This is a genomic window from Streptomyces sp. NPDC030840, from assembly GCF_055572015.1.
The window spans coordinates 57,176-114,846 of the sequence record NZ_JBVIEE010000027.1 but is presented as its reverse complement, the minus strand read 5'-3'; the positions used below and the strand labels follow the sequence as shown (position 1 = coordinate 114,846).

Genomic DNA, 57,671 nt, shown 5'->3' with positions numbered 1-57,671 from the left:
TCCTGTTCCATTCCTCCTGCGGGTCGGCATGCGGGCAGGTCAGGAGGGGCCGGCGGAGGGCTAACGCGACGAGGACGAGTACGGCAGCAGGGCCATCTCGCGGGCGTTCTTGATCGCGCGGGCCAGTTGCCGTTGCTGCTGGGCCGTCACCCGGGTGACACGGCGGCTGCGGATCTTGCCACGGTCGGAGATGAACTTCCGCAGCAGGTCCGTGTCCTTGTAGTCGATGTACGTGATCCCGGCCTGGTCCAGAGGGTTCGGGCGGGACTTGGCGGGCTTGCGGTCGAGACGGCGGGCCATGGTAGGTCAGACCTCCAGGAAGGTGTCGAAGGGGCGGGGCAGCCGGGACCAGGCCTCACGCCCCGCGGCGTACTCGGCGTCGGTCAGCAGGCAGGACTCCAGCAGCCGCTCCAGCCCGTCGCGGTCCAGCCCGGGCGAGGTGAACACCAGGTGCTGGCAGCGGTCGCCGTGCTCCGGGTGCCAGTCGAGCGCTGCGGCGGCCCGGCGCACCGGCGGGACCATCTCCCAGGCCGCGTCCGGCAGTGAGGCGAGCCAGGGGCCGGCGGTCTCCACGCACAGCGCGCCGCCGGCCGCGTCCCAGTGCAGCAGCGTGTCCGGGCGGTCGGCGAGCCAGAACCGGCCGCGGCTGCGCGCGGCCGCGCAGGTCAGGTCCTCCAGGGCCGCGTACAGGCGCTCGGGGTGGAACGGTCGCCTCCGGTGCCATACGAGGGTGGCCACGCCGTGGTCGTCGGCGTCCGCGGGGAGGAGGGCGCAGGCAGGGTGCTGGGCCGCTGCGGCGGCTTCCGCGTCGAAGCCGGCGAGGGCGGCGAGGGCTAGGGGGGTGGGGGCGCCCAGGGGGGTGGGCTCCTGGGGTTGGTGGGCGGCTGCGGGTTCGTTGTGGCTGGTCGCGCCCGCGCGGCGGAGCCGCATATTGTCACGCCCCGCGCCCCTTTCGGGAGCAATCGGGACCCGGTGGGCCGTGGGATGGAGCTGGGTCAGCAGGGCATGGTCCTCCTCGTCCGCCTCCGGGGAGGGGGCGATGGCGAGGACAGGGGCGTACTCCAGCTGGCGGGCGAAGGTGTCGGCGACGGTGCGCTGGTCGGAGGAGGCGGCGGCCAGGCCGCACTCGGAGAGGTCGTCGCCGTTGGCGAGGCAGGGCAGCACCAGGGCCGGGTCGACGGCGGTGATCACGGAGGTGACGGTCAGCCCGCTCGCGGCCACCACCTCCGCCATCGCCTTGGGTTCGACCGAGTCCCACAGTTCGACGACGGCGAGCCGGGTCGCCCCCGCGTCCGCCAGCCGCCGCAGCGCGGGGACCAGGTCCTCGCGCAGCGCGCAGCACGCGCAGTCGTTGACCAGGGGCGTGCGGCCCCGGTCCAGGACGCCGGTGCGGTCGCGGACCGTTCGCAGGACCGTGCCGTCGGCCGCCGTCGACAGGTCGTGGTGCAGCACCACGCTGTCCGGCACCTCGGCCAGCAGATGCGCCACGGCGGCCTTGCGGGCATCGGCGTGCAACCCGCCCACGATCGCGACAGAGAGCTCGCCCACCACTCAGCTCCGCTTCCCGTAGCGCTTCTCGAACCGCTCCACGCGCCCCGCCGTGTCCAGCACGCGCGCGGTGCCGGTGTAGAAGGGGTGGCTGATGTTCGAGATCTCGACGTCGACCACGGGGTAGGTGTGGCCGTCCTCCCACTCGATCGTCTTCTCGCTCGTCATGGTCGAGCGGGTGAGGAAGGCGTGGTTCGCGGCGCGGTCACGGAAGACGACCGGGCCGTAGGAGGGGTGAATTCCCTTGCGCACGGGGCTCAGCGCTCCTCTCGGAAGTCGACGTGACGGCCGGCGACCGGGTCGTACTTGCGCAGCGTCATACGGTCCGGGTCGTTCCGGCGGTTCTTGCGGGTGACGTACGTGTAGCCGGTGCCGGCTGTGGACCGGAGCTTGATGACCGGGCGGAGTTCGTTGCGTGCCATGCTGCTATCTTACTGAAAATGAATTCCATTAGCGCAACCGGATCGAGAGAGGTGCGTCACCCTTGTCCGCCCACTGCATGCTGACCGGGGCCCGGCCAGGCTTCGGCAACCGCGTCTCCCACTCCCACCGGCGTACGTCCCGCCGCTTCGACCCCAACATCCAGTCCAAGCGCTACTGGCTGCCGAGCGAGGGCCGGTACGTGCGCCTGCGGCTGAGCGCGAAGGGGATCAAGACGGTCGACGTGATCGGCGTGGAGGCCGCCGTGGCCCGTATCCGCGCGAGGGGAGTGAGCGTCTGATGGCCAAGAAGAGCAAGATCGCGAAGAACGAGAAGCGGCAGGAGACCGTCGCGCGGTACGCGGCCCGCCGGGCCGAGCTGAAGGAGATCATCCGCCGGCCGTCGTCGACGGACGCCGAGCGGCTCGCCGCCCAGCGGGAGCTGCGCCGCCAGCCGCGGGACGCCAGCGCCACCCGGGTCCGCAACCGCGACCAGGTGGACGGCCGGCCGCGCGGGTACTTCCGGGCCTTCGGGCTGTCCCGGGTGAGCCTGCGGGAACAGGCGCACGCCGGTTACCTCCCCGGGGTGCGCAAGGCGTCCTGGTGAGGCCGGTGGTGCCGGTGTCCCGGCGGTGTGTTCCGGCGGTGTGTCCTGACGGTGTGTCCTGACGGTGTTCGCCGTGTGAGAACCGGTAGGACACCTGGGAGCGCCTGGTAGCTTGCGGCTGTCGCTGCGGCGACACCACAGGCCACATCCGTTGGGAGACTCCAGTGACTACGGCGACTTCGGCGGCCACGGCGGCCCTTCCGCGGCGGCGGGTGCGTATCGCGGCCGCCGCGTCCGGGCTGGCGGCCGCGCTCGTGCTGACCGCGTGCGGCGGCGACGGCGGCGACTCCGCGGACAAGGAGTCGTCACCGTCGCCGGGCGCGACCGAGACGGCGGACACGGGCGGCGGCTCGGGCTCGGGTTCCGGCACTCAGGGCTCGCTGGCGGGCAGTTGGCTGGCCACGACGAAGGGCAAGGCCGTCGCGCTGATCGTGACGGGCGAGCAGGCCGCGGTCTTCGAGACCGGCGGGTCCGTCTGCAGCGGCTCCGCCAAGGAGGAGTCCGGCATGCGGATGCTCCGCCTCAAGTGCACCGACGGCAGCGACGACCGCACCGAGGGCATGGTCGACTCCGTGGACTCGAAGTCCCTCACGGTCACGTGGGAGGGCGGTATCGGCAAGGAGACGTTCCAGAAGGCCGAGGGCGGACAGCTGCCGTCGGGGCTGCCGACCGCTCGATGATCCACGAAGCACCGCCGCACCACCCAGACCACCGGGGGAACCCCATGCGCACCACGCCCGTCGCCGTCACCGCTGCCCTCCTCACGGCCCTCACGCTGACCGCGTGCGGCAGTGACAGCGGGGACGACACCACGAAGAGCTCCACGAGCGACAAGTCCGCCTGCACCACGGACGAGTTCGGCATCGAGTTCGGGCCCAGCAGCGCCGCTCCGGCCGCCGGCGACACGGGCACCGTCCCGGTCACGCTGACCAACCGCGGCGCCACCTGCACCCTGCAGGGCGCCCCCGGCACCGACGCGTACGCCGGCGGCCACTCCTGGACGGTCAGCCCGGCCAAGGGCTCGCAGAAGGCGGCGAAGCTGACGCTGGCCAAGGACGAGTCGGCGACCTTCATGATCACGTACGTCCGCGGAGTCGCGGGCGACGCGAAGAAGGCCGCCGACGTCGACACGGTGAAGTTCACGCTGCCCGGCGACAAGGCCGTCCAGAGCTACAAGTGGCCCGACGCCGAGGTGGCCGTGAAGTCCGCGCACGAGCTGGACATGACGGTGGGGCCGTTCCTGCAGGCCGGCGACTGAGGCGCCGGCCTCTCGTTCAGGTGGTCGGCGGGGGCCGCTTCACGGGTTCAGTGGCGGTCGCGCCCTGACCTGCGCGCGGTCCGCCGCCGCGGCCCCCTCCCGCCACCCCGCCGCGTCGCTCACCCCGCGCACGCGGGTGGTGACCGTCTCCGGGAACAGGCGGGTGACCTGTTCGCGCACGGCGACGTCCCGGGCGGCGAGGACGGGCAGCAGTTCCTTCGCGGCCGGCTGCCCCCGCTCCTCCGCGCCGGCCGCCCGGTCCCGCTCCTCCTCCGCGACCGCGGCCAGCCGTTCGCCGGTCCGGTGCGCGTACGCGGCGAGGAACGACTGCCGGAACGTCTTCGTACGTCTGCGTCCGCCCGCGCGCTGGGCGGCCTCCGCCTTCGTCATCGCCGTCGTGGCCTGGACGAGGAGTGAGGTGTAGAGCAGCTCCACCGCCTCCAGGTCGGGCTCGAAGCCCACGACCGTGGAGAAGCCCAGGGACTCGTTCCACACGGCCTGGCAGCCGTTCGCCTCCGCGACCGCGTCGAGCAGCACCGCCTTGGCCGTCTCGTACGGCGGGTCGACGCCGATCCGGCAGGCGGCGGGGGCGTTGGCGTCGTGGGCGCGGGCCGCGAGCAGCGCCTCGTCGATGCTGTGGCGCGCCATCAGCTCCTGCGCCTTCGCGCTGAGGGCCTCCGCCTCCTCCGGGAACCCGGTGGCCTCGGCCTTCGCCAGGAGGCCGCGGATGCGGGAGAGCAGGCGGTCGTTGCCGCGCGGCCGGTCCCGGGACTTCCCGGGCACGTCGAACTGTTCGAGCGGTTCGAGGGCGGGGAGGCGTAGCAGCAGACGGTACAGCTCCAGTACGGCGGTCGCGTACGAGAAGCGGTCGGTGCGCGGGAGTGGGTCCTCTCCCGCCCTGAGTTCTGCCCCGATGTCGTCGAGCTGCGCCGCCCAGCGGGGGGTCGGGGGACGCCGGTCCTCGTCGGCGATCAGGCGCGAGACGAGTCGTACGTGCACGTTGTCCAGCTCGCGCCGCACGATCCGTACGACATCGGCGGGCTGCCACCCGCGCCGCCAGGCCGTGGCGACGAACTCGCGTCCGCGGCGGGCGAGTTCGGCGTCGGCCGACGGCTCGGCGGCGAGCAGGGAGGCGCCCGTGTCGAGCGCCGTGTCGGTCTCGGCGTAGAGGGCGGCCTCGAAGGCGCGGTCCACCGTGCCGCTGGTCGTACTCACCGGTCGATCGTGTCACGGTGGGCCGTGCCACCCGTCGCGGGTATGCCTGGCCCTACCCTCGCGACGCCCTTCAGTGGGCGTGTGCGCGCGGCGCGGGGACGGTTCGCTGGGGGCATGACCACGACAGACGTGACCTCAGTCCCCCCGGCGGCCGTGCGCATCCGGTCCCTTCGCCGTTCGTACGGCGACGTCACCGCGCTCGACGGCGTCGATCTCGACTTCGCGGCCGGTACCTTCACGGCGGTGATGGGGCCCTCGGGATCGGGGAAGTCGACGCTGCTCCAGTGCGCGGCCGGGCTGGACCGGCCGACCTCCGGGACGGTGACCGTGGACGGGACCGACCTGGCCGGGCTGAGCGAGCGGCGGCTGACGTTGCTGCGGCGGGAGCGCATCGGGTTCGTCTTCCAGGCCTTCAACCTGCTGCCCTCCCTGACCGCCGCCCAGAACGTGGCCCTGCCCCTGCGCCTGGCCGGACGCCGCCCGTCGCGCGCGGCGGTGCGCCAGGCGCTCGCCCGGGTCGGGCTGGCCGAGCGGGCCGGGCACCGGCCGGCGCAGCTGTCCGGCGGGCAGCAGCAACGGGTGGCGCTGGCGCGGGCGTTGATCACCCGGCCCGCCGTGCTGTTCGGGGACGAGCCGACGGGTGCGCTGGACACGACGACGAGCCGTGACGTGCTGGCTCTGCTGCGGGAGTTCGTGGACCGGGAGGGCCGGACGACGGTCATGGTGACGCACGATCCGGTGGCGGCCGCGTGCGCGGACCGGGTGGTGTTCCTGGTCGACGGGCGCCCGCACGGGGAGCTGGCCGGGGCCGGGCTCTCGGCGGAGCGGGTGGCCGCGTACATGGCGGGGCTGGAGTGCACCGCGGGAGCGGCCGGCCCGGGCGTCGGTGGGGAGCGTGTGGCGTGCTGAGCGTGGTGTTCTCGTCCCTGCGGACGCGGTGGGCCTCGTTGCTCGGTTCGTTCGTCGCCGTGACGCTCGGGGTCGGGGTGATGGCGGCGATGGGGCTCGGTCTCGCCGAGACGTTCGGCGCGCCCGGGCGGGAGCCGCAGCGGTTCGCGTCCTCGCCGGTGGTGGTGACGGGCCGGGACACGTTGACGGTTCAGGTGCGGCGGGGGCCGGGCACGGCGCACGTGGCGAGGAAGCTGGCGCATCCACATCCTGTGGACGAAGGCCTGCTCGCCGAACTGCGGGAGTTGGGACGGGTCCGGACGGACGGGACCGCCCGGTACGCGGTGGGGGTGGACGCGCCGGTGGCGGCGGTGCGCGAGGTCGTCGGTGACCGTGCGCGCGTCCTCACGGGCGACGACCGCCGACGGGCCGACCCCTCGTTCGAGCGGGACGCGGAGGCGCTGGTGGCGGTCAACTCACTGCTCGGTACGGCGGCCGGGGTCACGGCCTTCGTCTCCGTCTTCGTGACGGCGTCCACCTTCGCCTTCGTGGTGGCGCTGCGCAGACGGGAGTTCGGGCTGCTGAGGATGGCGGGCGCGACGCCGGGGCAGGTGCGCGGGGTGCTGCTCGGCGAGGCGCTGGCGGTCGGGGTCGTGGCCTCGGCGGCGGGCTGCGCGCTCGGGGCGTGGGCAGCGCCGCTTCTGGTGCGGGAGCTGGTGGACGGCGGGGTGGCGCCGTCGTGGTTCGCGCTGCGGGGTGAGGTGGCGTGGCCGTACCACGTCGCCTTCTGGACGGGGGTGTCGGTCGCCCTCTGCGGCGCCTGGGCGGCGGCACGGCGCGCCGGGCGGACGGGCCCGGTCGAGGTGCTGCGTGAGGCGTCCGTGGACGCGGGGGCACTGCCGTGGTCGCGGCGGGCGGCCGGTATCGCCCTGCTGGGCGGCGGGCTCGGCCTGCTGGCCTGGAAGGCGGGGACGGATCCGGCCGGCCTGCTCAAGCGCAAGACGTACACGACCCAGCCGATGCTCCTGATCACGGCGGTGGCGGCGCTGGCTCCGCTGCTCGTCCGTCCGGCCGTACGCCTGCTCACGCTGCCGCTGCGTGCGGTCCGCGGGTCCGGCGCGACCGGGCTCCTGGTGCGCGAGAACGCGGCCACGTCGGTACGGCGGACCGCTGCCGTGGCGGCGCCGGTGCTGGTGACGGTCGCGCTGGCGGGGTCGCTTCTGGGATCGGCGCAGACGGTGGCGGCGGCGAAGGGCGCGGAGGCGCGCGAGCGGACACGGGCGGACGTCGTCGTCACGGGCGACGACCTGGAGGCGGTGCGGGGCTTGCGGGACGCCTTGCGTGCGCGGCCGTCGGCGGGCGCGGTCGTCTCCCCCTCGGCCTCGACGGCCGTGTACGTCCGGGAGGAGGGCACCGCGCTCGTCCGGTCCGACGCGCGGGCGGTGTCCGACGTGGCGGCGTTCGCGGAGGTGTCGCGGCTGCCGGTGGTCGCCGGAGATGTGCGTGACCTCGACGACCGCTCGATCGTCGTGAACGAGGAGTGGGAGCGGCACGAGGTGGGGACGTGGGTGCGGGTGTGGCTCGGTGACGGGCGGCCGGCGCGGTTGCGGATCGTCGCCGTACTCGCGCGCGGTACCGGGGACAACGGCGCCTATGTGACGGCGGCGAACGCGCCCGGGGCCCGGGTGGACCGGCTGGAGGTGAGCGCGGGACGCGGTGCGGACGGGGCGGAGGTCCTGGCGGCTTGGCGGTCGGCGAGGCCGGACGGCGTGGCGGGGAGCACGGTCGAGGTGCGGTCGGCCACGGAGTGGCTGGCCGCCACCCGGCCGGGCACCGGCGCGCAGACACGGCTCGGGTTCTTCGTGGTCCTGGGCATCGCCCTCGTGTACGCGGGGATCGCGCTCGCCGGAACGCTGTTGATGGCGACGTCCGCGCGGGACGCCGAACTGCGGGCGCTGCGGCTGGCGGGCGCCACCCGGGGGCAGGTGCTCGGGGCGGTCGTGGGCGAGACGCTCCTGGCGGTCGCCGTGGGGGTGGGGCTGGGACTGGCCGTCACCGCGGTGAACGTGGCCGGGCTCGCTGCGGCTCTCGGGCGGCTGTCGGCGCCGGTGACGGTGGATGTGCCGTGGGGGGTGATCGGTGGGTGCGCGGGGGCGTGTGCGGTGATCGCGGCGGTGACGGCGGGGGCCGCGACGGTCGTACGGACGCGGGTGAAGGTGTGACGCCGCCACCGGATCCGTCGCGGGGACCGACTCCCGGCGTCGAGCGGGGACCGGTTCCCGGCGTCAATACGGGAAAACCGCCGGAGGAGTGCGCACACTCTCAGGGTCGGGTCTGGTCCTGACCGGCGCGGCATGGATACAGCCCATCCGGGCCGGGCTGTCCCCTGAAGGGATGGACCCCACTTGGACCCCGGCCCGATTAGGGCGGGCCGGGGCCAGGTGCTGCACGGGCGGGCTTGCCGCTGCCTCAGGTCCGCGTCGAGGTCAGTGGCGGTTGTGGTTGTGGTTGTCGTGGTCGTCGATCACTCGGAAGCTGCCGACGATCGCGGCGATCCCGCCGCCGGTGACCACCGTTCCGGGAATTGCGTTGCTGGAACTCCGGGGCCCGATAATCGCAATGGGGGCGCCGTTGTCGCAGGTAATTCCGCTGAAGAATTCGACGGTACTGTTGCTCTCGTTCCGGACGTTGAAGTTGGCGGACTGGCTGCTGATCACAGCGGTGCACACGCCGTGCTCCGCCGCGAACGTTCGCTCGTTGACGAGGATCCGTCCCTCGTCGTTCCTGCCGTGGAAGTTCGGCCGGCCGTCACCGCCCTGAGGGCTCGTCCGGCCGTCACCGCCCTGGGGGCTCGTCCGGCCGTCACCGCCCTGGGGTGCGGAACCGGCGTCCTCCACGACGCTCGGGGCGGACCCGGGGGCCGACTGAGCAGCGAGCTGGCCAGCGGACTGGGGGGCGTACCGGGCGGCGTCCTGCGGAGCGGACCGGGGGGCCGAACTGGAAGCCGATGCGTAGTTCACGCCGGTTGCGACCGCGGCCACGACGCCTGCTGACGCCACGATCGCGACAACAGCACGCTTACGCCTGCCGTTGCTTTTCCTTTCGGGCATTCCGTTCTCCTTTTTCTCGGGGTGTCGGATGAGCGGCCAGCCATGAATGAACATAGTCGGGCCATTTCCTGCCGCCACCGCAGAGATATCCGAGGGGTGACGGAAAGGGGGCCGACTGGGTGTGCGGAAGTCATGCGCCGCACTGATAACGGCCCGTCAAACGACCAGCAAGCGGGGCTACTTGACGAACGGTTGCGCCGCCCGGGGGACCGGGCCGGCGCTCCTTCACCCTGTCGGCAGCGTGTCGTGGATCAATGCCACCTGCTCACCCCTGTTAGGAAGTTTCGTTCGGGTCACCCCGCGGGCCGGGCCCCACTGTCAGACCCCCCTGTCACACTCACCCCATGACCGACCGGTGGGCTCTCGGAGTCGCCGAGGACGGTGGCGTGGACGTCGCCCCCCTCGGGGGGAACGGGCTGCCCGCGGGGCCCGTCGTGCGCGAGCCCGACCTCGTCACGGCCGTACGAAGCCGGCCGCAGGTCACCCGGTGGGTGTGGCGGGCGACCGCCGAGCTGTACCCGCGGCTGCTCGCCACGGGGGTGCGCGTGGAGCGGTGCTACGACATCGAGGTCGCCGAGAACCTGCTGCTCGGCCACGAGGGCCACCACGGCGAACCCCGCTCGGCGGCCGCCGCCCTCGCCCGCCTGCGGGGCGCCCCGGTCCCGCCGGATCCGCCGCAGCGCGCCGCCGAGCCCGGCTCGCAGGCACCGCTGTTCGAGCCCAGCCCCGTCCACGTACCCCTCACCGACCTCATCGAGGTGTACGCGGAGCAGCAGCGGCGCCACGACAGCACCGCCCACCCCGACCGCATGCGCCTGCTCACCGCCGCCGAGTCGGCCGGGACCCTCGTCGCCGCGGAGATGAACCACGCGGGCCTGCCCTGGAGCACCGACGTCCACCGGGAGGTCCTGCACGAGCTGCTCGGCGAGCGGTACGCGGGCGGTGGCGAGCCCAGACGGCTGGCCGAGCTCGCCGAGGAGGTGTCGGAGGCCTTCGGGCGCCGGGTGCGGCCCGATCTGCCCGCCGACGTCGTCAAGGCCTTCGCCCAGGCCGGGGTGAAGGTCAGGTCCACGCGGCGGTGGGAGATCGAGTCCGTCGACCACCCGGCCGTGAAACCCCTGCTGGAGTACAAGCGGCTGTACCGGATCTGGGTCGCCCACGGCTGGTCCTGGCTCCAGGACTGGGTGCGGGACGGCCGGTTCCGCCCCGAGTTCCTCTCGGGCGGGACCGTCACCGGACGGTGGGTCACCAACGGCGGGGGCGCGCTCCAGATACCCAAGGTCGTCCGGCGCGCCTGCGTCGCCGACCCCGGCTGGCGGCTCGTGGTGGCCGACGCCGACCAGATGGAGCCGCGGGTGCTGGCCGCGATCTCCCGTGATCCCGGCCTGATGGAGGTCGCCGGCCGCGAGACCGACCTGTACCAGGCCGTCTCCGAGCGGGCGTTCTCCGGCGACCGCGCACAGGCCAAGCTCGCCGTGCTCGGTGCCGTGTACGGGCAGACCTCCGGGGACGGGCTGAAGAACCTGGCCGCGCTCCGCCGCCGCTTCCCCAGGGCCGTCGCGTACGTCGACGACGCGGCCCGCGCCGGTGAGGAGGGCCGGCTCGTACGGACCTGGCTGGGCCGCACGTGTCCCCCGGCGGCCGGAGCCTCGGAGGCCGCGGCGGAGGAGGCCGGCATGCCGCAGGAGGAGCCGGTGGGGGCCGCCACCGGCGGCGAGCAGGGGTGGACGCCTGGTTACGCCTCGACCGACGCCCGTGCCCGAGGCCGCTTCGCGCGCAACTTCGTCGTCCAGGGCAGCGCCGCCGACTGGGCCCTGCTGCTGCTCGCCGCACTCCGCCGCACCCTGGGCGGCATGGCCGCCGAGCTGGTCTTCTTCCAGCACGACGAGGTGATCGTGCACTGCCCGGAGGAAGAGGCCGAGACCGTCGTCGCGGCGATCCGGGAGGCGTCCGAGCTGGCCGGAGGACTGACGTTCGGCCGGACGCCGGTGCGGTTCCCGTTCACGACGGCGGTGGTGCGGTGCTACGCCGACGCGAAGTGAACGCCCGCGCCCGGCCGCCGCTCGGGTCAGCCCTCCCCCGCCAGCAGCTTCCGCAGCTCCCCCACCACCGGCGAGTCCGTCCCGCCCAGTACCTCCAGCGCCGACTCCCACTCCGCGCGCGCGGCTTCGGTCCGGCCCTCGTCCGCCAGCAGCAGGCCCCTCTGGTGCCGGGCCAGACCGGCCATGTAGTGGTCGGCCCGCACCTCGGCGAGATCGAGCAGCCCGTCGCACTCGCGTCCCGCGCGCTCGGTGCGGTCCAGCGCGCGCAGGGCGCGGACGAGGCCGAGCCGGGTCTGGGACTCCCCGCCCCAGTCCTCGTCGTCGCCGAGGATCTCCAGGCTCTGCTCGAAGCTGTGCACGGCGCGGCCCGGTTCGCCGAGTCTGAGCTGGGCGTAGCCGATGTTGCAGTGCGCGGTGCTGCGCAGCAGGACGCTGTCGGCCACGTCGCCGAGCGCCAGGCTGCGCTGGTGGTGGACGATCGCGGCCCGTGCGTCGGTGTGCCAGTACAGGTTGCCGAGGTGGCTGAACGTCACGGCCTGGCCGTACGGGTCGCACAGCTGACGGGACAGCTCCAGGCTCTGCCGCAACGCCTCCTCGCTCTCCTCGTACCGGCCGAGGCTCTCCAGCAGCAGGCCCCGGTTGTTGAGGCAGCGCCGGACGCACGAGGTGGCGTCGAGCCCGCGCCACAGATCGAGGCCCTGGTCGTTGAGCGCGAGCGCCTCGGTGAGCCGGCCCGACATGTAGTGCAGCCCCGCCCGGTCGGTGAGCGCGAACGCCTCCGCCGCGTCGTCGCCGACCGACCGCGCCACGTCCAGCGCGATCCGTCCCAGCGTGTCCAGTTCGGCGAGGTGGCCGCTGCGGTGCAGGTACGGGAAGAGGTGGCGCACGAGGGCGGGGACGAGGGGCGAGGGCGGCGTTCCGGCCGGGTCGGGGCGGCCGCAGCGCTCCATGAGGGCGACGATGTTGGGCAGCTCACGGTCGCCCCAGGCGAACGCCGCCTCGGCGGACGGGAAGGGGCGGGTGTCCAGCGGGGCCGTCTCGCCGGCCGTGGGCCGCAGCCGCTCGTCCCGTTCGTAGCCGGGCGGCAGCAGCGCGACGACGCTCTGCCGGGCCCGGTCGGCGTACCAGCGCAGGGCGTCCCCGACGACCCGGGGGCCGGACGCCCGGCCGCCGTTCTCGGCGAGTTCGCGTGCGAAGTCCCGTACCAGGTCGTGCGGGGCGTACCGCCCGTACGACTTCTCTTCCAGCAGGGCGACGTCGACGAGGCGGTCCAGGGCGGCTTCGGCGCGGTGTTCGTCGGTGCCGGTGAGGCGGGCGAGGAGGGGCGCCCCGTAGGCGGGGAGGTCGAGCGCGCCGATGCGGTGCAGGGCGAGCGCGGCGTCGCGGTCGACCTCGCGGTCGGAGGCGCTGAGGGCGTCGTGGGCGACGGCCAGGGAGCGGCGGACGCTCAGGTCGTCGTACTCCAGGTGGTGCAACCGCCCTTCCGTCGCGGCAAGTTGACCGGCGAGCGCGTCCGGGGTGAGCGCGCGGCGCGCGGCGAGGCGGGCGGCGACGACGCGCAGGGCGAGCGGGAGGCGGCCGGTGAGCTCGACGAGCGGGTGGGTGCCGTCGAGCCCGTCCCGGCCGGACACGGCGCGCAGCAGCGCCGCGCTGTCCTCGCCCGACAGCGGCGCGAGCGGGAAGCGGTGGGCGCCGTCGAGCGCGGTGAGCGGCGAGCGGCTCGTCACGATCACCGCGCAGCCGGCGCCGGCGGGCAGCAGCGGCCGTACCTGCGCGGCGTGCGCGGCGTTGTCGAGGACCATCAGGGTGCGGGTCGGGGCGAGGGTGGAGCGCAGGAGCGCGGCGGCCGCGTCGGGGTGGTCGGGGATGCGGCGCGACTCGGTGCCGAGGTCGCGCAGGAGCGAGGCGAGGGCCTGGCCCGGGCCGAGCGGCGTCATGCCGGGGGTGGCGCCGTGCAGGTTGACGTAGAGCTGGCCGTCGGGGAAGAGTTCGGCCAGTTCGTGGGCCACGTGCAGGGCGAGGGCGCTCTTTCCGACGCCGGCCATGCCGCTGATGACGGCGACCGTGGGGGCGCGTCCGTCCGGGGCCGAGCGGGTGTCCAGGGCGTGGCGCAGCGACATGAGCGTCTCCGCGCGGCCGGTGAAGTGGGCCGGGGAGGGCGGGAGCTGGGCGGGGCGCGGTGGCTGCGCCGGGGTGGGGCGCAGGGCGCCGGGAGTCCCGGTGGCCGTCGCCTCGGCGATCTCCTCCTGGAGGACCTCCAGGTGGGCGTCGCGCACCGCCGGGCCGGGTTCGACGCCGAGTTCCTCGATCAGCCGGACGCGCAGGTCGCGGTGGACGGCCAGGGCCTCGGCCTGGCGGCCGGTGCGGTGCAGCACGAGCATGAGCAGCCGGTGGAACGACTCCCGCAGCGGGTGTTCCGCGACGAGCGCGGCCAGTTCGGGGGCGAGTGCGGCGAGCCGGGCGTGCCCGGTGCCGCCCACGGCGCCCGCTCCCTCGGCGCGCACTCCCCCGACGGCGTCGCCCGCGAGGCCGAGTTCCGCCTCGTACCGCCACTCCAGGACCGCCAGCCGCGCCTCCTCCAGCCGCTGGACGAGGGCCTGACCGGCGAAGTCCTCCGGCAGCCCGCCGAGCGGGGTGCCCCGCCACAGGGCGAGCGCGGCCGCGGTCTCGCGCAGCGCGCGTCCCCAGTCCCGGTCGGCGTGCGCGGAGCGCGCGGCCGCCACGTGCTGCTCGAAGACACGGACGTCCAGCTCGCCCTCGCCGACCCTGAGCAGGTACCCCGGGGACACGGCCCGCAGCCGGTCCGGGTCGTCCAGCAGCCGCCGCAGCCGGGTCACGTGGTTCTGCAGGGAGGCCTGGGAGGAGGGGGGTGGCGCCCCGCCCCACAGCGCGTCCTTGAGGGCCTCGACCGAGACGACCCGGCCGGGCTCCAGCAGCAGGGCCACGAACAGGGCGCGCATCTTGCTGCTGCCGATGGGCCGTACGTTCCCGTCGGCGTCGTACAGGACCGGGGGTCCCAGCAGCCCGAAGCGTGGCGCGACCGGTGGCCCGATACGCGGTCCGAAGCGCGGCCCGTCCCGCATAGCACCGCCCGTTGCCTTCCCGCGCGGCCTCGTCGCGCCGTGTCCCACGACGACTTCGCGCCGCCCATTGGCCATATGTTAGCGATCCGTTGGCGCCGCCTGATGTGATCACTACATCGGTTCTGGCCCCGTCGCGGCGCGCGTGTGACGCGCAGCTCGGGGGAGTGTCGCCGCCGCGGCCGGATCCGGAATCATGCGGGGCCCGGTCGCTGGGGGTGGGCGACCGGGCCTCCGTGTGTGCGGGGCGGGTCGTACGGCGGTGGTCCGCGAAAGCGGAACACGGTCGGTCGGAGAGCCGGGCGGGCGGCGGTTCGCCGTGGCCGGATAACGCCGCCGCCGTGCAGCCCGTCACCCTAGATGACCGGTGGCCGTCCCAGCCGGGTGAGTCGCCACACCGTGCGCCACCGCATGGGCCGTCGTTGGCCGCCGGACTCGCGCCAGCCCTCGGCGAAGCCGCCGAACCATGCCCGCAGGCCGCCGCGCGAGCGGACGCGCAGGAGCGTGAGCACCACCCACACACCCAGGTGGACGGGGACCAGGGGCAGCGGCAGCCGGCGGCGGGTGAGCCAGACGCGGTTGCGGGCGTTCACGCGGTAGTAGATGGCGTGCCGGGCCGGCGAGGTCCTCGGGTGCTGGAGCAGCAGTTCGGGGGCGTACAGCACGGTCCATCCGGCGTCGACGGCCCGCCAGGCCAGGTCGGTCTCCTCGTGCGCGAAGAAGAACTCGGCGGGCCAGTCCCCGACTTCGGCGAGCATGGCCATGGAGAGGGCGTGCCCACCGCCGAGGAACCCGGTGACGGGGCCGCCCCGCATCGGGTCCTTGGCGCCGATCCTCGGGACGTGCCGGCGCTGGGTCTCCCCTGTCTCGTCGGCGATCCGGAAACCCACGATGCCGAGCCGTGGATCGCGGGCGTACAGGTCCCGGACGCGGCGCAGCACGTCCGCGTCGACGAGCAGGCCGTCGTCGTCCAGCTCGACGACGACATCGGTGTCCCCGAACTCGCGCAGACGCCCGAGGGCGACGTTGCGGCCGCCGGGGCAGCCGAGGTTCTCGTCCGTCTCGATGAGGGTGACCTCGCCCGGCAGACCGAGGCGCTCGGCGAACTCCGGCAGCGGGCAGCCGTTGCCGACGATCACGATGCGATCGGGGGCGAGATCCTGTTTGGCCACGGACAGGAGAAGTGCGTCGACCTCGGCGGGCCGGTTCCCCATGGTCACGACGGCGACGGCGATCCGGGGGTCCACCAGCTCCACCTCGTCTCGTTCGACATCCATGCCCCGGCTGCCACTCACCGCCGGGCGCCACCGTCCAGTACGGCGGGGAGGACGGCGCCGTTCGTTCCGTCGCTGTTCGTTCCGTCACCGTCGGGGCGTCATCCGTACGACGCACCACGATGCCAGCAGCGAGCGTTGCCGGGCGTTAACGAAGAGGGCGATTCGCGTTCGCCGGTTCTCATTGTTCCGTGAAGGGTTGCGCGCGGGTGTGCTGCTGCGCGTCGGCCCACTCCCGCAGCTCGGCCTTCGCGAGCTTGCCGCCGGCGTTGCGGGGCAGGGCGTCGGTGAACAGGACCCGGGTGGGGAGCTTGTAGTGCGCCAGGTACCGGCCCGCGAACTCCCTCACCTCCCCCACCGTGGGCTCCGTACCCGCCGTGCAGGACAGGACGGCGAGGACGGTCTCGCCCCACCTGGGGTCGGGTACGCCGATGACGGCGGCCTCCAGGACGCCGGGGTACTCGGCGAGGACGCGTTCCACCTCGGCCGGGTAGACGTTCTCCCCGCCGCTGATGATCATCTCCTTGAGCCGGTCGACGATGTAGTAGAAGCCGTCCTCGTCCCGGTGGGCGATGTCGCCCGTGTGGAACCAGCCCATGTCGTCGAAGGCCGCGCGGGTGGCGTCCGGGTTGTCCCAGTAGCCGGGGGTCACGTTGGGGCCGCGGACGCAGATCTCGCCGCGCATGTCGGCGCCGTCGATGACGGTGCCGGTGCCGGGGTGCGTCAGCCGGATCTCGGTGTACGGCATGGGCACACCTGCCGACCCCGTCTTCTCCAGGGTCAGCCGGGCCGGCAGGTGCGTGGCGAAGGGCGCCGTCTCGGTCAGTCCCCAGGCCTGCTGGAGCAGGACGCCCCGCTCGGCGTAGTCCCGGATCAGCTGCGGTGGTACGGGGGCGCCGGCGACGATCGCGGACCTGAGGGCGCCCAGGTCGGCGTCCGCGAAGCCGGGCACGCGCGCGAGGGCCGCGAACATGGCGGGCACGGCGAAGAGGCTGTTCACCCGGTGGCGGACCAGGTCGTCCAGGCACTGGGCGGGGTCGAAGCCGCGGCGCAGGACCACGGTGCCGCCCCGTACGAGGGTGCGCAGGGTGAGGGCGTTGAGGCCGCCGATGTGGAAGAGCGGGGCGACGCCCAGGTTCACGTCGTCATGGCGGGTGTCCACGACGCTGTCGACGTTGACCGCGTTCCACCAGAGGTTGCCGTGGGTGAGCATGACGCCCTTGGGCCGGCCGGTGGTGCCGGAGGTGTACATCAGGGCCGCGAGGTCGTTGTCGTACAGCGCGACGGGCTCCCGTACGGGCCGGTCCGGGCCGCGCAGCCCGGACAGCGGCGTCCACACCGCGGCGGGCGCCGGTGTGGCGGGGCACTCGGGGTCGGTGTCGACCAGGACGTGGCTGCGGGCGGGGACGCCGGCCAGGACCGACTCCACCAGTTCGCGGTGCCCCTCCTCGACGACGAGGGTGTGCGCGCCGCAGTCGTGCAGGATGTGGCGCACCTCGTCGGCGGCGAGCCGGAAGTTGACCGGGACGAACACCGCGCCGAGGTGGACCGCGGCGAACAGCGTCTCCAGGAAGGTGACGCTGTTGAAGCCGAGGTAGGCGATCCGGTCCCCACGACGCAGCCCGCGCTCGGACAGCCCGTCGGCGAACTCGCCGACGGTGCGGCTGAGGCCGGCCGCGGAGACCTCCCTGCCCTCGTAGACGACGGCGCTCGGGGAGGGGTACAGCGCTCTTCGGCGCAGCGCGGCGGCGGGGCTGATGTCGACGGCGGCCATGGCGTCGGCTCCCGTGGGTGTGGAGCGAGGCGTTGGACAGGGTATTCAGTCCCAGATTCCGGCATTCCAGACTGGGATGTCCAGCTTTCCGGCTGTTCGGGGTGGTCACCGCGGCGCGGTGCAGGCGTGGTAGTAGGTGCAGTGCAGGCGTGGTGCAGGTCGTATAGGCCTGCCTCAACCGCCCGTCGCCGTACGCGGGATCGTGGTCCTGGGCGTACAGGAGGGCGTCCCCGAGCGCCGCGGCCCTGGCCCGTCCGTCCGGGGTGGGTGCCACGAGGACGGTGAGGGCGTTGTCGTAGGTGAGAGCGCTCTCAGCGATGGGCGCTCATTCTGCTGCCGCGCACGGGGCGGGTCAACGCCCCTGGCCCTGCGAGGGGTTGAAGTCCGTGCGCGGTCGACGGAGTGCGGGCACCCAGAGCTGCGCGGGCATCGGCGTTCGGTGGGCGCTCCTCGGGCGCTCACCGCGTACTGCACACCGTCTGCGGTATCGCGTGTCTGTCGGGCTGCGCCTCCTGCACCTTCTGCACGTCTTCCAGCAGGCCCCGTATGCCGAGGTCCTCCCCGGCGGCGGCCCTGGCGATGGTCAGCAGGACGGCCTCGTAGAAGGCGTCGCGCACGGCGGGTGCCATGACATCCGAGGCATCCAGACAGAGGGGGTCGTCACCGGTGAGCCGTTCGGCGATCTCGCGCTCGATCGGGCCGTCCTTCGGCCGCACCTCGCGATTCGCCGAGAAGACGTCCGCGCGGTCGGCCCACTCCTGCTGGCCCTCCCGGGAGGCGAGCCGTTCGATCAGGGCACGGGCCTGCGGGCGCTCGCTGAACAACGCGGCGAAGTCGCCGCTCACCTCGTGGGCCCGGACCCGGTAGGGGCCTGCGGGCAGCAGCGGAGCGGAGTCCGTCAGGCCCGCGTTCCCGCGCTGCTCCCCGTAGAAGGAGCGCGCGAAGGAGCCCTGGTGCTCCAGGGTGCACCCGCCCCAGCCTTCGAACAGCAGCCCGTGGCTCCGGAAAGCACCGCGGTGGTCGGTGAGGAGGGCCTGCCTGGCCGCCCCCTTGTTCTGCCGCAGCAGACCGGCCCACGCCTCCCAGGCACCGCGCACCGCGTCCCCGTCCCAGTCCACCGTGCCGTCGCCCAGCGCCCACTTCCCGTAGTCGCCCGGTCCCTCCCGTTGCAGCACGAGGTCCTCGATCCAGTCGCTGCCGGGCCAGCCGGAGGCACCGTCGTCCCCCATGCCGACACACCAGCTCTCCAGCGGCGCCGGTGCGGCGGCCGGCTTGTTGCCCTTGCGGTACCAGACGATGGACTTCAGGTCCGCCTTGACCGGGACCCAGAACACGTCGTCGGAGGTCCTGCTCACCGGTTTCCACGGGGCGCCGTACTCGTCCTCGTCGTAGAGGCCGTTGAGCGGTTTGAGCCGCTGCTGGTCCGCGTACTCGGCGAGTTCGCCTACGCCCGGCATGATCGCGATGTCCGGTGGCTCCCCCGACAGCACCTTGGACAGCAGCACCTCGCGCTGGGCCGCGGTGCCCTGGTACTCGAAGGGGATGCCGAAGCCCCGCAGCACCGTCTCGAACCGCTCTCCCTGGTCGTCGGTCCACGGTCCGAGGATGGTCACCGGCTCCTCGTCGTCCCGCTGCGCCCAGACCGCCACCATGCTGCCGCCGCAGACCAGCAGCAGCACCACGAAGAGCACCAGCACCTTGAACCGCCGGGTCACCGTCGCCTCCCGTAGTCGCTTTCGAGCCGGAGACCGAGCCCCACCGCGGGCAGGACGACGACCAGCAGGCCGCCGATCAAGGTGCCCTGGTACACCCTGTCGGTCCAGATGCCGTCGGCCAGTACCCGCCGGACGTCCTCGGACTTCTCCGAGACGGTCTGCTGTGCTCCGGCCAGCCTCTCGTCGCAGCAGGGCTGCCGGGAGACCTCGGTGATCTGCCGGAGGTCACCGGCCACGCGGTCGAGGTCGTCCTGGGCGGAGGCCATCGTCAGCAGCGGGACGACCGCGAGCAGCACGGTGAGGGCGAAGGCCGCGAGCAGGTACGGGTTCCAGTCGCGGCCGCAGCGGTCGCGCAGCACGAACAGCGCGGAGAGCAGGGTCAGCGCCAGCGCCGCCAGGGCGAGTTCGGCGAGCCACCAGCCGCCGCGCTGCAGCCACCCCATGGTGGCGGCGGCTTCGGCGTGCTTCATCTGGACGCTCTGCAGTTCGTGCAGGCGGGGGACGAGTCCCACGTTCGGGCGGATGAGCAGCGAGCGTGCCTCGGCGAACTTCTGCTGCCGCATGAGTGGCTGGTCACCGTACATGGCCGTGCCCGGGTTGATCGCGTTGCTGTAGGTGTCGAGCAGACCGTTGACGGTGCCGAGGTCCTGGTCCGTCCGGTCCGCGATCCGCGACAGACCCTGGTCGGCGGCGGACAGCTGGGTCCGGTACGTCTCGCCCGAGCCCGCGATGCCGACGAGGTTCGGGTCCCGCAGCTTGTCCGCCTCCTCGTAGGCCCGCAGCACCGCGAGCCGGGTCGCGGCGAGCCCCTGAACGGCCGGCGCCTCCCGGGACGCGAGGGCCTCGGCGCCGCGCTGGATCTTCCAGCAGGACAGGAACAGGGCGCCCACCGCCACCAGCGCGCACGTCACCAGGACCAGCAGGTGCACGCCCAGCAGTCGGCGGGTCCGCCAGGTGCTCAGGCACCCGCGCCAGAAGGCGGCCAGGGAGTACCCGCGCCGGCGGACGGCACGTCCGGTCGTCACAGCAGTCTCCCCCCGCAGACGATGCAGTAACGGGCCTCGCTCCCGGCCGGTGTGCCGCAGTGACCGCAGCGCGGGCCGGGCTGCGGACCGGGGGTGTCGGCCGGGGACGGCCCCGGGCGGGAGCCGGCGCGCAGGATCATCGAGCCGAGCGTGCCGGCGTCGACGGCGGTGCGCAGCCGGATCTGGCCGGCAGTCGGGTCCTCGATGTCGGCGACCGCGCCGATCTCGTCCAGCACCCAGTCCGTGCCGAACTGCGCCGCCAGGCGTGCGGCCCGTCCCAAGTGGGCCTCGGCGGCCTCCCGTCGGTGTTCCCGGAGAGCGAGGAGCCCCCGGCGCAGGGCATCCCGCATCACGGTGGTGGCGTTCATGCTGCGCACGAGGTCACCGCCCACCGGGGCGTGGGGCGGCGGCCGGTCGGGGCGGTGCCAGCGGGCGATGACGGGGGCGTGGACCTCGCCGATGGAGACCATGGCGAACTGCAGCTCCGTCTCCAGCGGGTCGGTGTCGGCGTCCGCGACGAGGGTGAGCAGGTAGTCGCGGCTGCCCGTCTCCCACTGGTAGGTCGCGAAGCTCCAGCGGTGCGGTCGGCCGGGCCGGCGCAGCCCGCCGAGGCGGTGCGGCCGGGGCGCCCTCTCGTTCAGTGCGACCTGGCGTACGGAGGGCCGTAAGGTCACCTCGATCGGCAGCTGGGGAGCGTGCACCCTTCGCAGCCGCTGGATCGCGGCGGTGATCGCCCGGCCGAGGCCGTCGTCCACGGACTCGGCGGTGCCGTGCAGCCGTTCGGCGAGGGTCAGCAGGGGTTCGGGAGCCCAGTCGGTGCCCACGGCGAACACATCGCAGGTGAAGTGTCCGGCGCAGGCGTCCAGTTCCTCCTCCAGACGGTTCTCGCCGGGGGCGCTGCTGCCGTCGGTGATCAGCAGCAGATGGCGCACGGACAGCGGGCGGCCGGCCAGCAGGGCGCGTGCCGTGGCCGCCCAGACGGCGTACCCGGCGGGGCGCGGGCCGTCCCTGTGCAGCGGGAGCGCTCCCGCGCTGAAGGCGGCCCGGCGCTTCACGGCCTGGTCGGCGACGGCCCACTCCGCGCCGTCCCGCGGATACCACAGGACGGGCTCCGGGCCGCCGCCTCCGAGCACGGTGAAGGAGATGCCGTCGGGCAGCGCGCGCAGGGCGGTCGGCAGGGCGTGCCGTACGGCCTCCCGGTGGTGCTCGGCGACGTCCACGGCGATGATCACGGCGAGTTCGACCGCGGGCAGGGCGGCGGGAGCGCCGGTCGCGGCCACGTCGACCCGCAGATGTGCCTCGATCTTCGCGCTGCGATGCGGGCGCAGGTCGTGTCCGAGCTCGACGCGCAACCGGATGTCCGGCTGCGATGGCCGGGTGGGCCGGTTGGGCCGGTTGTGGCTGCTCATGTCGTACGCACCGCTCCTTCCCCTTCGTCGCCGTCCGGGCCGTGTGGGGGCCGTCCGGTCTTTGCTGCCGTGTGGTCTGTGGTGCCTGTGGTCTGTGGTGCCGTGCGGTTTGTGGTGCCGTCCGGTCTGATCAAGGGCTTGCGGTCGGGCCGGGGTCTTGCGGTCGGGCCGGAGGCTTGCGGTCGGACCGGAGGCTTGCGGTCGGGCTGGGTCTTACGGTCGGATCAAGGGCTTGCGGTCGGGCTGGGTCTTACGGTCGGATCAAGGGCTTGCGGCCGGATCAAGGGCTTGCGGCCGGAGCAAGGTCATGCCGTCAGATCAAGGTCTGGGGGCGTACCGCGTGTATGAGGTCCACGAGGTGTTCGTGGGCGGCGGCCGACTCGCGGTGACGGGCAGCCAGTTGCCGGTAGTGCGACTCGATCTCCTCGCGCAGCTCGCGTTCCTGCGGGCTCAGGCGCCTCAGGGCGCGGGCGTCGAGCCGTCCGGCGTCCTCTCCCGGAGGGCCGGCCCGGTCGCTGCGGCCGGCCAGGGCGTCCAGTTTCCATTCGAGCAACTCGGTCCTCAGGCGCAGCGCCTCGTCCTCGGACAGGCTCGGCTCGCCGGCGCCCGGTTCCTGGCTCACGAGGTCGCGCAGTTCGGCCAGCGCCGCGTCGACCTCGGGGGGCGCGGGCAGCGCTGCGGCGTTTCCGGGCAGCCGGGCCGCGCGGATGCGCAGGGAGGCGATGCGGGCCACGGTGTGGTCCAGGGTGCCGGGGCGGACCCGGCCGAGCACGTCGAGGGCGGCCCGGCGGTCGCCCTCGCGGAGCGCGAGCCGGGCGAGGCCCAGCGCGGCGCCGCCGTGCGCGGGGTTGCGGGCGAACACGGCCTCGTACAGTTCCTTGGCGGTGGGCCCGGCCAAGTCGTCGCCGAGCCGCTCCCCGCAGTAGGCGAGGGCCAGTTTGGGGGCGTACTCACCGGGCAGTTCGAGGCGGACCTTCGTGAAGTGGACCTTGGCCTCGGCGACTCGCCACCGGGCGCCGTCCAGGCCGGCGCGGCACAGCGCGACCAGTGCGCGGTGCCACTCCAGCCGCCAGCGGCGCACGGCGGGCGGCCCGGGAATGGAGTCGGCCGCGTCGAGCTCCTCCTGGGCGAGCTCCACGTCCTCCGGGGTGTTGCGGCCCAGCAGCACGCGCACGTTGTGCAGGCGGATCTCCGCCGAGGGCGGCTTCCCGTCCTCCTGGCCGAGGAGCACCCCCGGGTCGTAGCCACTGCTCACCTCGAACCGCGCGGTCTGCGGGTCGCCCGGGTAACGCCTCGGCACCGGCAGACAGCGGCCGATCTCGGTCGGGGTGGGGGCGCCGAGGTCGAGGGCGGGGGCCACGGGTGGCGCGTACCGGTCACGGCGGGGGCGGTCCAGCCAGTGCTCGATGCCCGGTACGGTGCCGAGCCGGGCGCCGAGCAGTTGCGGGGACGGCCGGAAGTAGTCCGAGGGCTCGGGCGGGTCGCTCTTGCCGCGCAGGGCGCGGATCTCCCGCAGAGCGCCCCGCAGCTGGCCCGCCATCTCCCGGGCGTCGGCGAAGCGCCGGCCAGGGTCTCTCCGGGTGGCGCGTTCGACGACGCCCCATAAGGAGGCGGTGCCGAGGCCGGGCACCTCGTCAACGGCCCAGCCGGCGAGTTCCCGCAGGGTGACGCCGACGGTGTGCAGGTCGTGGGCGACGGTGGGCACGGCCGACGACCCGGTCTCGGGCGCCATGTAGTCGGGGGTGACATGGGCGGGCAGCCGGCTCTCGCCCTGTTCGCGCATGCCGCCGAGGTCGATGACCTTGACCCCGTCCCCGTGGTGCACGACGTTCGACGGCTTCATGTCCCCGTAGACGAAGACCCGTTCGCCGCCGTCGTGCAGATGGCCGAGCGCTTCGAGGATCTGACAGCCGTAGGCGGCGACGTGCTCGATGTCGAGGACCGACTCACCGCGCCGGGTCTCCTCGACGACTTTCGCGAGGGTGCCGTCGCCGACGTCGTCCATGACGATGTAGCCGCCGGTGACCTGGCCGGTGTCGTCGCGCCGGGCGACGAAGTCGCGGATCTGGACGATGCGGGGGTGGCGGATGGCGACGAGGTTGCGGCGTTCGACGTCGGCGAGCCGGGCGCCGTCCTGCTCGTAGCGGTTGAGCAGTCCCTTGACGGCGACGATGTCACCGAGATGGGAGTCCTCGGCGAGATAGACCCAGCCCTGGCCGCCGTGCGCGATGGGCCCCATGATCCGGTACTGGTCGCGCAGCACGTCGCCCGCGGCGAGTTCGGGCCGGTACGAGTAGGGCTCGCCGCAGGCCGGGCAGTACCCCTCGAGCGGCGCCGGGCCCACGGTGTAGGGCGGCGCGAAAGTGATGCCGCACTCGGCGGACGAGCAGCCCATGGTGATGTGCAGCGGGGCCTCGGGATGGATGAGGCGTTCCTGCGCGGGGCGCGGCGCGCGCTCGGGCAGCGCGAGAAGCTCGTCCGGGCCGAAGTCCCGCGCGGCGCCGGGCAGCGCGGGCAGCCCGGGCCCCTTCTCCGGGCGGCCGCACTCGGCGCAGTGGCCGGTGGGCAGCACGGTGCCGCCGCAGGGGGCTCCGGTGAAGCGCCGGTGCGGGCAGGTCGGCGTCTTCTCGCCGTCCTCCTCCCCTGCCCCGGCCCCTGCCCCTGCCCCTGCCCCTGCCGGGCGGAGCACCTCATGCCCTGGCCCCGCGCCCGGCCCCGTCACTGGTCCCATGCCCGGCCCCGTCACTGGTCCCATGCCCGGCCCCGTCACTGGTCTCCTGCCCGGCCCCGTCACCGGTCTCCTGCCCGGCTTCATGCCCGGCTTCCTTGGCGCCGCAGGTCGGCGCGCAGGGTTCTGATCAAGTCGCGTGCACGGGTGAGTTGCTGTTGCGGATCCGTCAGCTCGCCGATCAGACGGAGCTCGACGCGGCGCCGGTCGGCCGTCTCGGTGATGAAGCCGAGGGAGGCGCTGTCCACGACACCGTGACGGACCGCGCGGCTGAACTCCGCGCGCTCCAGCCGGTCGAGCAGCTCGTCCGCGTGATCGAGGAGCGCGGGCCGCAGCAGCCCGTCACGGGCCGCGGTCCAGCCGGTGCCGCCCTCGTGGCGGAAGACGAGCAGCAGCCGGAAGCCGAACTCCCTGAGCCGGGACAGGAGTTCGATCAAGGGGCCTGGTTCAGGCTCCTCATCCATACCGTCGACGAACACCGTGACCCGGCGGCCGGGCGAGAGGGCGGATGCCTGCCCGGGCAGGGGACCGGGCCGGGTCCTGTGCGCGGACGGGGTCCGGGGCTCGGGCCTGGACGTGGGGCCAGGCCAGGGCCCGGACGTGGGCGTGGGCCCGGGGGTGCGCGTGGGCCCAGGCGTGCGCGTGGGGCCGGGCGTGCGCGTGGGCCCGGGCTTGGGCTTGGCCCCGAGTAACCAGTCCCAGTACGCCAGGTACTGCCCCGGCGGGAAGCCGATGTGGCCCAGGGCGTGGTCGGCGAGGTCAGGCCTGCTGGAGACACCGCCGCGGTGGACGAGGTCGGCGCGGTGCAGCAGATGGCGCAGCGAACGGTCCTTGCCGCTGCCCGGCCCCACCACGGTGATCTTCACGGGATCCTCGTCCGGATCCTCCAGCCACCGGGTCAGCCGCTCCTCGAAGTCGTGGTCCCATGCGCCAGGACTGCTCAATTCCCTGATGACCGGCGACAGTTCGGCGATACGGTCGACGGGGATCAGATACGAGTAGGCGAGCCGGTTGTTCTCGGGCAGCACCGCGCCCAGGTCGCCGCGCCAGCTGACGACGAGGCCGACCACGTGGGCCGGACGTCCTTCGCGGGGCCGGGTGCACACGGCGGCGCCGCTGAAGCCCTCGCGCACCACCTCGGCCTTGGTGACGGCGTCGAGTTGCACCAGTTCGCCGCTGGCCCCGCCGATGCGGCCCCACAGGGTCAGACCGTCGTCGAAGCCCTTCGCGTAGCCGGTCGCGTACACCTCCATGCCGGCCCACATCCCGGTTTCCAGCCGAGCCGGGCGCGCCTGCGGGCGCGGGCTGTCCAGACGCAGTACGGCGACATCCTCACCGCCCTCGCTCCCGGGCAGCCAGCCGCCGGGCGGGACGCGTGCGGCCACCGGTTCGATGCCGCTGTTCTCGGCGAACTCCACCCACAGCACGGCGTCCGGTCGGCGCACGACGTGTGCGCAGGTCAGCGCGGTGTTCTGGTCGACGAGGACGCCGGCGCCGCAGATGGGGCCGTGCGCGTCCTCGCGCCGCAACCTGAGTCTCCAGTCCGCACGCAGTTCCCCACGCAGTTCCCCCATACTGCCTCAGACTACGCGCGGAGCATCGTGCGTCCCTAGGGGTGTGAACCAACTTCGGTGGCTCAACCAAGGAAAAGTGGCGGCGTGCCGGCATCAGACCTGCGGCACCCGCCGGTTCCGGGTGCGAGGGCCGGCTCAACGGTCGTCGAGCAACCCGGCGTCGTGTGCGAGCACGGCGGCCTGTACGCGGTTGGCGCAGCCGGTGCGGGTGAGGATCCGGCTGATGTGCGCCTTGACCGTGCCGGCACTCAGATACAGCTGATCGGCGATCTCCGCGTTCGACAGGCCCGTACCGAGCAGCCGCAGGACGTCCCGCTCGGCCGGGGTCAGCTCTTCGAGCCTCAGCTGAGCGGCCTCGGTGTCGCGGCCTGATCGTACGTGTCTCTCCAGCAGTTGCCGGGTGATCCGGGGCGCCAGTACCGGTTCGCCCTTCGCGGCGAGCTGCACGGCGCGGATCAGGTCGGCGGGAGCGGTGTCCTTGAGGAGGAACCCGCTCGCTCCGGCCCGCAGGGCCCTCGTCACGCTCGCTTCCTCGCCGAACGCCGTCAGCATCACGACACAGGTGCGCGGCGAGAGACGGGCGATGTCCTCGGCGGCCGCGATTCCGTCCCGGGTGGGCATCTGGATGTCGAGGAGTGCTACATCGATGTCCTGGGCGCGGCAGGCCGCGGCGGCTTCCCGGCCGTCGCCCGCCTCGGCGACCACCTCGATGTCGTCGGCGTTCTCCAGGATCAGCCGGATTCCCGCGCGCATCAGCGCCTCGTCGTCGGCGACCAGGACTCGGATCATCGGCTCATCTTATGAGTTGAGCTCAGGAGTTCACCCCAGGAGCTCAAGGAGCCCACCGCAGGAACTCGTTTCAGTGGCTCGTCTCAGGAGGTCATCTCCGGAGCCCGTCCCAGGAGGTCATCTCCGGAGCCCGTCCCAGGAGCTCATCTCAGGGCTGCCAGTGTCAGCATCACGACGAGGAAGCCCGCCGTGGGCAGGACCACGAGCAGCGCCACGCAGCCGGCCCCCAGAACGCGCGGCCACGTCAGGATCTCGGCGGACAGCGGGGCACGGGCGCCCTGCTGTCCGATGCCGCCGGGCGCGAGGCGGGCGCCGGTGGGAGGGGTTTCGGCGGAAGCCCCCGGGAGCGTGGCGGGTTCCAGGGGGCTGTCCCCGCGAGTGGGCAGCCAAGCCGCCATGCGGAAACCGCCGTTCGTCAGGACACCCGCCTCGAACGTGCCGCCGAGCAGAGAGATCCGCTCCTGGCAGCCGGCCAGCCCGCTGCGGTTCCCGCCGTGGGACCGGCCGGTCGTGCGCGGCGCCTCATTGGTGACGGACACCTCGATCCCCCGGCCCGTGCGCCCGACCTCCACCCGGGTGGGCGCACCGGACGCGTGTTTCAGCACGTTCGTCAGGCCCTCGCGGACCACCCGGTGGATCGCCTGACGCGTGCGGACATCCACGGCGGCCGAGTCGGGAAGGGACCAGTCCAGTTCGACGGTGCTCCCGGTCCGCCGGGACTCCGCCACCAGCGCGGCGATGTCCTCGCGCGTTCCCCTCTCAGCCCCGCCACCGCCACCGGCCCCGTCCGCGGGGTCCGCCAGGTCGTCGCGCCTGAGGACACCGAGGATCTCCCGCAGTTCCCCCATGGCCGTACCGGCGGTCGTGCGCAGCAGCTCGGCCTGGTCGACGAGGGCGGGCGCCTGCCGCGCGGCGGCGAGTTCGAGCGCCCCGGCGTGCACCGATATCAGGCTCAGCCGGTGGCCCAGGAGATCGTGCATCTCCCCCGCTATCCGGTTCCGCTCCTCCATCCGGGCCGCCGCCGCGGTCAGCGTGCGGGCCTGTTCCAGATAGGCGTTGCGCTCCCGCAGCAAGCTGACCAGGGGCCGCCGCCGCCCCAGCAGGGTCCCGGCGAGGGCGGGCAGCAGCAGAAGCAGTACGGCGGAGACCGCGCTGTTGGCCAGCTCCCACGCCAGGCCGTCGGGCCCGAGCAGCGCACGGGGGACGGCCAGGACACCGGCGGCGGCGCAGGACACCCCGACGACCCGCCATGCCCGTCGCGTCGGTGCGATACGGCGGGTGGCGGACAGTACGACCAGCGCCGCCACCGGCAGTGTCCAGACGTTGTCCCCCACGACCAGCACGGACGCGCACAGGACCGCGGCGACCGGCCAGACGCGCCGAGCGGGGACGAGCAGGACCGCCCACACCGCCTCCAGCACCGCCGAGGTCAGCCGCTCCGGGGTGACCAGCAGCAGCGGTACGAGGCAGAAGGCCGCGGTCAGGGCGGAGGCCTGGGCCTCGACGACGACCGTACGGCGGTCAGCGGAACGCACCGCGGCCCAGCTCACGGCCGCCTCGCTCCGCACCCGCCGAGTTGCACCGGTCAGCGCGCGCCTCAGCCGGACGGACGGGCGCGACGGCCGTATGTCCTCGGGTACCTGACTCACCATCACTCCTGCCCCGCCACCGTGGATCTCCCGGCAGGAACGGTAGCCACGGCGCCGGTGCTCCCCGCACCTCGGCCCCCGGGTGTCATGCGCCCAGCCGGAGGCTCAGCTCCGCCCGCAACGCGGCCAGGTCCACCTGACCGGCGGCCAGCAGCCGTGCGACCAGGCCACCGGCACCGGCACCCGCCTCCGCCTCCGCCTCCGCCTCCGCCTCCGCCTCCGCCTCCGTCTCCGTCTCCGTCTCCGTCTCCGTCTCGTCGAGCAGCGCGGACAGCAGGTGGACCGTACCGACCGTGGGCGACCCGTGCTCGGCGGCGGACAGCCGCGCGACCGCCATGACCCGATCGGCGGCGGCGGACGGCCACACCACACCGTCGCTGTCGCTGTCGCCGTCACCTGCCCTGTCGCTGTCGCCGTCACCTGCCCTGCCGCTGTCGCCGTCGCTGTCAGGAACAGCAGCGGACGGGGGCACCGAAACAGAGGCCGAAGCCGAAGCCGAAAGGCCCGCCGCGGAAACCGCCGCGGAGACCAGGGAGACCTGCCGCACGCCGTGTCGGCGCATCAGAGCCGGAGCGGCGTTGACGTCCGCCAGACGCGCGGGAAGCGAACGCCCGGCGACGGACAGCGCCCGGTCCAGGGCGACTATCCCCAGCAGGAGATCCACCGGCTCCATCCGGTCCCGCCCGCACCGTATCGCCTGCCGTGCGCCCTCGGTGGTGACCGCGAACACGACCGGTGAGCCGTTCGCGGCGGACCCGGAGGTCCACGAAGCGAACGCGCGGGTAAGGCGGTTACCACTCTTGCCCAGCGTTCCGGCCCGGCGAAGAAGGGCGACCCCACTGGATTCCGGTCCCTCGGTCTCCGCGGATGCGCTCGCATCCAGTCCGTCGAGCGCGGTCGCCGCGGCGGCGAGGTCCAGTCTCTCCAGCAGCAGGGCTTCCCGGGCCCTGGTGTCCGGCAGGTCCAGCAGGGCCCGGGCCACGTGCCGGCAGCGCACCGAGATCGTCCCCTCGGCGCGGGCCGACCTGAGCGCGAGCAGCAGGCACGCGCGCATCCCCCCGGTCATCCCGGGCCGCACCCGCCCGCTGCCCGCGGCCGATCCGCGGGAGGTGAGGCCGAAGCGCCACCAGGCCTCACGCCAGGCGGCCTCGACCTCGACCTCGTCGGCTTCCTGACGGGCCTCCTCATCGGCGCCGCCCCCGGCAGACGCACCACTCACCTCGTCATCGCTCACCCAACCGCCGCCGCCCGACAGGGCGCGGATCAGGCCGCCGAGCGAACCCGCCTTCCGCATCCCCGGGGCGATCGCCTCACCGGCGTCCGTGTCCCCCGCCACGAGCTCCCCCAGCAGGGTGTCCGTCCCCACGGCCGGCAACTCGCTCCGCACGGCACGGCGCAGTGTCGCCACGAGCAGGTTGATGACGTCCGGCTCGAACTCCGTGGTCGCCCCGACCACGGAGTTCGAGCCGTCGGCGTGTGCTCCGGTCGTCGCTCGCTGCCCCATCAACGTTCCCCTCACAGCCCGGTGTCCTGGTCACCGACGACGCTAGGCGCATCCCCCACGCCGCCGCGTCGGCCGACCGGCCACATCTCCGGTCCGATCGGCCGCAGTGCCGGGCCACCGGGCCACCGGGCCGCGTTGGCCACCGGGCCGCCGGGCCACCGGGCCACCGGGTCACCGGGTCACCGGGTCACCGGGCCACCTGTGGGCCGCGGTCAGCGGGTGCCGGTAGTCGCGGCTCCTCGTCAGTGCGGGGCGAGGACGCAGAACTCGTGACCCTCCGGGTCGGCCAGGGACGTCCACGGGACGTCGCCCTGACCCACGTCGAGGTCGGTGGCGCCGAGGGCCCGCAGCCGGGCCACCTCGGCCGCCTTGTCGTCACCGGGGTACGGCAGCAGGTCAAGATGGACGCGGTCCGGCACGGTCTTCACGTCCGGCGTGCGGAGGAATTCGAGATACGGCCCGACACCTCTCGCGGAACGCAACACCGCATGGTCGTCGGACACCTCACGCAGGGTCCAGTCCACCGCCTCGTCCCAGAACCTGGCCATGGCCCGCGGATCCGCGCAGTCGACCACCACCGCGGCGATCGGCCCGGTGTCCCGGTAGACCTCCCGAGGCTCCAGCACGCAGAACTCGTTGCCCTCGGGGTCGGCGAGGACCGTCCACGGCACATCGCCCTGGCCCACGTCGGCGGGCGTCGCGCCGAGAGCCCGCAGTCGCGCGACCAACTCCGCCTGATGGGCCGCGGAAGTGGTGGCGAGGTCGAGGTGCACACGGTTCTTCCTGGCCGTCTTGGGTTCCGGGACGGGAACGACGTTGATGCCGACGGCCACCGGGTCCGGCCAGACGAGGCCGCCGACAGGTCCGACGTAGGTGGTCACGCCGGGGCTGTAAGCACTCCAGCCGAGCGCCTCCGCCCAGAACCGGCCGACCGCCGAGGCATCGAGAGCCTTGACGATCACGTGAACGGGCCGCAGTGCCATGCCGACGATCCTATGCACCCGCCTGCGGCTGCGGCTGCGGCAGCGGCAGCGGCAGCGGCAGCGGCAGCGGCAGCGGCAGCGGCAGCGGCAGCGGCCCATCGTGCGCCGGGGCAGCCGGGTGCCGGTGAGCGCCCACGGGCGCAGGCGGAGAGAGGACGCGTGGTCCTGGTGCCGCATGGAGCCTCACCACCGGGCGTGCCGGATCTTCAATCGTCCGAATCCCATGGTCCCGGAGATACGAATTCTCGGTCCGCCGGGACGGGAACGCCGCGGGGCCCTGTAGCGCACGTCCTTCCACTCGGTGCGCACACCCTCGACGTCAACGACCGCGGCGCGAGGCACCGTTATTCTGGCCCCCGCCGGTTCCGAGCTGCAGCTCTATGTCGACGACCGGATGCTCGATGATCGCTCGGGACAGATCCAGGCGCGCCCTTCCGAAGGCGCACTCGACCTTGAGGATCCGAGGCACCCGCCAGACGCCTCGCCGCTGGATCCGTCCGCTGGCAGCGCCGATCGTTGACGTGGTGTCCGGCTGCTCCGCCGGCAGCGAGGCCAGAGCCGACACGAGCTCGCCGTGCGCCTCGGCGGTGAGCGCCTGATGGAGGCGTGCGTCCAACTCCTCGTGCGAGATGAGCCCTTCGGTGTACGCCTCCTGCAGGCGCCGCACGGCTGCATCGCGGTCGTCTTCGCCGATCAGTGGCGGCGTGTCTTCCGGTAAGGGGGCCACCGTTTCACCCTACTGTCGTACCGCTGATGCGAACGCGCCAAAGTCCGCAGTGGCCAGGGCACCCGCTTCCGCCCCACCGCTGGCACGATCCCGACGCTCTGGAGCCGCCTTCGGCCTCCGAACCCGATCCCGGCTACGCTTGATCTTCGGCAACGACGTGAGGCCGGCGTGCTCCACGCGGCCCCCACTCTCCGTCGTCTGCGGGCTCACGACCATGTCGGCGCCCGACTGTCCGGTCCCGCAACGCTGCGGTCTCTCAGTCCTGGACGTACCGGACGACAGAACCTGCTCCTTGGCGGATCCGGAGTCTTCGGCGGAGAAGTCGTCGACATCGGGCTGGCCGGTCGTCCGGCCGGTGCCGCGGGAGCGCGCCAGAGCCAGACAGCCGAGGACCGTGGCGATCAGCCCCAGTACCAGGGCGATGGCACCCCCGGCCACTCCGTTGCCGGTGCCGAGACCACCGTCGGCGACGGCCAGGTTCAGCGCGCCGATGACCATGCCGGTCAGGCCCGCCACCAGGGATGCGGTGGCCCCCCTTTTCCCGTTGCCGTTGCCGAGACGACCGGCGGATCGGGAGCGGGCCAGAGCCAGCCCGCCGGTGATCACGCCGGCCAGCGACACCAGTGCGGCCACGGTGCCCACGAGCCGCCCGGCGGTCAGGTCGTAGGCATCGGCGGCGACCAACTGGACCGACGGGTCCGCGGCAGGTGCGGCAAGCACACATCCGACTGACATGTCTCCTCCTGACGACTGGATGTGGCCCGAGCATGTCCGCCGTGCCCACCACCGGTCGTCCGGCGGGCGGACGCACTTCGCGCTGCCGCCGATGGCGCACCCGGCTACCGCCGACGCGGCAGAAGCTGGGGAAATACCACGTGTGCGGTAGCCGACCGCTCGTCCGTGAGCGGGACTCGCTCCCAGCACCGCCGGACTAACGTGCACTCAGCAACACGTGCCAGGTTGTTCGCCTTCGCCGACGTAGCCAGCGGAGAACACCCCCGCACCCGCGATCCGCAGCCCCTGCTCGCCACCACCGCACACCGGGAGGTGTGACCGTGACCGCACCGGACCAACGCGCCTGCGTCCGCTCCCTGGCCGACGACGTCCAAGCAGCCGTCGACTGAGCCTGACGCGTGCAGACCGCGGTCACACCCGCTCACGCATGACACTGCGCAAGCCCCCGACCACGCTCGGCGATCAGCCAACGGAACGCAAAAAAGCCCAGGTCACAAGCTATGAGACCTGGGCTTCTCGGAGCCGCCTTCGGGATTCGAACCCGAGACCTACGCATTACGAGTGCGTTGCTCTGGCCATCTGAGCTAAGGCGGCGCGCTGTCCGCACTATGGTGCGATCAGCAACGTCGGTAAGTCTACACAGTTTCCGGGGTGCTCCGTACCAGCCCTCCACGCACCCCGGAAGACACGCGTGATCAAGGTTATGAGCAGCGCTTTCCTCGGGTGGGCGGGGTGCCGTCGAGGAGGTAGGTGTTGATCGCGGAGTCGATGCAGGCGCTGCCGCGGCCGTATGCCGTGTGACCGTCGCCGTCGTAGGTGAGGAGTCGTCCCGAGGACAGCTGGGAGGCGAGGGCCTGGGACCAGCGGTAGGGGGTCGCCGGGTCGCGGGTGGTGCCGACGACGACGATCGGGGCCGCCCCCTTCGCCTCGATGCGGTGCGGGATGCCGGTGGCCTGCACCGGCCAGTACGCGCAGCCCAGCGCCGCCCAGGTCAGGAACCGGCCGAAGACCGGGGAGGCCTTCTCGAAGGCGGGGAGCGCCTGTCGCACCTGGGCGGGGGTGGAGAACGCCGACGGGGCGTCCAGGCAGTTCACGGCGGCGTTGGCGGAGATCAGGTTCGCGTACTTGCCGTCCGCGCCCCGGTCGTAGTAGCCGTCCGAGAGCGCGAGCAGGCCGGAGCCGTCCCTGTCGTCGATCGCCTGGGTGAGGGCCTGGCGCAGACGGGGCCATGTCCGCTCGTTGTACATCGCCGCGACCACCCCCGTCGTCGCCAGTGATTCGCCGAGCAGGCGGCCGCCCGAGTCGCCGGCCGGGATGGGTTTCGCGTCGAGCCGGGCGAAGAAGGCCTTCAGGTTCCTGCCCACTTGTGCCGGGCTCGTGCCGGCGTCGCCCAGCGGGCAGTCCACCTGCCGCACGCAGTCCTTCGCGAACGACCGGAACGCCGTCTCGAACCCCGCCGCCTGGCCCTCGTTGAGCTTCCGGGCGGGCAGGGACGGGTCCATCCCTCCGTCCAGGACCAGCCGGCCGACGCGTTCGGGGAACAGGCCCGCGTAAGTCGCCCCGAGGAACGTCCCGTACGACGCCCCGAGGTATGTCAGCCGCTTGTCACCCAGCACCGCCCGCAGGATGTCCATGTCCCGGGCGGCCTCGACCGTCGAGACGTGGCGCAGCAACCGCGGGGAGTGCGCGCCGCAGCCGTTCGCGAACCTCTTGAAGGCGTCAACCAGTTGGGCCGTCTCCCGGCGGCTGTCGGGAGTGAAGTCCGTCTGCGTGTACACGTCCATGCGGCGTCCGGTGAGGCAGTGGACCGGCTCACTGCCGGCGACGCCGCGCGGGTCGACGGCCACCAGGTCGTAGCGGGCGCGGACCGGCGCCGGGTAGGTGATGCCGGCGTACGACTGCAGGTAGCGGACGGCCGAGCCGCCCGGACCGCCCGGGTTGACCAGCAGCGAGCCGAGGCGCCCGCCGGGACGGGTGGCCTTCTTGCGGCTGACCGCCAGCCTGATGTCGCCCGCGTTCGGCCTGGCGTAGTCGAGCGGCGCCTTCATCGTCGCGCACTCGAAGTCCCCTTCACCGCAGCTGCGCCAGGTCAGCTTCTGCCGGTAGTACGGGGCCAGCGCGGACGGCGTCGCACCGGGCAACGCCTGGAGTGCGGGCGTCCCCGACGTCGCCGTGGCCCCTGTCGCCGCGGCCGCCGTCGTCGAGGCCGCCGATGTCGAACCGCCCAGCGAGCAGGCCGAGATGAGCAGCGCGGAGGCGAGGAGGAAGCCGGGGGTCGTGCGCAGGGGTCGGTTGCGGCGGACGGGACGAACCTGGGTGGTCGTGCCGCTGGAGGTCGGCCGGGGGCAGCTCCTGATGTACATGACCGCGATCGTAACTCTGCGCGACCATTTGGTCACCATTCGCAAGCGGAGTGACTCGTACGGGTGACGGCGTCGATGTGCCGGTCCGCCATATGGCCTCACTCCGCCGGGCCTCATCCCCGCCGGGCCCCGTCCCCGCCGGCCCTCACCCCGCCCGCAGCGCCATCGTCATCGCCTCCACTGCCAGCAGGGGAGCCACGTTCCGGTCGAGGGCGTCGCGGCACGCGGCGATCGCGTCGATGCGGCGCAGCGTGGACTCCGGTGTGGTGCCGCGGGCGAGACGCTCCAGGGTGTCGTGGACGTCGGTGTTCGCGAGGGCTACGCGGGAACCGAGCTGGAGGGCGAGGACGTCGCGGTAGAAGCCGGTGAGGTCGGTCAGGGCGAGGTCCAGGCTGTCGCGCTGGGCACGCGTCCGCCGGCGCTTCTGCTTGTCCTCCAGGTCCTTCATGACGCCGGCGGTACCTCGCGGCAGGCGCCCGCCCTGCGCCGCGCCCAGCGCCGCCTTCAGCTCCTCGGTCTCCTTGACGTCGAGTTCCTCGGCGAGTTGCTTGGACTCCTCCGTGGCGGCGTCGACCAGTTCCTGTGCCGCCTTGAGGCAGCCGCCGATGTCCTCGACGCGCAGGGGCACCTTGAGCACGGCGGCCCGCCGCTCACGCGCCCGCGGGTCGGTGGCCAGACGGCGGGCCCGGTCGACGTGGCCCTGGGTGGCGCGGGCCGCGGCGGCGGCCCTGTCCGGTTCGACGCCCTCACGCCGTACGAGCATGTCGGCCACCGCGTCCACAGAAGGCGTGAGCAGACTCACATGGCGGCAGCGGGAGCGGATGGTGGGCAGAACGTCCTCGAGCGAGGGGGCGCACAGCAGCCAGACCGTGCGCGGAGCCGGCTCCTCGACGGCCTTGAGGACGGCGTTGGCCGACTTCTCGTTCAGCCGCTCGGCGTCCTCGACGAGGATGATCTGCCAGCGGCCGTTCGCCGGCGCCGTGAACGACTTGCGGACCGTGTCCCGCATGTCCTCGACGAGGATCTGCGAGCCCACGGCGGCGACCGTGCTGACATCGGCGTGGGTGCCCACCAGGGCCGTGTGGCAGCCGTCGCAGAAGCCGCAGCCGGGGGTTCCGCCCAGCGCGCGGTCCGGACTGACGCACTGGAGGGCCGCCGCGAAGGCCCGGGCGGCCGCGGTGTGCCCGGCGCCGGGCGGGCCCGTGAACAACCAGGCGTGGGTCATCTTCGACGCCTCGGGCGGCGGAGCGTCCGCGGCGGCCGAGGTGACGATCGCGTCGGCGTCCCGGGCGGCGGCCTCCAGCTGCGCGCTCAGCCGCTCCTGGCCCACCAGGTCGTCCCACACGGGCATGCGGCACCGCCCCTTCCGTCACGCTCTGCCTTGCCGCCACCCATTGTGCGCGAGGCCACTGACAGCCGAGGCCGGACCGGTGGCCACCCGGGCTGGACCGCGGTCGCCGCCCGACCGGTGATCAGCGCCGCCGTCCGCCCCTGCCACGGCCCCGGCCGCCGCGGCCCCCGCCGCGCCCGCCGTCGTCCCGGCTGCCGTCGTCCCGGCTGCCGTCGTCGTCGTACGCCTCGCGCGGTCCCAGCAGCTCGTCCGCCAGGGTCGGCAGGTCGTCCAGCGGGGTCTCCTCCGCCCAGTCGGAGCGGGGACGGCGGCGCGGGGCACCCTCGGCGTCCACCTGGGGCAGCTCACGCGTACGGTCCTCCGGGCCGCCGGGAGCCGACCGCTCGTCCCGGAAGAAGCCGGGCGGCACCCGGTCCGCGGGGTCACCCGGGCCACGCCTGCTGCTCGCCGGAGCGGCGCCTTCCTCTCGTACGGGAGGAAGTACCGCCGTCTCGTCGGCCGCACCCGGCGGGACCGGAGGAAGCACCGCCGTCTCGTCGGCCGCACCGTCCGGCACCGGGGGCTTGCGCAGCACCGTCGTGTCGTCCGCGGCACCCGGGGGCACCGGCGGCTGCGGCAGCTCGGCGGTCGTCTCCGAGTCGGGGCCGACGGGGCCGTCGGACTTCTCGGGTCCGCCCGGCCGCACCGGCGGCAGCACGGCCGTCTCGTCCACGGGACCGCCGGACGCGTTCGTCGGTGTCACGACCGGTGTGGGGACCGTCACCTCGTTGTCCGGCCCCGGTGCGGACGAGGACGCGCTCCCGGTCGGCTGTTCACGCGACCCGGCCGGTTCCGCCGCCGCACCGGTGCCCTTGGTCGTGTCCGTCCTGGGCGCCGCCGCGGCCGACGCGGCGGCCGCGGCCTCGGCCGCCACCCTCCGCGCCTCCTCGGCCCGCAGCAGCGCCTCCTCGGCCTTGCGCTGCTTCTCCAGCCGGCGCGCCTCGGCCTCGGCCCGCAGCCGGGCCTCCTCCTCGGCCTGCCTGCGGCGACGGTCCTCCTCGGCCTTGCGGCGCGCTTCCTCCTCGGCGCGCGCCTTCTCCTCCGCGAGGAGCCGGGCGCGCTCCTCCTCGGCCCTGCGGCGCGCTTCCTCGGCCCGCTGCCGGGCCTCCTCCGCCTGCCGCTCGGCCTCGCGCCGCTGGGCCTCCTCCAGTTCGCGCCGCTTGCGCTCCTCCTCCTCGGCGCGCAGCCGCTCGAGCTCCGCCTGGCGCTCGCGCTCCAGGCGCTCCTCCTCGGCCTTGCGGGCGGCCTCTTCCTCGGCCTTGCGCCGCGCTTCCTCCTCGGCCTTGCGGCGGGCCTCCTCCTGGGCCTTCACCTCGGCCTCGGACAGCGGCAGCATCATGTCGAGCCGGTGCCGGATGACGGTGGTGACCGCCTCGGCCTCCTGGCCCGCGTCCACGACCAGGTAGCGCCCCGGGTCGGCGGAGGCCAGCGTCAGGAAACCGGACCGCACGCGCGCGTGGAACTCGGCCGGCTCCGACTCCAGCCGGTCCGGCGCCTCGGTGAACCGCTCGCGGGCGGTCTCGGGCGAGACGTCCAGCAGCACCGTCAGATGCGGCACGAGGCCGTTCGTCGCCCAGCGGGAGATGCGCGCGATCTCGGTGGGCGACAGGTCGCGGCCCGCGCCCTGGTAGGCCACCGACGAGTCGGTGTAACGGTCCGAGATGACGACGGCGCCGCGCTCCAGGGCGGGCCGCACGACGGTGTCCACGTGCTCGGCGCGGTCGGCGGCGTACAGCAGCGCCTCCGCCCGGTGCGACAGCCCGGCCGACGACACGTCCAGCAGGATCGACCGCAGCCGCTTGCCCACGGGGGTGGCGCCCGGCTCACGCGTCAGCACGACCTCGTGCCCCTTGGCGCGGATCCACTCCGCGAGCGCCTCGGCCTGGGTGGACTTCCCGGCTCCGTCGCCGCCCTCCAGGGCGATGAAGAAGCCCGAGGCGGCCGGGGCGACCTCCGGCTCGTCCCCGCCCCGCAGCGCGTCCAGCAGGTCGCGCCGCAGCGGAACCCCGGAACGGTCGTCCACCTTGGCGAGCACCAGCGCGGCCACCGGCAGCAGCAGCGCACCCACCAGCATCAGGGTGAAGGCGGCGCCCCCGTGCGCGAACACGAACTTGCCGTTCTCCAGCCGGTGCGGACCGATCAGCGCCGCCAGCACGGGGGCGATCACGGCGCTGAGCGCCACGAAGACCCGTACGACCGCGTGCAGGTGCTCGGTCGTCCGCGTCCGGCGGAAGTCCTCGGCCTCCTGGTCCAGCAGCGCGTGCCCGGTGTTCGCGGCGATGCCCGCGCCCACGCCCGCGAGGGCGAGGATCAGGATCACGCTGGTGACGTCCGGTACGAGCCCGGCGGCGAGCAGCGCCACGCCGGTGAAGGCGATGGCCAGGGCGAGCAGCCGGCGGCGCGACAGCGCGGGCAGCACCGACGGCGCCCTGCGGATGCCGACGACGACGCCACCGGTCAGCGCGACGACCAGCAGCCCGAAGGTGACCGGCCCGCCGCCCAGGTCCTTGGCGTGCAGCACGGCGACGGCGACCGCGGCGGAGACGGCGCTCGCGACGGCCGCGCAGGCCAGCACCAGGATCGTGATCGCGCCGGTGCGGCCCTTGTCGGCGCCCGTGCCCGCCTTGGGGCGGCGCAGCCCTTCGAGCGGCGACCGCGCGCGGGGGGTGCGTGTGCCGGGCAGTTCGAGGAAGACCAGGACCGAGAGGGACGCGGCGAACAGTCCGGCCGCCACGTACGAGGCGAGTGCCGCCTGGTGCTGGCCGAACCAGTCGATTCCGGCGCCCAGCAGGTTGTTGAGCAGCGCGACGACGACGAGGCCACCCGCCGCGAGGGGCACGGCCACGAATCCCGTACGCAGGGACAGGCGCCGCAGCGCGTCCATGTGGTCCGGCAGCGGGCGCACGGTCGCGCCCTCCAGCGGGGGCGCGGGCAGCAGCGCGGGCGCCGCGCTCTCGCGGCAGACCGTCCAGAAGCGCTCGGCGACTCCGATCACGAAGGCGGTCACCAGCAGGACCGCGAGCGCGTTCGGCGGAGTCCAGTCGATCCACAGCGGGGCCACGATCAGCAGCGCGGCGCGCAGTCCGTCCGCGCCGACCATGGTCCAGCGGCGGTCGAGCGGGCCCTCCTGCGACGTGAGCGACGTGAGCGGTCCGAGGAGGACCGCCCCGAAGAGCAGTGTGGCCAGAACGCGCGTGCCGAGGACGGCGGCCACGGAGAGGGCGACCCCGCGATAACCACCGCCGAACGAGCCCTGGTCGATCGCCGCCTGGAACGCCAGCAGCACCAGGACGAGCAGGGCGAGGACATCACCGACACCGCCCACGAGCTGCGCACTCCACAGCCGCTTGAGCTGCGGCTGGCGCAGCAGCGCGCGGACGGCGCGCTCACGGGAGTCCGCGACCAGGGCGTCGTCGGGGGCAGGGTTGTGGGCCGTTGGCTGCTCGGCTCGCGTCATCTCTCTCTTCCGTCCGGAGAACCGTCGGATCCCTCTAATGGGCGATGGTACGCGGGCCCTCCGTCGCGCCGGACTGGCCAAGTCGGGCCCTTGGGCGGGGTACCCGTCTCTGGGCGGTCGACATTGAAGCAGAAAACACCCTCTTGGGGAGGGCCGGGCTTTCATCCCGTGGCGAGAGCGGAAGCCAAGCTTCACAACGCTTCCACAAGTGGGCCCCGGCAGCTGCCGGGGCCCACTTGCTCTGTGTACTCGACATCGGGTCGCTCGGCGCCGGACTGCTCGACGCCGGACCGACGCGGGGGCCGCTCGGCGCCGGGCTGCTCGACGCCGGACTGCTCGACGCCGGACCGACGCGGGGGCCGCTCGACGCCGGGCTGACGCCGGACTGCTCGACGCCGGACCGACGCGGGGGGCGCTCGGCGCCGGGCTGACACCGGAGCCGCTCGACGCCGGACCTGACACCGGAGCCGCTCGGCGCCGGGCTGACACCGGGGCCGCTCGACGCCAGACTGCTCGACAATCGCAAGCCGGACGCCGGACCGCGCTACGCCGGACCGACGCGGGGGCGCTCGGCGCCGGGCTGACACCGGAGCCGCTCGACGCCGGACCTGACACCGGGGCCGCTCGACGCCGGACTGCTCGACAATCGCAAGCCGGACGCCGGACCGCGCTACGCCGGACCGACGCGGGGGGCGCTCGGCGCCGGGCTGACACCGGAGCCGCTCGACGCCGGACCTGACACCGGAGCCGCTCGGCGCCGGACTGCTCGACAATCGCAAGCCGGACGCCGGACTGCCCGACACCGGATCCACTCCGCGTCGGATTACTCCCCGTCGGGCGCCTTGGCCGCCGCCTTCTTGGCGGGAGCCTTCTTCGCGGCGGTCTTCGCGGCGGTGCTCGCGGCCGTCGTCTTCTTGGCGGCCGTCTTCTTCGCCGGGGCCGCCTTCTTCGCGGTCGTCTTCTTCGTGGCGGTCTTCTTCGCCGCCGCCTTCTTGGCCGTCTTCTTGGCGGGCCCCTTCGCCCGCTTCTCGGCGAGCAGCTCGAACCCGCGCTCCGGCGTGATCGTCTCCACGCTGTCGCCCGACCGCAGGGTCGCGTTGGTCTCGCCGTCGGTGACGTAGGGACCGAAGCGCCCGTCCTTGACGACGACCGGCTTGCCGCTGACCGGGTCCGCGCCCAGCTCCTTCAGCGGCGGCTTGGCCGCGGCCCGGCCACGCTGCTTGGGCTGGGAGTAGATCTCCAGCGCCTCTTCGAGCGTGATCGTGAAGAGCTGCTCCTCGGACTGCAGCGACCGCGAGTCCGTGCCCTTCTTCAGGTACGGCCCGTAGCGCCCGTTCTGCGCGGTGATCTCCTGGCCCTCGGCGTCGGCGCCGACGACACGCGGCAGCGACATCAGCCTGAGCGCGTCCTCCAGCGTCACCGTGTCCAGCGACATCGACTTGAACAGCGAGGCTGTGCGCGGCTTGACCGCGTTCTTGCCCGTCTTCGGGGTGCCCTCGGGGAGCACCTCGGTGACGTACGGGCCGTAGCGGCCGTCCTTGGCCACGATCGTGTGACCGGTCGACGGGTCGGTGCCCAGCTCGAAGTCGCCGCTCGGCTTGGCGAGCAGTTCCTCGGCGAGCTCGACGCTCAGCTCGTCCGGGGCGAGGTCGTCCGGGATGTCCGCGCGCTGGTGGTTGTCCGTGTCCTTCTCGCCGCGCTCGATGTAGGGGCCGTAGCGGCCGACCCGGAGCACGATGTCGTTGCCGACGGGGAACGACGAGACCTCGCGCGCGTCGATCGCGCCCAGGTCGGTGACCAGCTCCTTCAGGCCGCCCAGGTGGTCCCCGTCGCCGTTGCCCGCCTCGGCGGCGCTGCCGTCGCCGTTCGCTCCCTCGCCGAAGTAGAACCGCTTCAGCCACGGCACGGCCTGCGCCTCACCGCGCGCGATGCGGTCGAGGTCGTCCTCCATCTTGGCGGTGAAGTCGTAGTCGACGAGCCGCCCGAAGTGCTTCTCCAGGAGGTTGACCACGGCGAAGGACAGGAAGGACGGCACCAGTGCCGTGCCCTTCTTGAACACGTAACCGCGGTCGAGGATCGTCCCGATGATCGACGCGTACGTCGACGGGCGGCCGATCTCGCGTTCTTCGAGCTCCTTGACCAGGCTGGCCTCGGTGTAGCGGGCCGGGGGCTTGGTGGCGTGCCCGTCGACCGTGATCTCCTCGGCGCTCAGGGCGTCGCCCTCGCTGACCTGCGGCAGCCGCCGCTCGCGGTCGTCCAGCTCGGCGTTCGGGTCGTCGGCGCCCTCGACGTAGGCCTTCAGGAAGCCGTGGAACGTGATCGTCTTGCCGGACGCGCTGAACTCGACGTCCCGGCCGTCGGCCGCCGTACCACCGATCTTGACAGTGACGGAGTTCCCGGTCGCGTCCTTCATCTGGGAGGCGACCGTCCGCTTCCAGATCAGCTCGTAGAGCTTGAACTGGTCGCCGGTCAGCCCCGTCTCGGCCGGTGTCCGGAAACGATCACCCGAGGGCCGGATCGCCTCGTGCGCCTCCTGCGCGTTCTTGACCTTCCCGGCGTACGTACGCGGCCGCTCCGGCAGGTAGTCGGCGCCGTACAGCTGCGTGACCTGGGCGCGGGCGGCCGAGACGGCGGTGTCGCTCAGCGTCGTCGAGTCCGTACGCATGTAGGTGATGTAGCCGTTCTCGTACAGCTTCTGCGCGATCTGCATCGTCGCCTTCGCGCCGAAGCCGAGCTTGCGGCTGGCCTCCTGCTGCAGCGTCGTCGTACGGAACGGCGCGTACGGCGAGCGGCGGTACGGCTTGGACTCGACCGAGCGCACGGAGAACCGCGTGTTCTCCAGGGCCGCGGCCAGGGCCCGGGCGTTCGCCTCGTCCAGGTGGAGCGTGTTCGCGCTCTTGAGCTGCCCGAGCGAGTCGAAGTCGCGGCCCTGGGCGACCCGGCGGCCGTCGACCGTGGTCAGCCGTGCGACCAGCGAGGACGGGTCGGACGGGTCGCCGGCGCGGCCGGTGCCGAAGGTGCCCGTCAGGTCCCAGTACTCGGCGGAGCGGAACGCCATGCGCTCACGCTCCCGCTCGACCACGAGCCGGGTCGCCACGGACTGCACACGGCCCGCCGACAGCCTCGGCATGACCTTCTTCCACAGGACCGGCGAGACCTCGTAGCCGTAGAGGCGGTCGAGGATGCGGCGGGTCTCCTGGGCGTCGACGAGCTTCTGGTTGAGCTGGCGCGGGTTGGCGACGGCCGCGCGGATCGCGTCCTTGGTGATCTCGTGGAACACCATCCGCTTGACCGGGATCTTGGGCTTGAGAACTTCCTGCAGGTGCCAGGCGATGGCCTCGCCCTCGCGGTCCTCATCGGTGGCGAGGAAGAGCTCGTCCGAGTCCTTCAGTAGGTCCTTGAGCTTCTTGACCTGGGCCTTCTTGTCGGCGTTGACCACGTAGATGGGCGCGAAGTCGCGCTCGACGTCCACGCCGAGGCGGCGCACCTCGCCCGTGTACTGCTCGGGCACCTCCGCGGCGCCGTTCGGAAGGTCACGGATGTGCCCGACGCTCGCCTCGACGATGTAGCCGGGGCCGAGGTAGCCCTTGATCGTCTTCGCCTTGGCAGGCGACTCGACGATGACGAGTCGGCGGCCGCCCTTCGCGGTCTCGCTGGTCGGGGACAACTTCGCTCTTCTCTCCGGTCGACGCTGGGGGCGCCCCTGGGGGGCCACGGGGATCTGACACCTTCTGACGCTGCGGAGTGTGACGGTACATCCCGCCCCCGTGTCAAATGACCGAAGTTCATAACGGCCACTCGAACGGTATGCCAATGTATCGGTTAAGCATCACAGTAGCCCGGGGGGCACGAATGAAGGCTACGTCCAGTTGGTCGCTCTCGCCCGAACTTGCCGAGGCCATGTCACTGGGAGTGGCCCCCGAGGACTGGATCGGCCGGCGACGCCCGGTCTGCTCGTACGCCCGGACCAGCGAGAACAAGCAGGAGGGCGCGGGAGCCGGGCGCCAGCACCTGAACAACAGTGCGGCTGCCAGGCAGCAGGGGCTGGCTGTCGTTGCCCATTACACGGACAACCACTTCACAGCCGGGGACCCGGCGGTGCGGCGGCCTGCCTTTCTGCGCATGATCCAGGACCTGAGGGCACGGCGAACGGCTGAAGGAGCGCCGGTCGTGGGCATCGTCGCCGTGGCCGCAGACCGCGTCTACCGTCTCCCCGTGGACCGTCGGCGCACCCTCGGAGCACTGGCCCTGGACGACCAGGGCTGCTTCTACGCGGTGGACGAACAGCGGTACGTCCCCCTCACCGGCGTACCGGACCCCGAGGGATCAGCCTCGGCCGTGGATGACGAGGCTGCCGGAACCCGGCACCGTACGGCCCGCTCGGTCCGGGACAGGGCCAGGGAGGGGAAACAGTCGGGTGGCCACAGGCGCTTCGGCTGGCTGGCCGGGGACAGGTCGCTCGACCGGCCCCACAACCACGAACTGGACCCCGTGGAGTCCGCCTACCTCCGCAAAATGATCGACATGATCCTCTCGGGTCAGCCGAGCGAGGCGGTCAGCGGATGGCTCAATCGCGAGCAGGTGCCCACCGTGCGCGGTGGACGCTGGACGGGGAACACCGTCCGGAACATCGTCAGTAATCCGGCTGTCTGCGGCTATCGCATGCTGGACGGTGAGCTGGTGACCGATCCGGCCACGGGCACCCCGGTCGTCGGTGACTGGGAGACCATCGCCACTCCGGCCGAGTGGCGCCGGCTCACGGCGCTGTACCCCGGCTACTACCGCGTCGATTCCGCCACTTTGAAGGGCGATCCCGCCCGCGGGACCAAGCGCAGGAGCCCGGCTCCGGACGCCTCCCGCAAGTATCTTCTGTCCGGAATCCTCCTGTGCGGCAAGACCGACGCGCAGGGACGGATCTGCGGTTCGCGGATGGTCGGCAACCCTCCCGGAAGGCCGACCGGGCACCCTGCCTACGCGTGCAAACTCCCCGCCTGCCGTGGTGTTGCCCGGCGAGTCGATCTGGTGGACCGAGCCGTCGAGAACCAGGCACTGAGACTCCTGGTCAACAGGTACGGTGCGATGCGTCCGGCCGTGCGGCCCTGGCCCGGCGAAACGGCCCTTGACGCACTGCTGGAGAGGAAGAGACTGCTCAAGCAGCAGTACGTCCAGGGCACCGTCGCCCCTGCCGACTTCTTCGAGTTGCTCCCGGAGCTCGACGCACGGATCGCCGGGTGCCGACGGGACAAGGAGACCTTCGAAGAGGAACAGCGGGCGGACAACGCCCTGGCCGGCATCACGCACGAGCGTTGGCAGGAATTCGACCTCGCCGAGAAGCGTGCGGCCATCCTCCGGGTGATCGAGTCCGTGGTGGTGAGACCGCTGCCCAAGGGACGGGCCACCCACGCGCCCTTCGATCCTTCGCTGCTGGAGTTCGTCCGCCGGTAGGGTCCCGTCCGCGCGTCGTTCTCCCGACAACGGCCTTCCTGCAACTGCCTTACTGCAACTGCCTTACTGGAACTGCCTTCCGGCGACTGCCTTACTGGAACTGCCTTCCGGCGACTGCCTTCCTACAGCTGCCCGAAGCTCCAGGCGGCCAGCGCCAGGGCACCGGCTCCGACCAGTGTCGCGACAGCCACCGAGAGCGTGGGGCGCACTCCATGGGCGACCGCTTCCCGGTGCCGCACCCTGACTCCGGTCCACAGCAGCAGGCCCGATCCGAATACCGAGAACACAGTTCCCGCGAAGATCGCCGGTGCGGTTTCCATCTCTCCCCCGTGCCCTGCGTACTCGGTGCCTCCGGTCGAGGAGGCTCGCACCCCGGGGAGGCCGAAAGACGAACTCCTGGTGAACATCGGGCAGTCCATCGGGCAGTCCTGGGGGGCCGCTCGTCAACGGTTCCCCCCCACCACGTGACATCACCTCGGGCTCAGGCAGGCCCCACAGGACTCAGGCCGGTTCGAGGAAGCCCTGCTGCACCAGCAGCCGGATCTGCGCCGGGGTCCGGTCACGCAGCAACACCGGGTCCTCACCGACGAGTTGCGCGATGGCGTCGAGGATCCTGCCCGCACTGAGCGTGCCGTCGCACACGCCGGCGAAGCCCGCGCCGACCGTGTCCACCTTGGTGGCCCGGCGCATGCCCCGGTTCTGCCGCAGCACCACGTGCTCGGGGTCCTCCGCGCCCGGCAGCCCGACCTGCTCCTGGACGATCTCCTCGACGAGCCTGAAGTGCCCGGTGAGCAGGGCCGCGTCGTCATGCCGGCGCAGGTAGTCGAGGCGCTCGAAGTGCGCGCGCACCGTGTCGCCGAGCGGCTGTTCGACCGGATGCGGCCACTCCTCCACCGTGATCGACGGCTCGGCCGCACCTGTCTTCCGCAGGGTGATCCAGCCGAACCCGACGGCCCTGACCTTGCGCGCCTCGAACTCGTCGAGCCACGCGTCGTACCGCGCCTGGTACTCGGCTGTGTCCCCGCGGTGGTCGCCCGCGTCACGCAGCCACAGCTCGGCGTACTGCGTGACGTCCTGCACCTCGCGCTGCACGACCCACGCGTCGCACCCGCGCGGCACCCAGGAGCGCAGCCGGTCCTGCCAGTCCTCGCCCTCCACGTGCTGCCAGTTGGCGAGGAACTGCGCGAACCCGCCCTCGTTCAGCCGCTCCCCCGCCTGCCGCACCAGCGCGCGGCACAGGTCGTCGCCGCCCATGCCACCGTCCCGGTACGTGAGCCGGGCTCCGGGAGAGATCACGAAGGGCGGGTTGGACACGATCAGGTCGTACGTCTCGTCGTCCCGCACCGGCTCGAACAGGGAGCCCTCACGCAGGTCGGCCACCGGGGCGCCGGACAGCGCGAGGGTGAGCGCGGTGATGTGCAGCGCGCGCGGATTCACGTCGGTCGCCGTCACCCGGGTGGCGTGCCGCGTGGCGTGCAGGGCCTGGATCCCGGAGCCGGTGCCGAGGTCGAGCGCTGAGCCGGCGGGGGTCCGTACGGTGATCCCGGCGAGCGTGGTGGACGCCCCGCCCACCCCGAGTACGACGCCTTCCTCACGGCTGCCGATGCCGCCGGCGCCGCCGACCGCGCACCCCAGGTCGGACACGATGAACCAGTCCTCGCCCTCGGGTCCGCCGTAGGGCCGTACGTCGACGGTGGCGGCGAGGTCGTCCCCCGAGTCCCCGGCGTGCCCGCCGGCGCGCACCAGCCAGCCGCTCTCCAGGCACGCGTCGACCGGCAGCACGTCCGCCACGCGCGCGGACGCCACGGGCTGCTGCAGGAGGAACAGCCGCGCGAGCGCCTCCAGCGGCGAGTCCCCGCGTGTCGCCCGCAGCGCCGGCACGGTCTCGCTGCGGGCAAGCGCCGCGTACGCCGGAGCACCGAGCAGGTCGAGCAGCCCGTCGGCGGTGAAGTCGGCTCGGATCAAGGCGTCCCTGAGCCGCGCGGCGACGTCGGGGCGGTCGGTGGAGGGCAGGTTGGGCAGGCTGGAGTTGCTCACGGTCCCATTGTGTCGGCTACCGCGGACATGGCACGTACACCTGTGGACAACCGCCTGTGGACAACGCATGCCGAGGGTCCGGCACGCGCGCGTACCGGACCCTTGCGAGGCTGACGAAAGATCGCCCTCGGGGTGAGCGGCCAGTTCGAGATCGGCCGGCCTGAGAACGGCCGGCCTGAGAACGGCCGGCCTGAGACCGGTCGGCCTGCGATCAGTGTGCCTGCGATCGTCGGCCTCGGACCGGTCAGCCTGCGACCGGTCGGCCTGCGACGGCTTCCACCTGGCGGTGGCCGTCAGCCCTACGCCACCGCAGACGTCAGCCGCGTCAGCTCTTGGTCGACGGGGACGAGACGGCGGCGGCCTTGCAGCTCTTCTGCTGGGCCATCGCCTTGCCCACGTCGCCCTCCTCCAGCTTGGCGAGCGCGTCGCTGCCGCTCTTGCTCAGCTTCTCCAGTTCCGTGGCGACGTCCTTGAGGCCGTCGGCGAACTTCGCCTGGTCCTTGGTGTCGAGGGCGTCCGACTTCTTCTTCAGCTCGGCGTAGGCGGTGGAGAGCGTGTTGAGCTCCGATACCGCGGCCTGCAGCTTGGTCTTACCGTTCTCGACGTCCGGCGCACCGGCCTTCTGCACGGCGGTGGCCATCGCCTTGTAGGCGTCGGAGATGTCCTGGAATGCCTGGGAGTCCGCCTTCTGCACGGCCTCCGGTGCGCTGTCGTCGGCGGTCTCCTGCTGGATCGCGGCATTGGCGGCCGTGATCTTCTTCGTCTGCGGCTGCACCGCGTCGCAGACCTGCTTGGCCCAGGAGTTCAGCTTTTCGCTGTTGTCGTCGCTGCTGCATCCCGACAGCGCCAGTACCAGTACCGCACCGCCGGACAGTGCGGCCGCGAGCTTCTTGTTCACCGGATTGGTCCCTTCCATGGCTCTCGGCCCCGGAACATACACGGCGAACGAGCGACACCCCTATTTGATATGACCGTCATCATATGGATTGGAGTGATTTACACCAGACGAGATAAGGCTCACGAACAGGGCGCGCACACGGCAGAGCGGGCGGACGACGCGCCAAAGCGCGCCATCCGCCCGCCCGTTGGCCGACGTGAAGCCGGCCGTCGTACCGCCGCCTACGAAACCACCGCGGGATCCGCCGACTTGGCCACCCGGTCGGAGTTGCCTTCGTCACCCACGGCGATACCGCGTCGCTTGGACACGTACACCGCGCCGACGATCACGACGAAGGCGAGAACCGCGATGAGCACGCGGAGCCCGACGCTCTTGTCCTCGCCGTAGGAGAACTTGACGACCGCGGGCGCGATGAGCAGCGCCACCAGGTTCATCACCTTGAGCAGCGGGTTGATCGCGGGACCCGCGGTGTCCTTGAACGGGTCGCCCACGGTGTCGCCGATGACGGTCGCCGCGTGGGCCTCACTGCCCTTGCCGCCGTGGTGGCCGTCCTCGACGAGCTTCTTGGCGTTGTCCCACGCGCCGCCGGAGTTGGCGAGGAACACCGCCATCAGCGTGCCCGTGCCGATCGCACCCGCGAGATAGGCCCCCAGCGCGCCGACGCCGAGCGTGAAGCCGATCGCGATGGGCGCCATGACGGCGAGCAGACCTGGTGTGGCCAGCTCCCGCAGGGCGTCCTTGGTGCAGATGTCGACGACCCTGCCGTACTCGGGCTTCTCGCTGTAGTCCATGATCCCCGGCTTCTCACGGAACTGCCGGCGCACCTCGTACACGACCGCACCGGCGGACCGCGAGACCGCGTTGATCGCCAGCCCCGAGAAGAGGAAGACGACCGCGGCGCCCGCGACGAGCCCGACGAGGTTGTTGGGCTGCGAGATGTCCATCATCAGGTTCATCGGCGCGCCGGCCCCGGAGACCTTCTCGCCCACGTCGTTCGCGGCCGTGAGGATCGCGTCGCGGTACGAGCCGAAGAGCGCCGCGGCCGCGAGGACCGCCGTGGCGATGGCGATGCCCTTGGTGATGGCCTTGGTGGTGTTGCCGACGGCGTCCAGGTCGGTGAGCACCTGCGCGCCCGCGCCCTGGACGTCGCCGGACATCTCGGCGATGCCCTGCGCGTTGTCGGAGACCGGCCCGAAGGTGTCCATGGCGACGATGACGCCGACCGTGGTGAGCAGACCGGTGCCGGCCAGCGCCACCGCGAACAGGGCGAGCATGATCGACGTACCGCCGAGCAGGAACGCCCCGTACACGCCGAGGCCGATCAGCAGGGCCGTGTAGACGGCCGATTCGAGACCGATGGAGATACCGGCGAGAACGACGGTGGCCGGACCCGTGAGGGAGGTCTTGCCGATGTCCCGCACGGGGCGCCGGTTGGTCTCGGTGAAGTAGCCGGTCAGCTGCTGGATCAGCGCGGCCAGCACGATACCGATGGCCACGGCGACGAGCGCGAGGATCCGCGGGTCGCCGCCCTTGGCGACGATCGCCGCGTCCGTGACACCGTCCAGGTCGGCGTACGACGAGGGCAGGTAGACGAAGACCGCGATCGCGACCAGCGCCAGCGAGATCACCGCGGAGATGAAGAAACCGCGGTTGATGGCGCTCATCCCGCTGCGGTCGGTGCGCCGCGGGGCCACGGCGAAGATGCCGATCATCGCGGTGATCACACCGATCGCGGGCACGAGCAGCGGGAAGGCGAGTCCCGAGTCACCGAACGCCGCCTTGCCGAGGATCAGCGCGGCGACGAGGGTCACCGCGTACGACTCGAAGAGGTCGGCCGCCATACCGGCGCAGTCGCCGACGTTGTCGCCCACGTTGTCGGCGATGGTCGCGGCATTGCGCGGGTCGTCCTCCGGAATGCCCTGTTCGACCTTGCCGACCAGGTCGGCGCCGACGTCGGCGGCCTTGGTGAAGATGCCGCCGCCGACACGCATGAACATCGCGATGAGCGCCGCGCCGAGACCGAAGCCCTCCAGGACCTTCGGCGCGTCGGCCGCGTACACCAGCACCACGCAGGAGGCGCCCAGCAGACCGAGCCCCACCGTGAACATGCCGACGACGCCACCCGTGCGGAAAGCGATCTTCATGGCTTTGTGCGAGACGGCGGTGAGATCCTTTTCCGGCTCTCCAGGCGCCGGGGTCGCCTCACGCGCCGCGGCTGCGACCCGCACATTGCTGCGTACGGCCAGCCACATCCCGATATAACCGGTGGCCGCCGAGAACGCGGCGCCGATCAAGAAGAACACCGATCGGCCGACGCGCTGATTCCAGTCGTCCGCGGGCAACAGCATGAGCAGGAAGAACACGACGACGGCGAATACGCCGAGCGTGCGCAGCTGCCGGGCCAGATAGGCGTTGGCGCCTTCCTGGACCGCCGCCGCGATCTTCTTCATGCTGTCGGTGCCTTCGCCCGCCGCGAGCACCTGGCGCACCAGGACTCCCGCGACCGCGAGCGCGGCCAGCGCGATGATCCCGATGGCCATCACGATGAGCCGATTGTCGTCGGTCAGTACTGCGGCTGCGAAGGTTGTGGGGTGATCAATCTGCTGAGGGGTAGAAAGCCCCGCCATTCGTCCTCCTTGACGCTTGGGCTGAGCTCAAGATGTGGACGGATTCTAGGGAGCGGAACCTGATCAAAACAGTGCGCGGCAAACGGAATTAGCCTTCACGTGCCCTGCAGCAAATGATCGCGCGAACCACAGAGAACCCGAAAGGGGTAATACCTCAAAACCGTTTACCGCCGACCGTTGATCAAATTATCGCCCCAATGATCGTGAAGCAATTCACGAAATCGCTCCGCACGATCACTTTAGAGGCGTTCGCCGGCGCCCGGACATGCCGAAGGGCCCTACTCAGTAGGGCCCTTCGGGTCACACGACGATGTGCGGCGAGGCAGGCGTCAGGAGAGCGTGGCCACCGGCGGCGTGGTCGGCCAGCTCATCCGGATCTGGCCGCCGTGCTCGTCCGCGGTGACCTCGACGTCGTCGACGAGGCCGCTGATGACCGCGAGGCCCATCTCGTCCTCCTCGGCCTCCACGTCCGCGTCCTCGTGGGCCCCGTGCGTCGTGCCGCCCGGCACGGCGCGCGGCGCCTCGTCGCCGACCTCGATGGAGAACTGTTTCTCCTCCTCGATCAGCAGCACCCGCACCGGCGCCGAGATGCCGCCGTTCTGGTGCAGTCCGACGGCCCGCGTACAGGCCTCGCCGACGGCGAGCCTCACCTCGTCGAGGACGGCCTCGTCCACCCCGGCCTTGCGTGCGACGGAAGCGGCCACCAGACGGGCGGTCCTGACATGTCCTGGGACCGCGCTGAAGCGGAGCTCAACGGTGGCCATGCATCCCCCTCGGAACTACGGGCGTGCTGTCAGGGGGCCGGGCCGTCGCGGACCCGGTCCCCCTCCTGTTGTCTCAGCCGTCATGGGCACAGGGCCCACCGACGGATCAGTCCGTCGCCGCCACCGCTTCGTCGACCGAGGTGTGGATCGGGAACACCTTGGTGAGACCGGTGATGCGGAAGATCTTCAGAATGCGCTCCTGGTTGCACACCAGGCGCAGCGAGCCCTCATGGGCCCGGACACGCTTCAGGCCGCCCACCAGCACGCCGAGCCCGGTGGAGTCGAGGAAGTCGACGCCCTCCATGTCGACGACGAGGTGGAAACTCCCGTCGTTCACCAGCTCGACCAGCTGCTCGCGCAGCTTGGGCGCGGTATATACGTCGATTTCGCCACCGACCTCGACGACCGTACGATCGCCGACGGTACGGGTCGACAGGGACAGGTCCACGGATCCTCCAGCACCTTGCTAATCGAGCGGTCGCCCCTCGGGACACCTCGGCGGAGCCCCCAGGACGGTTCGCCAGCCGCGATGGCATTCAATCACTTACCGGCAGGCGTGCACGACGCCTTCAGACCATTGTCCGTCACGCCAGTGACACACTCGGTGCCGATGGCCAAGAATCACCGATCCGATCGATCCCCGACGGACGCCGCCTCCCGCCCCGCACCGGGGGCGGTACTGGACCGTCTCGCCTCCGCGCCGGGCCGGGCTTCGCGCATCACTCATACGGAGCACTTGCCCCCGCGTGAGGGCCGCCATGCCGTCTGGCCCGACCGGATCCGCGCGGAAGTCATCGCGGCCGTACGGGCCAGGGGCATCGAACACCCCTGGGCCCACCAGGCACGCGCCGCCGAACACGCGCTGGACGGCGAGTCGGTCGTCGTCGCCACGGGCACCGCCTCCGGCAAGTCGCTCGCCTATCTCGTGCCGGTCCTCTCCGGCCTCCTGGACGGCTCCGAGGCACCCAGCGGCCGCGGAACCACCGCCCTGTACCTCGCCCCGACGAAAGCTCTTGCGGCGGATCAGTGCCGATCGGTGAAGGAAATTTCACATCCGCTCGGGTCTTCGGTACGCCCCGCCGTCTACGACGGCGACACCCCCGTCGAGGAACGCGAGTGGATCCGCCAGTACGCCAACTACGTCCTCACCAACCCCGACATGCTGCACCGCGGGATCCTGCCCTCCCACCCGCGCTGGTCCTCCTTCCTGAAGGCCCTGAAGTACGTCGTCATCGACGAGTGCCACACCTACCGCGGTGTCTTCGGCTCCCACGTGGCCCAGGTACTGCGCCGCCTGCGCAGGCTGTGCGCCCGCTACGGCGCCTCCCCCGTCTTCCTGCTGGCCTCGGCGACCGCCGCCGAGCCCTCGGTCGCCGCCTCCCGGCTCACGGGCGTGCCGGTGGTCGAGGTGGCGGACGACGCCTCCCCTCGCGGCGAACTGGTCTTCGCCCTCTGGGAGCCCCCGCTCACCGAACTGCACGGCGAGAAGGGCGCGCCCGTACGCCGTACCGCCACCGCCGAGACCGCGGACCTCCTGACCGACCTGGCCGTCCAGGGCGTCCGCTCGGTCGCCTTCGTACGGTCCCGGCGCGGCGCCGAGCTGATCTCGGTGATCACCCAGGAACGCCTCGCCGAGGTGGACCGCTCCCTCGCCCGGCGCGTCGCCGCGTACCGCGGGGGCTACCTCCCCGAGGAACGCCGTGCCCTGGAGCGCGCCCTCCACTCGGGCGAACTCCTCGGCCTGGCCGCCACCACAGCCCTGGAACTGGGCATCGACGTCTCCGGCCTGGACGCCGTGGTGATCGCCGGCTACCCGGGCACACGGGCATCCCTGTGGCAGCAGGCGGGCCGGGCCGGCCGCTCCGGCGAGGGCGCCCTCGCCGTCCTGGTCGCCCGCGACGACCCGCTGGACACGTTCCTCGTGCACCACCCGGAGGCGCTGTTCGACCAGCCGGTCGAGTCGACGGTCCTCGACCCGGACAACCCGTACGTCCTCGCCCCGCACCTGTGCGCCGCCGCCGCCGAGATCCCCCTGACGGACGACGACCTTCCGCTGTTCGGCTCCGCCGCCGAGGGCCTGCTGCCGCAGCTCGAGGCCGCGAAACTGCTCCGGCGCCGCACCCGGGCCTGGCACTGGACGCGCCGCGAGCGGGCCGCCGACCTCACCGACATCCGCGGGCAGGGCGGACGGCCGGTCCAGATCGTCGAGTCCGGCACGGGGCGGCTCCTGGGCACGGTCGACGCGGGCGCCGCGCACACGACCGTCCACGAGGGCGCGGTCCACCTCCACCAGGGCCGTACGTACCTGGTGCGCGAACTGGACCTGGACGACTCCGTGGCCCTCGTTCAGGAGGCCGACCCGCCGTATTCGACGGTCGCCCGCGACACGACGTCGATCTCCGTACTGGAGACGGACACCGAGGTCCCCTGGGGTGACGGCCGCCTGTGCTACGGCTCCGTCGAGGTCACCAACCAGGTCGTCTCCTTCCTGCGCCGAAAGCTGATCACCGGTGAAGTGCTCGGTGAGACGAAACTCGACCTCCCTCCTCGTACGCTGCGCACCCGTGCCGTGTGGTGGACGGTCACCGAGGACCAGCTCGACGCAGCCCGGATCAACCCGGAGATCCTCGGCGGCGCCCTCCACGCGGCCGAGCACGCGTCGATCGGCCTGCTGCCCCTCTTCGCCACCTGCGACCGCTGGGACATCGGCGGTGTCTCGATCCCGCTGCACCCCGACACGCTCCTGCCGACAGTCTTCGTCTACGACGGCCATCCGGGCGGCGCGGGCTTCGCCGAGCGCGCCTTCCACACGGCCCGCTCCTGGCTGGCCGCCACCCGGGAAGCCATCGCCTCCTGCGAGTGCGAGGCCGGTTGCCCGTCCTGCATCCAGTCCCCCAAGTGCGGCAACGGCAACGATCCACTGCACAAGCGGGGAGCGGTGCGGCTGCTCACGGAACTGCTGCGGGAGGCTCCGGAGGGCTGAGCGCCGGGGTCCGGGGTGTGGACTTCGTGGGTGTGTGTGGGGTGTGAGGTTTGGGGTGTGAGCTCTGGATGTGGGTGTGAGCTGTCGATGTGGGTGTGAGCGTGGGTGTGGGTGTGAGCTGTGGGTGTGGGGTGCCGGGATCTGAGGCGCTGGGGCCCAAGGTGCCGGGGCGTGAGGTGCCGGGGCGTGAGGTGCCGGGGCGTTGGGCGCCGGCATGTCGCGTGCCGGCTGTCCGGGTGTGACCGGCCCCGGCGGTCCGGCCCTGGATCTGCTCTCCGCGCTGAGCAGCCCTCTGCCGGACGCAACCGTGACATCCGAGGTGTCGCCCCTGATCGCGCACCGCACGAGCCGGGTCTGCTGGGCCCGCGCGACCCGCTTCGCCGTGGCGCACGCCCCGTCCGTACCCTCCGCCCAGTGGTCGGCGGCCGCGAGCGCCGCGAGGTCGGCCGCCCCGGCCGCACGGTGCCGGATCACCACCGCCTGACCCATGGCCAGCAAGACCCCGAAGATCACACACAGCACGGCGATGGCACCCACGGCCCAGACAGTGGCGGACCCACGGTCGGAACGACGGCCGGTCCGAAGGCCGGGTCGAGGGCCGGGTCGAGGGCCGGGTCGAAGGCCGGGTCGAAGGCCGGTCCCGCGGTCCGCCCGGCAATCGGCCCGGAGACCGGGGTGTGGGCCGGTCCGGAGACTGGTGCGTGGGCCGGTCCGGAGACTGGTGCGTGGGCCGGTCCGGAGACTGGTGCGTGGGCCGGTCCGGCGTGCTCCGGCTGTCTTCCGCCGTGGCTCACGGATCGGTCCGCTCAGGTCCCGCGCCAACGTCCCTCGGCATCCTGCGGCGCCCATCACCCGGTCACCCCCACCGTCTCCTCCGCGAGTGCCACGGCCTCATGGCTCAGGTCGAGACTCAGGGCGTCAGGACCGGGCGGGCTCGCCGCGACCACCACGTGCACCAGGTCGCCCTCACGGCTCACGGTCACGCGTGCTCCGTCGGGCGCCAGCCGACGAACCATCGCCACGACCGCGTCGGGCGGATCCTGGCGGGCCGCCGCCCGAGCCCCCGCTCTCGCCGCGTCCACGCACTGGATGTGCGCGCACGCGGCGAGCAACGCCCACACCAACGCCATCGCGAACAGCACCAGCACCGGCAGGACGACCGCCGCCTCGGCGGTCACGAAGCCATGGTCACGGCCCCGCTCGACGGCCGCTCGCCACGGCTCCCGGCCACCACCACCCCGTCGCGCGGCCCACCGCTCAGGCCCCACCGTCGAGCGCCCTCTTCACGATGTCCTGCAACTCCGCCTGCACCTGCCCGCTGGTCACCACCTTGTAGAGCACCGCGGCGAAGGCCACCGCCGCGATGATGCCCACGGCGTACTCGGAAGTGACCATCCCCGCGTCCCTCGGCGCCTGGCGCACCCTCCGCACCAGGGCACACATCCGTCCTCGTACCGCCTGTACTGCCCGTACCGCCTTGTGCATCTCAACCCCCGTAAGGATCCGTTCCGTCACTTGTTTCCATCAGTTGCGTCCGTTGGTTGCGTCCGTTGGCCACGTCCGCTGGTTACGTTCATCGCCGGTGCTGCCTCTCGTGCCGTCGTCGCCGGTCCCCGTCATCCGCCGCCCCCTTCCAGCAGCCCGTCGGCGAGACCGATCACCACGGGCAGCACCCCGATCGCGATGAACGCGGGAAGGAAGCACAGCCCCACGGGTGCGGTGACCATGACGGCCGCTCTGCGGGCCCGCTCGGTCGCGGCGCGTGCCCGTGCGGCGCGGGCCTCGGCCGCCAGTCGGGCCACCGGGGCGGCGGCGGGTACGCCCGACTCGCCGGCCCGCTCCAGGAGCCGCGCCAGGGGGCCGGCGCCGGGCAACGCGGCCAGGGCTCGCCATGCCTCGGCCGGTTCGCCCCCGAGCCGCGCCTCCGCCGCACCGCGGGCCAGGCGCTCCCCGACGGGCCCTCCGAGGGCTTCGCCCACGGCCCGTGCCGCCGCGACCGGGCCTGCTCCGGCGGTGATGCAGGCGGCCAGCAGGTCGGCGGCGAGAGGGAGTTGGCGCGCCACCCCGGCAGGGTCGTGCTCCTTGTCCCCGTTCTTGTCCTCGTCCGCCGTTCTCCCCGCCACAGCGCCGCCCCGTTGCCGCTGCCACCACCAGAGCCCCCAGCCGGCCGCCAGTCCCAGCAACAGGCCCACGAGGCCGCCCACCAGCACCCACCCGGCGCACACCACCCCTGTGACCGGCAGCCACCGCCGTACGGCGTCCCGTACCGCCGTCCGCCGCGCCGGCGGCACACCTCGCAGGAGCAGCACGGCTCCCAGCCGTCTGCGCAGCCTCCGTTCGCGCCGAACCGTGTCGAGGGACCCGAGCAGCCACCACAGTCCCAGCGCCCCGCACACGAGCGTCCCCAGCCTGTGGACAACCTCCGCGCTCATGCCTCCTCCGCTCCCCGTACGATCCGCAGCGCCCACCACAGGCCGGTGCCCTCGAGCACTCCGCCGACCAGCAGGCAGCCCAGCCCGGCGGCGCTGTGCAGCACCACGTGCAGCGGGTCGGCGCCCAGTGCGGTGCCCAGCAGCAGGCCGAGCACCGGAAGGCCGGCGAGCATTACGGCCGTGGACCGGGCTCCCGCCAACTGGGCGCGCAGGTCGGCCCGCTGGTCCCGCTCTGCGCGCAGGGCGCCCTCCAGCCGGTCGAGCCCGGCCGCGAGGCCCGCGCCCCGGTCCACGGCCACCCGCCAGCACGCGGCCAGTCCGAGCAGCCCCTCGCCGCCCGGCTGCCGTGCCGCGTCCGCGAGCGCGCCCGGCACGTCCCCGCCGAACCGCGCGGCCGCCAACACCACCGCCTGCGCCTCGCCGAGCCCGCCCGAGTCCCGGGCGGCCCACAGCAGCGCCTCACCCGGCTGTCTGCCCGCGCGGACCTCTCCGGCGAGCGCCCCGCAGAGCGCGATCACGGCGTCACCGCACCGCTCGCGCGCCCGTTGTGCCTCGCGGGCCCGGCGTGCCCGGCGTAACAGGGGCACCCCGAGCGCCCCGGCGAGCACCGGCAGCACGGACGCGCCCAGCACGCCGATCACGGCCCCGAGTGCCGGCGCCCACCACTCGGCCGGCAGCCGCCGCACGCGCAGGGCCGCCCTCTCCCAGGGGAGCGGTCCTACCGCGCCGCCACCGGCGAGCAACAGTTGCGCCCTCCGGGTCCCGGCACGCGGTCCGGCCAGGAGCCAGGCCGCCGCTCCGGCGCACGCCCCGGCCGCCCCCGTCAGCCCGGCCGACAACTCGCTGACTCCGGTCACAGCGCTCCGCTCCCTTCCTGGAGCAGCCCTCGCAGCCGCTCCCAGCCCCGCTCGTAGGCGAACGCCCCGGCGCCCCACCGCAGCGCGGGCACCGTCACCACCAGTCCCGAGTGATCCCGCTCCAGCACGTGCACCTCCGCGATCCGGCGCCGCCCGTCCCGGTCGCGGACGAGATGGAGGACCACCGACAACGCGGCCGCCAACTGGCTGTGCAGCGCCGCCCGGTCGAGCCCCGCAGCCGTGCCGAGCGCTTCCAGCCGTGCGGGCACCTGGGCCGCGGCGTTGGCGTGCAGGGTCCCGCAGCCGCCTTCGTGACCTGTGTTGAGAGCGGCCAGCAGGGACACGACCTCGGGCCCGCGCACCTC

The 57,671-nt window shown here is 72.8% G+C and carries 44 protein-coding genes, 1 tRNA gene and 3 pseudogenes (1 of these 48 cut by a window edge); 10 read left to right on the top strand and 38 right to left on the bottom strand.

The genetic code is table 11. The features are described from left to right. Positions 1 to 60 precede the first annotated feature (60 nt). From rpsR to rpmG, 4 genes are read right to left on the bottom strand one after another with little or no spacing between them, the layout of a single operon-like run. On the bottom strand, positions 61 to 300 hold the full coding sequence (gene rpsR, locus ACZ49J_RS38875; RefSeq protein ID WP_467455603.1) for a 30S ribosomal protein S18: 240 nt from the start codon (positions 298 to 300) through the stop codon (positions 61 to 63). Positions 301 to 306: 6 nt separating this feature from the next. Next, positions 307 to 1,548: a CobW family GTP-binding protein gene (locus tag ACZ49J_RS38870; protein WP_467455605.1), complete on the bottom strand. Its 1,242-nt coding sequence runs from the start codon at positions 1,546 to 1,548 to the stop codon at positions 307 to 309. 3 nt (positions 1,549 to 1,551) lie between these two features. Then, positions 1,552 to 1,800 (bottom strand): type B 50S ribosomal protein L31, encoded by a 249-nt coding sequence (locus ACZ49J_RS38865; protein WP_467455607.1) that lies wholly within the window; start codon positions 1,798 to 1,800, stop codon positions 1,552 to 1,554. Between the two features lie 5 nt (positions 1,801 to 1,805). After that, on the bottom strand, positions 1,806 to 1,970 hold the full coding sequence (gene rpmG, locus ACZ49J_RS38860; protein WP_030573688.1) for a 50S ribosomal protein L33: 165 nt from the start codon (positions 1,968 to 1,970) through the stop codon (positions 1,806 to 1,808). Positions 1,971 to 2,032: 62 nt separating this feature from the next. Between rpmG and rpmB the strand changes: the two genes are divergently transcribed. From rpmB to ACZ49J_RS38840, 4 genes are all read left to right on the top strand, one after another. After that, positions 2,033 to 2,269, top strand: coding sequence for a 50S ribosomal protein L28 (gene rpmB / locus ACZ49J_RS38855; RefSeq protein WP_467455609.1), 237 nt, complete (start codon positions 2,033 to 2,035; stop codon positions 2,267 to 2,269). Continuing rightward, positions 2,269 to 2,574: a 30S ribosomal protein S14 gene (gene rpsN / locus ACZ49J_RS38850; protein ID WP_467455611.1), complete on the top strand. Its 306-nt coding sequence runs from the start codon at positions 2,269 to 2,271 to the stop codon at positions 2,572 to 2,574. The genes rpmB and rpsN overlap by 1 nt, the downstream gene beginning before the upstream one ends. A 164-nt stretch (positions 2,575 to 2,738) precedes the next feature. Next, positions 2,739 to 3,254, top strand: a complete 516-nt coding sequence (locus ACZ49J_RS38845; protein WP_467455612.1) for a hypothetical protein — start codon at positions 2,739 to 2,741, stop codon at positions 3,252 to 3,254. A 44-nt stretch (positions 3,255 to 3,298) separates the two neighbouring features. Continuing rightward, positions 3,299 to 3,832 carry a DUF4232 domain-containing protein gene (locus ACZ49J_RS38840; protein ID WP_467455613.1) on the top strand — a complete coding sequence of 178 codons (534 nt, stop codon included), beginning with the start codon at positions 3,299 to 3,301 and terminating at the stop codon, positions 3,830 to 3,832. A 39-nt stretch (positions 3,833 to 3,871) separates the two neighbouring features. Here ACZ49J_RS38840 and ACZ49J_RS38835 read toward each other — a convergent pair whose 3' ends face one another. Further along, entirely contained in the window at positions 3,872 to 5,047 is a 1,176-nt protein-coding gene (locus ACZ49J_RS38835; RefSeq protein WP_467455614.1) for a DUF2786 domain-containing protein, read from the bottom strand. 114 nt (positions 5,048 to 5,161) lie between these two features. Here ACZ49J_RS38835 and ACZ49J_RS38830 point away from each other — a divergent pair, with 114 nt between their 5' ends. Both ACZ49J_RS38830 and ACZ49J_RS38825 read left to right on the top strand, forming a co-directional pair. Next, positions 5,162 to 5,956, top strand: coding sequence for an ABC transporter ATP-binding protein (locus ACZ49J_RS38830; RefSeq protein WP_467455615.1), 795 nt, complete (start codon positions 5,162 to 5,164; stop codon positions 5,954 to 5,956). Beyond that, positions 5,950 to 8,157, top strand: coding sequence for an ABC transporter permease (locus ACZ49J_RS38825; protein WP_467455616.1), 2,208 nt, complete (start codon positions 5,950 to 5,952; stop codon positions 8,155 to 8,157). Before ACZ49J_RS38830 ends, ACZ49J_RS38825 begins: the two co-directional genes overlap by 7 nt. A gap of 264 nt (positions 8,158 to 8,421) precedes the next feature. Here ACZ49J_RS38825 and ACZ49J_RS38820 read toward each other — a convergent pair whose 3' ends face one another. After that, positions 8,422 to 9,099 (bottom strand): hypothetical protein, encoded by a 678-nt coding sequence (locus tag ACZ49J_RS38820; RefSeq protein ID WP_467455617.1) that lies wholly within the window; start codon positions 9,097 to 9,099, stop codon positions 8,422 to 8,424. A gap of 290 nt (positions 9,100 to 9,389) precedes the next feature. Here ACZ49J_RS38820 and ACZ49J_RS38815 point away from each other — a divergent pair, with 290 nt between their 5' ends. Next, the gene (locus ACZ49J_RS38815) at positions 9,390 to 11,087 is read left to right on the top strand and encodes a bifunctional 3'-5' exonuclease/DNA polymerase (protein ID WP_467455618.1); all 1,698 of its coding nucleotides are present in this window, start codon (positions 9,390 to 9,392) and stop codon (positions 11,085 to 11,087) included. 26 nt (positions 11,088 to 11,113) lie between these two features. Here ACZ49J_RS38815 and ACZ49J_RS38810 read toward each other — a convergent pair whose 3' ends face one another. From ACZ49J_RS38810 to tmk, 19 genes and pseudogenes are all read right to left on the bottom strand, one after another. Next, on the bottom strand, positions 11,114 to 14,170 hold the full coding sequence (locus tag ACZ49J_RS38810) for an AfsR/SARP family transcriptional regulator (protein ID WP_467455619.1): 3,057 nt from the start codon (positions 14,168 to 14,170) through the stop codon (positions 11,114 to 11,116). A gap of 353 nt (positions 14,171 to 14,523) precedes the next feature. Then, positions 14,524 to 15,444 (bottom strand): glycosyltransferase family 2 protein, encoded by a 921-nt coding sequence (locus ACZ49J_RS38805; RefSeq protein ID WP_467455620.1) that lies wholly within the window; start codon positions 15,442 to 15,444, stop codon positions 14,524 to 14,526. A gap of 178 nt (positions 15,445 to 15,622) precedes the next feature. Next, positions 15,623 to 17,215, bottom strand: a complete 1,593-nt coding sequence (locus ACZ49J_RS38800; protein ID WP_467455621.1) for an acyl-CoA synthetase — start codon at positions 17,213 to 17,215, stop codon at positions 15,623 to 15,625. Between the two features lie 163 nt (positions 17,216 to 17,378). Beyond that, a pseudogene (locus ACZ49J_RS38795) lies at positions 17,379 to 17,522 on the bottom strand (Tat pathway signal sequence domain protein); the annotation flags it as partial. Between the two features lie 151 nt (positions 17,523 to 17,673). Further along, positions 17,674 to 18,930 (bottom strand): extracellular solute-binding protein, encoded by a 1,257-nt coding sequence (locus ACZ49J_RS38790; protein ID WP_467455623.1) that lies wholly within the window; start codon positions 18,928 to 18,930, stop codon positions 17,674 to 17,676. Then, positions 18,927 to 19,955 (bottom strand): hypothetical protein, encoded by a 1,029-nt coding sequence (locus ACZ49J_RS38785; RefSeq protein WP_467455624.1) that lies wholly within the window; start codon positions 19,953 to 19,955, stop codon positions 18,927 to 18,929. Before ACZ49J_RS38785 ends, ACZ49J_RS38790 begins: the two co-directional genes overlap by 4 nt. Beyond that, entirely contained in the window at positions 19,952 to 21,364 is a 1,413-nt protein-coding gene (locus ACZ49J_RS38780) for a hypothetical protein (RefSeq protein WP_467455625.1), read from the bottom strand. Before ACZ49J_RS38780 ends, ACZ49J_RS38785 begins: the two co-directional genes overlap by 4 nt. A gap of 313 nt (positions 21,365 to 21,677) precedes the next feature. Continuing rightward, on the bottom strand, positions 21,678 to 24,095 hold the full coding sequence (locus ACZ49J_RS38775) for a tetratricopeptide repeat protein (protein ID WP_467455626.1): 2,418 nt from the start codon (positions 24,093 to 24,095) through the stop codon (positions 21,678 to 21,680). Positions 24,096 to 24,175: 80 nt separating this feature from the next. After that, positions 24,176 to 25,666 carry a S1 family peptidase gene (locus ACZ49J_RS38770; RefSeq protein WP_467455627.1) on the bottom strand — a complete coding sequence of 497 codons (1,491 nt, stop codon included), beginning with the start codon at positions 25,664 to 25,666 and terminating at the stop codon, positions 24,176 to 24,178. Between the two features lie 135 nt (positions 25,667 to 25,801). Further along, entirely contained in the window at positions 25,802 to 26,455 is a 654-nt protein-coding gene (locus ACZ49J_RS38765) for a response regulator (protein ID WP_467455629.1), read from the bottom strand. 143 nt (positions 26,456 to 26,598) lie between these two features. After that, positions 26,599 to 28,107: a sensor histidine kinase gene (locus ACZ49J_RS38760; protein ID WP_467455630.1), complete on the bottom strand. Its 1,509-nt coding sequence runs from the start codon at positions 28,105 to 28,107 to the stop codon at positions 26,599 to 26,601. A gap of 82 nt (positions 28,108 to 28,189) precedes the next feature. Further along, the gene (locus tag ACZ49J_RS38755; RefSeq protein WP_467455631.1) at positions 28,190 to 29,608 is read right to left on the bottom strand and encodes a hypothetical protein; all 1,419 of its coding nucleotides are present in this window, start codon (positions 29,606 to 29,608) and stop codon (positions 28,190 to 28,192) included. A gap of 242 nt (positions 29,609 to 29,850) precedes the next feature. Then, positions 29,851 to 30,591 carry a VOC family protein gene (locus ACZ49J_RS38750; RefSeq protein ID WP_467455632.1) on the bottom strand — a complete coding sequence of 247 codons (741 nt, stop codon included), beginning with the start codon at positions 30,589 to 30,591 and terminating at the stop codon, positions 29,851 to 29,853. Between the two features lie 183 nt (positions 30,592 to 30,774). Next, positions 30,775 to 31,318 (bottom strand): annotated as a pseudogene (locus tag ACZ49J_RS38745) (DUF1707 SHOCT-like domain-containing protein). Positions 31,319 to 31,327: 9 nt separating this feature from the next. Further along, a complete protein-coding gene (locus tag ACZ49J_RS38740) occupies positions 31,328 to 32,053 on the bottom strand; it encodes a DUF6223 family protein (RefSeq protein ID WP_467455634.1) in 726 nt (241 codons plus the stop codon). 520 nt (positions 32,054 to 32,573) lie between these two features. Continuing rightward, a tRNA-Thr gene (locus ACZ49J_RS38735) sits at positions 32,574 to 32,647 on the bottom strand. 107 nt (positions 32,648 to 32,754) lie between these two features. After that, positions 32,755 to 34,416, bottom strand: coding sequence for an alpha/beta hydrolase (locus ACZ49J_RS38730; RefSeq protein ID WP_467455636.1), 1,662 nt, complete (start codon positions 34,414 to 34,416; stop codon positions 32,755 to 32,757). 145 nt (positions 34,417 to 34,561) lie between these two features. Next, on the bottom strand, positions 34,562 to 35,767 hold the full coding sequence (locus ACZ49J_RS38725) for a DNA polymerase III subunit delta' (protein ID WP_467455638.1): 1,206 nt from the start codon (positions 35,765 to 35,767) through the stop codon (positions 34,562 to 34,564). Positions 35,768 to 35,888: 121 nt separating this feature from the next. After that, positions 35,889 to 39,263: a dTMP kinase gene (gene tmk / locus ACZ49J_RS38720; protein ID WP_467455639.1), complete on the bottom strand. Its 3,375-nt coding sequence runs from the start codon at positions 39,261 to 39,263 to the stop codon at positions 35,889 to 35,891. Positions 39,264 to 39,499: 236 nt separating this feature from the next. On the opposite strand from tmk, the gene ACZ49J_RS38715 reads away from it, so the two are divergent. Beyond that, a complete protein-coding gene (locus tag ACZ49J_RS38715; protein ID WP_467455641.1) occupies positions 39,500 to 39,694 on the top strand; it encodes a hypothetical protein in 195 nt (64 codons plus the stop codon). Positions 39,695 to 40,086: 392 nt separating this feature from the next. Here ACZ49J_RS38715 and topA read toward each other — a convergent pair whose 3' ends face one another. After that, entirely contained in the window at positions 40,087 to 42,930 is a 2,844-nt protein-coding gene (gene topA, locus ACZ49J_RS38710; protein ID WP_467455642.1) for a type I DNA topoisomerase, read from the bottom strand. 185 nt (positions 42,931 to 43,115) lie between these two features. On the opposite strand from topA, the gene ACZ49J_RS38705 reads away from it, so the two are divergent. Then, on the top strand, positions 43,116 to 44,708 hold the full coding sequence (locus ACZ49J_RS38705; RefSeq protein WP_467455643.1) for a recombinase family protein: 1,593 nt from the start codon (positions 43,116 to 43,118) through the stop codon (positions 44,706 to 44,708). A 122-nt stretch (positions 44,709 to 44,830) separates the two neighbouring features. Here ACZ49J_RS38705 and ACZ49J_RS38700 read toward each other — a convergent pair whose 3' ends face one another. The 6 genes from ACZ49J_RS38700 to bldG all read right to left on the bottom strand — a co-directional run bounded on the left by ACZ49J_RS38700 (position 44,831) and on the right by bldG (position 51,482). Continuing rightward, entirely contained in the window at positions 44,831 to 45,028 is a 198-nt protein-coding gene (locus tag ACZ49J_RS38700) for a hypothetical protein (RefSeq protein ID WP_467455644.1), read from the bottom strand. A gap of 181 nt (positions 45,029 to 45,209) precedes the next feature. Continuing rightward, a complete protein-coding gene (locus ACZ49J_RS38695; RefSeq protein WP_467455645.1) occupies positions 45,210 to 46,745 on the bottom strand; it encodes a DUF7059 domain-containing protein in 1,536 nt (511 codons plus the stop codon). 325 nt (positions 46,746 to 47,070) lie between these two features. Beyond that, positions 47,071 to 47,661, bottom strand: coding sequence for a small secreted protein (locus tag ACZ49J_RS38690; RefSeq protein ID WP_467455646.1), 591 nt, complete (start codon positions 47,659 to 47,661; stop codon positions 47,071 to 47,073). Between the two features lie 203 nt (positions 47,662 to 47,864). Further along, positions 47,865 to 50,270, bottom strand: a complete 2,406-nt coding sequence (locus ACZ49J_RS38685; protein WP_467455648.1) for a sodium-translocating pyrophosphatase — start codon at positions 50,268 to 50,270, stop codon at positions 47,865 to 47,867. Between the two features lie 329 nt (positions 50,271 to 50,599). After that, positions 50,600 to 51,034: an ATP-binding protein gene (locus ACZ49J_RS38680; RefSeq protein ID WP_467455649.1), complete on the bottom strand. Its 435-nt coding sequence runs from the start codon at positions 51,032 to 51,034 to the stop codon at positions 50,600 to 50,602. A gap of 106 nt (positions 51,035 to 51,140) precedes the next feature. Continuing rightward, positions 51,141 to 51,482 carry an anti-sigma factor antagonist BldG gene (gene bldG, locus ACZ49J_RS38675; RefSeq protein WP_005475923.1) on the bottom strand — a complete coding sequence of 114 codons (342 nt, stop codon included), beginning with the start codon at positions 51,480 to 51,482 and terminating at the stop codon, positions 51,141 to 51,143. Between the two features lie 81 nt (positions 51,483 to 51,563). On the opposite strand from bldG, the gene ACZ49J_RS38670 reads away from it, so the two are divergent. Beyond that, positions 51,564 to 54,017 carry a DEAD/DEAH box helicase gene (locus ACZ49J_RS38670; RefSeq protein ID WP_467455650.1) on the top strand — a complete coding sequence of 818 codons (2,454 nt, stop codon included), beginning with the start codon at positions 51,564 to 51,566 and terminating at the stop codon, positions 54,015 to 54,017. A gap of 222 nt (positions 54,018 to 54,239) precedes the next feature. Here the strand turns inward: ACZ49J_RS38670 and ACZ49J_RS38665 are convergent. The 6 genes and pseudogenes from ACZ49J_RS38665 to ACZ49J_RS38640 form a co-directional block, all read right to left on the bottom strand. Continuing rightward, positions 54,240 to 54,554 (bottom strand): annotated as a pseudogene (locus ACZ49J_RS38665) (Rv3654c family TadE-like protein); the annotation flags it as partial. Positions 54,555 to 54,865: 311 nt separating this feature from the next. Further along, on the bottom strand, positions 54,866 to 55,285 hold the full coding sequence (locus ACZ49J_RS38660; protein ID WP_467455651.1) for a TadE family type IV pilus minor pilin: 420 nt from the start codon (positions 55,283 to 55,285) through the stop codon (positions 54,866 to 54,868). Further along, a complete protein-coding gene (locus tag ACZ49J_RS38655) occupies positions 55,275 to 55,502 on the bottom strand; it encodes a DUF4244 domain-containing protein (RefSeq protein WP_467455652.1) in 228 nt (75 codons plus the stop codon). Before ACZ49J_RS38655 ends, ACZ49J_RS38660 begins: the two co-directional genes overlap by 11 nt. Before the next feature lie 131 nt (positions 55,503 to 55,633). Next, positions 55,634 to 56,449 (bottom strand): type II secretion system F family protein, encoded by an 816-nt coding sequence (locus tag ACZ49J_RS38650; RefSeq protein WP_467455653.1) that lies wholly within the window; start codon positions 56,447 to 56,449, stop codon positions 55,634 to 55,636. Further along, positions 56,446 to 57,306, bottom strand: coding sequence for a type II secretion system F family protein (locus tag ACZ49J_RS38645; RefSeq protein WP_467455654.1), 861 nt, complete (start codon positions 57,304 to 57,306; stop codon positions 56,446 to 56,448). The genes ACZ49J_RS38650 and ACZ49J_RS38645 overlap by 4 nt, the downstream gene beginning before the upstream one ends. Next, a protein-coding gene (locus ACZ49J_RS38640; RefSeq protein ID WP_467455655.1) for a TadA family conjugal transfer-associated ATPase crosses the window boundary here: on the bottom strand, positions 57,303 to 57,671 show its 3' end. 819 nt of this gene lie beyond the right edge of the window; the window shows 369 of its 1,188 coding nt (coding positions 820-1,188); the start codon falls outside the window, past its right edge; it ends in the stop codon at positions 57,303 to 57,305. Before ACZ49J_RS38640 ends, ACZ49J_RS38645 begins: the two co-directional genes overlap by 4 nt.

What these genes read in the sequence shown, in the direction of transcription:
- rpsR (WP_467455603.1), bottom strand. Translation starts at nt 300, where the DNA reads ATGGCCCGCCGTCTCGACCGCAAGCCCGCCAAGTCCCGCCCGAACCCT.
- rpmG (WP_030573688.1), bottom strand. Translation starts at nt 1,970, where the DNA reads ATGGCACGCAACGAACTCCGCCCGGTCATCAAGCTCCGGTCCACAGCC.
- rpsN (WP_467455611.1), top strand. Translation starts at nt 2,269, where the DNA reads ATGGCCAAGAAGAGCAAGATCGCGAAGAACGAGAAGCGGCAGGAGACC.
- ACZ49J_RS38840 (WP_467455613.1), top strand. Translation starts at nt 3,299, where the DNA reads ATGCGCACCACGCCCGTCGCCGTCACCGCTGCCCTCCTCACGGCCCTC.
- ACZ49J_RS38830 (WP_467455615.1), top strand. Translation starts at nt 5,162, where the DNA reads ATGACCACGACAGACGTGACCTCAGTCCCCCCGGCGGCCGTGCGCATC.
- ACZ49J_RS38820 (WP_467455617.1), bottom strand. Translation starts at nt 9,099, where the DNA reads ATGTTCATTCATGGCTGGCCGCTCATCCGACACCCCGAGAAAAAGGAG.
- ACZ49J_RS38815 (WP_467455618.1), top strand. Translation starts at nt 9,390, where the DNA reads ATGACCGACCGGTGGGCTCTCGGAGTCGCCGAGGACGGTGGCGTGGAC.
- ACZ49J_RS38810 (WP_467455619.1), bottom strand. Translation starts at nt 14,170, where the DNA reads ATGCGGGACGGGCCGCGCTTCGGACCGCGTATCGGGCCACCGGTCGCG.
- ACZ49J_RS38805 (WP_467455620.1), bottom strand. Translation starts at nt 15,444, where the DNA reads ATGGATGTCGAACGAGACGAGGTGGAGCTGGTGGACCCCCGGATCGCC.
- ACZ49J_RS38800 (WP_467455621.1), bottom strand. Translation starts at nt 17,215, where the DNA reads ATGGCCGCCGTCGACATCAGCCCCGCCGCCGCGCTGCGCCGAAGAGCG.
- ACZ49J_RS38780 (WP_467455625.1), bottom strand. Translation starts at nt 21,364, where the DNA reads ATGAGCAGCCACAACCGGCCCAACCGGCCCACCCGGCCATCGCAGCCG.
- ACZ49J_RS38775 (WP_467455626.1), bottom strand. Translation starts at nt 24,095, where the DNA reads ATGGGACCAGTGACGGGGCCGGGCGCGGGGCCAGGGCATGAGGTGCTC.
- ACZ49J_RS38770 (WP_467455627.1), bottom strand. Translation starts at nt 25,666, where the DNA reads ATGGGGGAACTGCGTGGGGAACTGCGTGCGGACTGGAGACTCAGGTTG.
- ACZ49J_RS38765 (WP_467455629.1), bottom strand. Translation starts at nt 26,455, where the DNA reads ATGATCCGAGTCCTGGTCGCCGACGACGAGGCGCTGATGCGCGCGGGA.
- ACZ49J_RS38760 (WP_467455630.1), bottom strand. Translation starts at nt 28,107, where the DNA reads ATGGTGAGTCAGGTACCCGAGGACATACGGCCGTCGCGCCCGTCCGTC.
- ACZ49J_RS38755 (WP_467455631.1), bottom strand. Translation starts at nt 29,608, where the DNA reads ATGGGGCAGCGAGCGACGACCGGAGCACACGCCGACGGCTCGAACTCC.
- ACZ49J_RS38750 (WP_467455632.1), bottom strand. Translation starts at nt 30,591, where the DNA reads ATGGCACTGCGGCCCGTTCACGTGATCGTCAAGGCTCTCGATGCCTCG.
- ACZ49J_RS38740 (WP_467455634.1), bottom strand. Translation starts at nt 32,053, where the DNA reads ATGTCAGTCGGATGTGTGCTTGCCGCACCTGCCGCGGACCCGTCGGTC.
- ACZ49J_RS38730 (WP_467455636.1), bottom strand. Translation starts at nt 34,416, where the DNA reads ATGTACATCAGGAGCTGCCCCCGGCCGACCTCCAGCGGCACGACCACC.
- ACZ49J_RS38725 (WP_467455638.1), bottom strand. Translation starts at nt 35,767, where the DNA reads ATGCCCGTGTGGGACGACCTGGTGGGCCAGGAGCGGCTGAGCGCGCAG.
- tmk (WP_467455639.1), bottom strand. Translation starts at nt 39,263, where the DNA reads ATGACGCGAGCCGAGCAGCCAACGGCCCACAACCCTGCCCCCGACGAC.
- ACZ49J_RS38705 (WP_467455643.1), top strand. Translation starts at nt 43,116, where the DNA reads ATGAAGGCTACGTCCAGTTGGTCGCTCTCGCCCGAACTTGCCGAGGCC.
- ACZ49J_RS38700 (WP_467455644.1), bottom strand. Translation starts at nt 45,028, where the DNA reads ATGGAAACCGCACCGGCGATCTTCGCGGGAACTGTGTTCTCGGTATTC.
- ACZ49J_RS38690 (WP_467455646.1), bottom strand. Translation starts at nt 47,661, where the DNA reads ATGGAAGGGACCAATCCGGTGAACAAGAAGCTCGCGGCCGCACTGTCC.
- ACZ49J_RS38685 (WP_467455648.1), bottom strand. Translation starts at nt 50,270, where the DNA reads ATGGCGGGGCTTTCTACCCCTCAGCAGATTGATCACCCCACAACCTTC.
- ACZ49J_RS38680 (WP_467455649.1), bottom strand. Translation starts at nt 51,034, where the DNA reads ATGGCCACCGTTGAGCTCCGCTTCAGCGCGGTCCCAGGACATGTCAGG.
- ACZ49J_RS38670 (WP_467455650.1), top strand. Translation starts at nt 51,564, where the DNA reads ATGGCATTCAATCACTTACCGGCAGGCGTGCACGACGCCTTCAGACCA.
- ACZ49J_RS38655 (WP_467455652.1), bottom strand. Translation starts at nt 55,502, where the DNA reads ATGCACAAGGCGGTACGGGCAGTACAGGCGGTACGAGGACGGATGTGT.
- ACZ49J_RS38650 (WP_467455653.1), bottom strand. Translation starts at nt 56,449, where the DNA reads ATGAGCGCGGAGGTTGTCCACAGGCTGGGGACGCTCGTGTGCGGGGCG.